The following is a 57,671-nucleotide window of genomic DNA, read 5'->3' as shown; positions in this document are numbered from 1 at the left end:
AGAAGTAATTGAAGTTGGACGTGACGTAGAGTTTATTAAGAAGGGCGATCTTGTATCTGTCCCGTTTAATATTGCTTGTGGACGCTGCCGCAGTTGTAAAGAGCGGGACACTCATATTTGTGAAAATGTAAATCCGGACCGTCCTGGCTCAGCGTATGGCTATGTAGATATGGGAGGCTGGGTTGGAGGTCAATCGGAATATGTTATGGTGCCTTACGCTGATTTTCAATTATTAAAATTCCCAGATAAAGATCAAGCAATGGAAAAAATTAAGGACTTAACGATGCTCTCTGATATATTTCCAACAGGCTATCACGGGGCAGTAAGTGCAGGTGTTAAACCAGGTTCGACTGTATATATTGCTGGAGCAGGTCCTGTGGGGCTGGCGGCAGCACATTCAGCCCAGTTATTAGGCGCGGCTGTGGTTATTGTTGGCGACTTAAATGGCGAGCGCCTTGCACAAGCTAGAAGTTTTGGCTGTGAAACGGTAAATCTTCGCGAGCACCCTGATCTTGGGGAACAAATTGAACAAATCCTAGGTGTTCCAGAAGTGGATTGTGCAGTTGACTGTGTAGGGTTTGAAGCATCTGGCCATGGAGCTAATGCAGGGGAAGCACCAGCAACTGTATTAAATTCTATTATGCAGGTTACGCGCGCTGGAGGACGTCTCGGTATCCCGGGGCTATATGTAACAGGTGATCCAGGCGGAATCGATGAGGATGCGAAGATTGGTACATTGAAAGTACGACTAGGATTAGGATGGGCAAAGGCGCACACTTTTGTAACCGGACAAACACCGGTCATGAAATACCATCGTGATTTAATGACGGCGATTTTAAGTGGAAGGGCGCAGATTGCCAAGGCTGTAAATGCAACCGTCATTTCCTTAGATGAAGCACCAAGGGGCTACCATGAATTTGATAAAGGAGCAGCAAGAAAGTATGTAATTGATCCCCATGGACTTGTTAAATAATGGAGGTTAACGATGGAAGCTCCCGGTTTGTTAAAACGATGTGCTGCTGAATGCATCGGTACTGCATTACTAGTACTTATTGGTGCTGGAACAGCAGCTTTTAATGGGATTATTACGGCTGGTAATAATGAGTCTACAACATTGGCTGATATTGGAGTAATAGGTTTTGCTTTTGCTATTGTTGTGATTGCTATGATTTATACAATAGGAAAAGTTTCCGGGGCACATATTAACCCGGCGGTGACAGTGGGTTTAGCTTCAACTGGGAATTTCCCATGGAAAGAGGTACCCTCGTATCTGATTGCACAGTGTATCGGGGGTGTTATTGGTGCCTTTGGAATCGTAGTCGTACTCGGTATGGACGGAGTATTTTTAGGGAATTTGGGTGCGACTGTACTTGCACCCACGACCGGTTATATGCAAGGGATAGCGATTGAAGCAATTGAGGCGTTTATTCTTATGTTTGTTATTATGGGGATCGCCGTTGACTCAAGAGCACCTAGGGAATGGGGAGGGCTCGTTATTGGTTTAACGGTTGGGGGGATTATCATGATGACTGCGGGCTCAACTGGTTCATCATTTAACCCTGCTAGAACCTTCGGACCTTATTTAGCAGATAGTTTATTGGGTGGTAAGATAAACTGGGCGCAATTCCCTGTCTACGTTATAGGACCCATAATTGGAGCAATCGCAGCTGCATTTGCCTATAAAATAATCACGAGTTCAAGGCAATTGCCGCTTTCGAATGAAATATCTCATAAAGAAGTAGTTAAATAGAAAAATAATCCTTTATTTTGGATTGGGGCAGAACCGGCTGCCCTTTCCAGAATAAAGGATTTTATTTTGTAATACACATAGTAACAGGAACTGTCCATTTGATTTATCTTCTATAAACCATACATGGAATTATATAATGAAACATAAAGGAAGGAGTTGAATAACCATGATGAAAAGTGAATCAATGCTTTCGATTGACCCATCAAAGAATACTGCTACTGAAAATTATAAATTGATGATTGGGAGTGTTATCCCAAGGCCAATTGCATTTGTAACCTCTTTAGCGAGTGACGGTACCTTAAATGCTGCTCCGTTTAGCTACTTCAATATTGCCTCATCCAAACCGCCGATGATTTCTATAGCGGTATTAAGAAAGGAAACGGGGCAAAAGGATACAGCACGCAACATTGTCGATCTTAAGGAATTTATCGTTCATATTGTCGATGAAGGGATTATCGCACAAGTGAACGAAACAGCGGCAAGCCTCCCGCCTGACCAAAGTGAAATGGAACTAACAAATTTCACAGAAGTTGAGAGTACAAAGATTTCCGTACCAGGAATAAAAGAGGCAAAGATTCGGATGGAGTGTATATTAGAGCATCACGTAATTTTGGGCGATGAAGATGCGCCCAGCAGTGATCTAATCATCGGAAGAGTAGTTCAATTTCATTTTGATAAGGAAATTTATGAGAATGGAAAAATCAATCAAACTGGTTTAGCTGCCGTCAGCCGGCTTGCAGGTCATAATTATGCAAAAATTGGTGAGGTTTTTGAAATTGTCAGACCCAAATAAGTGCCCGCACGGTAAATGAAAGGACTTTTCATTGCCCGAAATAAGAAAAACAGCTTCCCCACGGTCAATGAAAAATTCTTAGAGATAAAATGGAGAAATATATCCTAGTCCAGTCTCCGATCACATATACCAAATAACGGGCAACCATCACATATAGGTGTTGCTTTACAATGCTCCTTCGCATGCTCAACGAGAAGGGCGTGGAATTCATTATATAGCACCAAGTCTACAGGCAATTCTTTTTCAACTTGATTTCTAAAGGTTTCATATGATGCTGGCATATCATAGCCTAGACGATAGAAAATCCGCCGCGCATAGGCATCAACAACAAAAATTGGTGTATCCAAGGCATAAAGCAGGATCACATCGGCCGTTTCAGGACCGATGCCCTTGATGCTTAATAGCTCAGTACGCAGTTTATGCCTGTCCCTTTTTTTAATCAAATTGATATCATACTCATAGATTTTAAACCATTCCATATAGGACTTGATCCGACTAGCCTTTATATTGAAAAATCCGCTTGCCCTGATGAGCTGCGCAAGCTCATCAATCGATAACTTGTCTATTGCTTCAGGTTTCAAAAACGGCTTTAGATTATCAAGGGCCTTGTCGACATTGCGCCAGCTTGTATTTTGAACAAGTATGGAGCCCATCATCATTTCAAACGGTGTCTCCGCTGGCCACCAGCCTTGAGGGCCGTAGTGTTCGTATAATTTGTTGTAAATTAATTGATAATCGTGCTTCATTTTATCACCGATTCACTTTTTATTTCGTTTTCTGTACCAAGAGCGACCTAAAAGATTCTAGAATTATTCTACTTGGAGGTTTCCGTGGATTTTGGCCCCAAGCGTTGATGCAGATAGGTTCTAATGGACAAAACTTCATGAATCCGGATAGAAACGTCCAATAGAAGGGTTCTAATGGACAAAACTCCACGAATCCGGATGAAAACGTCCAATAGAAAGGTTCTAATGGACAAAGCTTCATGAATCTGGATAGAAACGTCCAATAGAAGCCTTCTATATAGTGGTTTTTTGAATATTAATTGGAATTTCGCCAAACTGGAGTGATTTTATTACGCAATTTCCTCTACTTACGACATAAGTTCGTCCACTTACTACCTATTTTTCAAAACTTACGACATTTACTGGATAATAATTGGTAATTTGTCGGACTTAAGTGACTTTATTCGCAAATTCCTCACTATCCGTCTGAAATTTTTAAGTTTCCTATTTTTAGTAAAGGACCCGCCATAAATAAAACGTGGCATATGCTTGCCAGCCCTCCCATCGTACTGAAAGCTTTAAGAGTTCTTCCTTCGCAGGCTTTTTCGCTGAACCAGTTATATGTTTGATGGCGTTATGCAGTCCAACATCATCAATCGGATAAGCCGAGGTAAATCGCAAGCAGCGCATTAGCACGTAATTCGCTGTCCATGGACCAATCCCGCGAATCTTGATTAAACTCTTTTCAGCTTCTTTAAGGCTATCCATCCTCAATAATTTTTCCTTCGATAATTCCCCGCTGGCCATCAGTTGGGCAATGCCAATAATATATTCACTTTTTTTCAAGGTCATTTTAATATCTGCTAGATCTGCAGGTGTTAATTGGGCAATTTGTTCGTAGGTTGGAAAAACCCAATAGTTCCTGCCATTCCAATTGATAGAATCACCAAACTTTTCAACAAATTGTCTTTTTAACCTGTAGGCGAACGCTAAGTTTATCTGCTGCCCCAAGACTCCCCAGCAGAGGGCCTCAAATAAATCGGGCACACCGATCACACGTAATCCGAAAAATTCCTCGACTGGCCCCTTAAGGAGCGGGTCTGCTTTTGCCATTTTGTAAAACGGCGTTAAATCACGGTCAAGATCAAACCATTCACGAATGTACTGGGCAACCTCAGCGCGCTCCGACTGATTATTCGGTCTAGAGTCTTTTAAAAATTGCACGATTATCTGATTAAATTTATTTACGTGTATTTTTACTAAGGTCCGCGTTTCGCCAATGACAATCACCCTGGTAATGATTTCGTTTTCGACTTCAAACATACATTCATTTTTGTTCCGTTCTAAATAGCCTAGATTTGCTTTAATATTAAAATCGACTGGCAGTTCAATGATAATATTCCCATTGATTTCCTGCCAACAGTCCATTATGTTTTGTTGATTAGCCACATCCAAACCTCCGCATCTTAATAATCATTATCACAAAAAAATTATTTCATTATCTTGCTTTTCTATTCGTAAAAAACTTATTTTCAGAAGAAATTGGGCTATATTGATAATAACAAAAATTGGAGGAGATAACGATGGTTCATGATATTCAATCCCGTGTACAAAGCTTAGACTGGGAGGCCATTCAACAAGAATTAGATGAACAAGGTTTTGCAAAGCTGCCCCCGATTTTAACTAAGGCAGAATGTGAATCGTTCATGGAGTTATATAGTGATGAACAGTTGTACAGAACAACGATTAATATGACAAGATACCGCTTTGGGAGCGGAGAGTACAAATATTTTTCCTACCCAATGCCTGAACTAATTCAAGGGTTACGAGAATCGTTTTATGCAGAGCTGACCAAAACCGCAAATCGCTGGTTGGGTTATTTGAAAAAACTGGAACAGTATCCGAATACGCTGGAGGATTTTTTAAAGACTTGTGAAGAAAAGGAGCAAACGAGACCAACACCATTAATCTTAAAATATGAAAAAGGCGGATTCAACTGTATGCATCAGGATCTATACGGAGACGTATTTTTTCCATTTCAAGTTGTCTTTATCCTGAATCAGCGTGATCAAGATTATACTGGTGGGGAATTCCTCCTTGTAGAGCAAATACCAAGGGCCCAAAGCAGGGGACATGTTCTTACAGTTGAACAAGGCGGGGCGATTATTTTTCCAACAAACTATCGGCCTGCCCAAGGAAAAAAGGGTTATTACAAAAATACACTTCGCCACGGTGTCAGCACGATTACATCTGGAGAGCGTTATGGTTTAGGGATTATCTTCCATGATTCTAAGTAACCCTAAATTTCAATATCTTGCTTTTTTATTCCCAATAACTTACCTATCGTTTGTGACGGAGCTATAATAATAAGAGAGGTGGTCTAAATGAGAATAGTGTTTCAAGAGGATTCTAGTGATGAAGTCATGACAGATGAAAAATGGCAGGCCATTATCGGTAACGATGCAGCGTACAATAATCAATTTTTCTATGCTGTTAAGACAACGGGAATTTTCTGTAAGCCATCATGCAAATCTCGCGTTCCCAAAAAAGAAAATGTACGGATTTTTCAAAACGCAGAAGAAGCCATATCTGCTGATTTCCGTCCTTGTAAACGATGCAAACCCACGAATGAGCGCTTACCTGATAACGAATGGGTTGCGCTTATTACAGAATACATTGATAAAAATTATACCGAAAAGCTGACTCTTGAAACGCTGGCTGAAATAAGTCATGGAAGCCCCTTTCATTTGCACCGGACATTTAAAAAGATTACCGGTATCACGCCTGTTGAATATATACAACAAGTTAGAATAAATACGGCCAAAAAATATTTGCTTCAGTCTGATCGTGCGGTTGGCGACATAGCAAAAATGGTTGGTATCGCTAATATACCCTATTTTATTACCTTATTTAAAAAGATGACGGGCGTTACACCCGCCCATTTCCGTCAATTACATGAATCGGAGGGAACAAAATGAAGTCACAAAATAATAAGACACCTGTTTATTGGTCACTGCTTAATTTTAAATTTTGGAATCTATATATCGCTGCGACAGAGAAGGGACTTTGTTACGTCGGGTCACAGAACAAGCCGTTTGAGGAATTTTCGATATGGGCAGAAAAACGGTTTCCAGGAAGCCCTCTAGAGGAGGACAGGGAGAAGCTAAACCCTTATGCAGCCGAACTAATAGAGTATTTTGATGGAAATCGGAAGAATTTTACTATCCCGTTTGATTATCATGGGACAGAGTTCCAAGTTGCTGTTTGGAACGTACTTTGTGAGATTCCGTTTGGAGAGACAAAATCCTATTCTGACATTGCAAACTATATCAATAAACCTGCTGCTGTTCGTGCAGTTGGGGCGGCTATTGGTGCTAATCCGGTGTTAATATCAGTGCCTTGCCACCGTGTTGTCGGAAAAAATGGCTCGCTGACTGGCTATCGCGGCGGATTAGAGATGAAGACACAACTCCTTAATTTGGAGCGGAAAGGTTTAGAAACTTGGGCGAATCTCTTAGATTAAAGTATAATGAAGTTGATGAATTATAAAAAAGGGAGGTAAAAAAATGAAGTATATTAACATTGCAAACACTGATTTACAGGTTTCTAACATGATTATGGGTAATATGCGTTTAACACAGTTGTCTTTGCCTGAAGCGGAAAATTTAATCCGGACGGCAATGGATGAGGGCATTAATTTCTTTGATCATGCGGATATCTATGGAAAAGGGAAGTGTGAGGAGATTTTTTCCGAAGCAATTCAAATGAATTCAAGCATCCGTGAAAAAATGATCTTGCAAAGTAAATGCGGTATTATCTCCCCGGAAGGCTATTTTGATTTTTCTAAGGAGCATATCATTGAGTCAGTAAATGGGATTTTAAAGCGATTAAATACTGAATATCTTGATATTTTGCTGCTTCATCGTCCCGATCCATTAATGGAACCTTCTGAAGTGGCAGAGGCCTTTGAAGAACTACATAACAGTGGTAAGGTAAAATATTTTGGGGTATCGAACCATAATCCGGCCCAGATTGAACTGTTACAGAAATACATACCACATAAATTGGTGGTAAACCAATTGCAATTTAGCATTGCACACACACCAATGATTGACTCAGGAATTACTTTGAATATGAAGGTTGATCAAGCCATTAATCGAGATAGCAGCATTTTGGAATATTGCCGTCTGCATGATATCACGATGCAAGCCTGGTCACCTTACCAGCAAGGTTTCTTTGAAGGGTCATTTTTAGGAGATTTGGAGCGTTTTCCAAAGTTGAACGAGGTAGTAGACAATATTGCTGAAAAATATGGCGTTACGAATACTGGTATAGCTACAGCGTGGATTACACGCCATCCTGCTAACATTCAGGTGGTGCTTGGAACTACCAAGGCCGAGCGGATGAAAGAGGCATGTAAGGGTGCCGAAATCACATTAACAAGAGAAGAATGGTATCAAATTTATAAGGCTGCCGGGAATATGGTTCCTTAATTGTAACCTTTAGGAAACATTGGGAGTTGAATTATTTTGCAGGAATTATCTTTTGTGAAAAATTATAAAGAAAACTTTTCTTTAAGGACCAGCTTTAACCAGCTGGCTGCCAGCACCTTTGGCATTCAGTTTGAAACCTGGTATCAGCATGGCTTCTGGACAGAAAAGTATCAGCCGTATTCATTTGTCGATAATGGCAATGTGGTTGCGAATGTATCGGTTAATCTTTTAACCTTGGTGATTAACAATGAGGAAAAACAAGCTGTGCAAATTGGTACGGTTATGACACATCCCGATTATCGAAATCAAGGGCTCGCGAGAAAGCTGATGGATAGAGTCTTAGAAGATTTCAGTCAAGTTGATCTTATCTATTTGTTTGCCAACGAAACAGTATTAGACTTTTATCCGAAATTTGGTTTTGCTGCTGTTGAGGAAGTAAAGTATTCCATGGACTATAGTCACATACCATCGGAGCAATCAGAGGTGAGAAAATTAGATGGAAGTAAGCCGGATGATTTAGCTTTTGTCTATACTTTAGCAGCTGAACGGATTTCAGGTTCGAAGTATTTTGGAACAAAGGGCACTGAGGAATTGCTGATGTTTTACTGTATAATGGTTTTCAGTCAGGAACTCTACTACCTTGAAGAGGAAAAGTGTTTGGTTATCTACCAGCGTGAAAATAATGTTTTACATCTTTATGATGTAATAAGTGAAGAGAAAGTTGCATTGAAGGATATTATACCTAAGATTGCTGATGATAGGATTACTAAAATTGTTTATCATTTTCATCCTGACGATAATGAGGTTAAGTTTGACATACAGCCTTACCAATCAAATTTATTTGTGAAAAATATGACAGATGTTGTACTGCCAAATGAATTTAAACATCCGCTTACTTCTCAGGCTTAACATGCTTGCAATTAAAAGCCCCGCCTATTTTTGAATAGGGCGGGGTTGTTTTAGGTTAAGATTCAGTTTCACCTGAACCAGCAGGTTGACTGTCGCGTTTAATCCGTCCCTTGCCTACAGATAAAGCAACAAGGATACCAATTGAAATAAAAATAAGGCCGGTTAAAAAGACGGTTGAAAAGGATTCGGTCCAAGCAGTTTGAATGCCATGAATGACGATTTTTTGTATTTCTTCAGGCATTTTTAACAGACTTGGATGAAGAAGAAGACTAAATAGTGAATCTGTTTTTTCAGAAAGAGTCTTTAGTGCTGCATGTGCAATTGGATTTTCAGTCTCTTTCGCCGTATTCAACATTTTTGTTCCAAGCGAATGGTTCATGACAGAATTTAAAACAGTAATCCCAATGGTACCTCCGATTGAACGGAAAAAGGTTGATGCAGCGGTAACAGTCCCGAGTTGTGACTTTGGAAATTCATTTTGAATGGCAATCATTAAGGTCGGCATGACTAATCCCATTCCCAGCCCTAAAACCACCATATAGGCATAAGCGTTTAACACACTTGATTCCAATCCCATTGTACTCATTAGGTAAAAGCCAAGTGATGCAAGGACCATTCCTGTTGTTAACACAGTACGGAACTTAAACCGGAGTAACAGCTGCCCACCTACAACACTAGCGACAATCATGGCAATCATCATCGGTGTCATGGTAGATCCGGCTTTGGTTGGTGAAACCCCGAGAATACCCTGCATAAACATTGGTACGAACATAATCGCTCCAAACATTCCAAGACCCAATAAGAATCCTAATCCATTCATCGTTGCAAAAATGCGATTTTTAAATAAGGATAGATCCAAAATGGGCTCAGCAGCTTTCTTTTCAATAAATCCAAATACAATGAATAACAGCAAGGATCCGCCGAAAATTAAGAAAGATGTGATGGATGCCCATGCAAATTTATCGCCGCCAAAGGTAAGGCCGAGTAATAGTAATACGATGGAGGGAATTAAGGTAATAATGCCTAAATAATCGATATTCACTTTGTCTGTTTTCGCAACTGTTTCATGCCTCAATCCGGTAAAGATTAACAGAGCGGATAGCAGTCCAAATGGTACATTAATCAGGAAAACCCAGTGCCAGCTGATATGGTCGACAATCAGGCCGCCCAAAAAAGGGCCGATAACAGAACTTAATCCAAACAGTGCGCCAAAAATTCCCTGCCATTTAGCTCGTTGTTCAGCCGTAAAGATGTCCCCAATGATTGTTTGCGAGAGCGGCATAATCATCCCGCCGCCGATTCCTTGAATGCCCCTGTAAATGACCAACTGTTCCATTGAAGATGCAGTCGCACACAAACCCGAAGCAATAATAAAGATAATTGTTCCTAATAGGTAAAGAAACCGTCTGCCGTATAGGTCTGATAATTTCCCAACAATCGGTACAACCGTGGTTGAGGTAATCATATAGGCAGTTGTAACCCAGGCGAAAATGGTAAAGCCATTTAATTCCGAAATTATCGTCGGCATCGCTGTTCCGACAATGGTTTGTTCCAGCGCACTAAAGAACATCCCAATAATAAGGCCAGTTAAGACTAGTTTTGTATTTATTCTTTGCTCTTGTATTCCCATATTTTATATTCTCCTATCTAGGTTTTTAATTGTTTATAAACGCTTCCTGCTAGATGTGCAGAGAAGAGGAGTAGGAATATTTTGCCCTAATTCCTGCTGAATCATTTTATAATTGAGTGACCAGGTAGTCAATCATTTTTTTGAAAAAAATGGTGGTGGCTAGGCATCGTTGCAAAAAATGAAACTTTCTGTAATCTTTATCGTATAATTAATAGGAATCATTTACATAAATGGATAGGGGTGTGCTTTTTGATGGAAATGGAGAAAGATTTGAACACGGTGAAAGAGAGTCCGAAGTTATTGGGCATGTTTACAAGTCCGGGGTTACAGTTTGAGAGGATCAAGCAAAATCCGAAAATCTGGGTGCCGCTAATTATTATTAGTATCATCTATGCTATTGGAATGACGTTAATGGCACTATCAATGGACGCGGAAACTTTGGTTGGTTCTGAACTGCCGGAAGATCAGGCAGAAATAATTTTAGTTGTTACTAAGGTAATTTTTGCGATTACGGGTATCTTTGCACCAATTATTACTATTCTTATCAGCAGTGCTATTCATTTGATCATTGCAAAGATTGCCAATTCAGCTGTTTCCTTTAAACAGTTATTTTCCATGAATACCTATATTATGATTATTGGGGCGGTAGGACTGATCATCAATATGGCGGTTAGGTATGTCATCGGCGGAAGCTCTGAAATATATATTACTAGCTTAGCAGGTTTTCTAAATCTAGATAAAGCTGGTGTTTTAAGTTCCGTTGAGGTGTTTGGAATATGGGGAGTTATCCTGACAGCACTTGGGCTTCATAAAACAGCACAATTTTCTAAAGGGCTGGCCTGGACAATTGCGATTGCCTTCTTCTTAATTGGGATGGGCTTTGGCTTGGTTGGGACTCTATTTCAAGGAGCGCCGAAATTATAATGAAAAAGAAAACATGGATTGCGCTTGGTGTTATCAGCTTAGTTATCATCATGATTTCTGTCAGTGTATACCGGCAGGTTTTGGCCAAAGGGCCTACGGTTAAAACAACAGAAATCCAGCAGGAAGAAATATCCTCACTGTTGATGGTACCGGGTACAGTAAAACTTCAAGACGAACAAATCGTTTATGCCGCACCGGACAAAGGCGAGTTGAAGGAACTGCTAGTCGATGAGGGGCAGACAGTTAAGAAAGGGGCCGTGTTGGCTAAACTGCAAAATCCTCAGCTGGAATTAGAAATGGAGCAAAATAAAATCGCAATTGAATCAGCTAATTTAAAGATTAATCAAATCGATAAGAAAATAAAGCAGCTAAAGGACAAAGAAAAGACGCTCTCTGACCAGGTTGGAAAAGAGGAAGCGAAGAAACAGCTTGCCCCGGAACTTGAACAGCTGGAAATGGAAAAGAAATTAGCCAATTTGGATTTGAAGCAAACTGGACTTCAAAAGGATATAATCATTAAGCGCCAAGCTGAATTAGAGATAAAGAGTACGATAGACGGTGTTGTTTTGGCTGCGAAAAAGCCAGACTCAGCTTCTAGCACAGGAGCAATGGCTGATCCGATTTTACATATTGGCAAGCTTGAAGGCATGACAGCATCGGGACTGTTATCTGAATACGACACATTAAAGGTGTCTAGCGGGCAGAAGGTTATTATAAAATCAGATGCTATACAGGGGCAGGAATGGCAGGGAGAAATCACAAAGATTGCGATTATTCCGGAGCAAAGTCAAGCTGGCTTACAAAGCGGCAGCCAGGCAGTACAGTACCCTGTTACCGTGAAAATATCCGGAGATACGAAGACTCTAAAACCAGGTTTTCAGGTGATAATGGAAATTGAAACAGATAAAAAGTCTGCCATGGTGCTGCCAATCGATGCGGTGCATGATGATGGGGACAAGCCTTATGTGTTTATCGTAATGGATGGAAAAGCCCAGAAGCAAAGCGTGAAAACGGGCATTACCTCCGGAGAGAAGATTGAAATCCTGGAAGGGGTCTCAAAAGGAGAGAAAGTGATTGTGAATGGGCCCGACAACCTTAAGAATGGGCTGGAAGTGACAGTTAAATGATTAAGCTAGATTCGATTACTAAATCGTTTTTACTTGGAAAAGAAAGTGTGCATGTGTTAAACGGAATAAGCCTTGAAATTGAGCAAGGTGAATTTGTTGCGATCATGGGTCCTTCAGGCTCAGGGAAATCGACCTTGATGAATATTATCGGCTGTTTGGACAAACCAACTGAGGGAGAATACTACCTGGGCGGTGAAAATGTATCGCATTATCATGACAAGGAATTGGCGCGGGTTCGAAATCAATCTATCGGCTTTGTTTTTCAACAATTCCACTTATTGCCGCGACTTACAGCGTTGAAGAATGTTGAACTGCCGATGATTTATGCGGGTATATCCAAAAAAGAGCGGCAGGCCCGGGCAGAAGAGGCATTATTGAAAGTGGGGCTTGGAGACCGGATGGATCACCTTCCCAATGCCCTATCAGGCGGACAGAAGCAGCGGGTGGCCATCGCCCGGTCGATTGTGAATAAGCCGAAACTTATTTTAGCAGATGAACCGACAGGGGCACTTGATTCGAAAACAAGTATGGATATCATGGAACAATTTCGTGGGCTTAATGGAGAAGGCGTTACGGTTATTGTCGTTACTCATGAGTCTGAAGTGGCGGAATATGCAAATCGGACGATTATGGTAAGGGATGGATTGCTCCAGTCCCCTGCTGCGATGGATAGGGGGCGGCAGCGATGAGTTTTATCGAAAACCTTGGCATGGCATTAAGTTCCCTTAAAGCCCATAAGATGCGCAGTATTTTGACAATGCTGGGAATCATTATTGGTGTCGGCGCCGTTATTATCGTTGTGGCAATCGGGCAGGGCGGTGAAGCCATGCTGAAGGCGCAAATTACCGGTCCCGGCAATACGATTGAAATGTTTTATCAGCCGTCAGACGAAGAAATGCGGGCAAATCCCAATGTCTTCCAGCAGGCCCCGTTTAAGCAAGAGGACATCCGTGCCCTTGAACAAGTACCTGGAATTAAGCGGGTTGTCGCCTCAAGTACGAAATTTTCGTCTGCTCGATTTCAAACGGATTCAACCGATGTGTCGACAACGGGAATTAATCAGGCCTACCTGCAATTGAATGAGTTGAAAATAGAAAAGGGAAGAGGCTTCTCTTCTGCTGATTTTCTCGGCGGTCGGCGTGCGGGGATTATTAGCAGTAAATTGCAAGAGAAGTTATTTAAAGAGGAGAATCCTGTTGGGAAAGTCATCATGGTTTCCAATCAGCCGATTGAAATTATCGGTGTCTTAGAAAAGCCGACTGGTCTGCTTGCATTTGGCTCCATGGAGGTTTATCTTCCTTTCCAAACATGGAGAAATATTTTTGGAAGCAGTGACTTTACCCAGGTAACTCTTCAAGCAGCCTCCCCTGAACAGCTCCAAGTGGCGGGTAAAAAGGCGGCTAAGCTTTTAAATAATTTGCATAATACGGAGAAGTCCTATCAAGTTATTAATATGGAAGAAATCGCTCAAGGAGTCGGTCAGGTTACTAAAATAATGACGCTGATTATTGGAAGTATTGCTGGTATTTCCTTATTTGTTGGCGGGATTGGTGTCATGAATATTATGCTGGTTTCTGTGACGGAGCGGACAAGGGAAATCGGGATCCGTATGGCACTAGGGGCAACTCGCGGACAGGTGTTGACACAATTTTTAATTGAATCGATGACCTTAACCTTAATAGGCGGTATCCTTGGAATTTTTCTTGGTTGGGGAACGTCCACGATTGTGAGCTACTTTGCCGGCTGGCCATCATTGGTATCCTGGCAGGTTGTAGTAGGCGGCGTGTTGTTTTCGATGATTATTGGAGTCTTGTTTGGACTCCTTCCAGCCAATAAGGCAGCCAAGCTGGATCCGATTGATTCACTAAGATACGAATAACGAAAACAAAATCTAGCAGGAAGGAGTGTGGCATATGCTTTTTATGCCACACTTTTAATTTTTTGTTTAAAAAGTTTGCTGAAATCGAATAAGGTGATAAAATTAATTTTAATATTCAGTCAACCATTCAGAGATTGACTGAATCAAAATAATAGCTTAGAAGGAGTCGAGATGAGGATGGAAAGAGTGAGCGTAGAGAGTAAAGGATATTTTGGAGAGTTTGGCGGCAGTTTTATTCCTCCGGACCTGCAGCAGGTAATGAACGAGTTGGAGAGGCAATTTTTAAAGTATAAAGACGACCCGGAGTTCATTGAAGAATTCAACTATTATTTAAAAGAATATATTGGCCGGGAAAACCCGTTAACGTTTGCTGAAAATTTAACAAAGCAGATGGGCGGGGCGAAAATTTATTTGAAACGGGAAGATTTAAACCATACAGGTGCGCATAAAATTAATAATGCCATTGGGCAAATATTATTAGCGAAACGGATGGGTGTGAAGCGGATTATTGCCGAAACCGGTGCCGGTCAGCACGGTGTTGCAACGGCAACGGCCTGTGCGATGTTTGGGATGGAATGTATTATTTATATGGGCAAACTGGATACCGAACGCCAAGCGCTGAATGTCTTTCGAATGGAGTTATTAGGGGCCAAGGTTGTTCCTGTCACAAAGGGGCAGGGCCGCTTAAAGGATGCTGTCGATGAAGCATTAGGTGATCTGATTCAAAACTATAAAAGCACCTTTTACCTGCTCGGATCTGCGGTTGGTCCGCATCCATATCCAACAATGGTTAAGCATTTTCAAGCAATCATTAGTAAAGAATCCAAACGCCAAGTGCTTGAAAAAGAAGGAAAGCTGCCCACAGCGGTAATCGCCTGTACAGGCGGCGGCAGTAATGCTATCGGTGCGTTTGCCCACTATATTGATGAAAAAAATGTCCGCTTAATTGGGGTGGAACCGGCGGAAGCACCCACATTGACAGAAGGTGTTCCCGCAGTTATCCACGGGTTCAAATGTTTAACATTGTTGGATGAGGCGGGTGAACCTAAACCAACTTATTCGATTGCTGCCGGGTTGGATTATCCCGGTGTAGGACCGGAGCACAGCTACCTGAAAACAAGCGGAAGAGCGGAGTATGTGACAATTACCGGACAAGAAGCATTAGAGGCGTTTCAACTATTAAGCAAAACAGAGGGCATCATCCCTGCGCTTGAGAGCTCCCATGCCGTAGCCTATGCTCTGAAGCTGGCAAAAGAACTATCTACTGATGATGTACTAATCGTAAATCTATCAGGACGGGGCGATAAGGACGTCGAGCAAGTCTTTCATATGTTAAAGGAAAAGTAGACATTGGTGTCTTAAACTATGGGTGTCAGGCACCGAAATCCATAAAATGTAAAATGGTGCTAAAGGGGACAGGAATGTATAGAAGAAGAGTTAAATACTATATTGATTATAGTAGAACAAGTGATATGTCTTTTTATAGGCGAGGTTGTTTTGTTTTTTTCGGCTCCTCGCTTGTCGCTTTGTCCCTGCAGCTATTTTTGGTGAAAAACTTTGTGATTGATGGCGGGATTATCGGGATTAGCATTATTCTTTCCCATGTTACTAGTCAGGAAGTGGGCCTGTTTCTTTTGCTATTGAATGCTCCGTTTTTCTTAATCGCTTATTCTTTCTTAGGAAGAAGGTTCCTAATCCTAAGCGTTTTCGCCATTCTTGTTTTATCGCTGGAAACGTATTTATTAGAACCCTTTCCTGTTTTAACAAATAATCCAATATTAGTGATAATCCTCGGCGGCATTGCTTTAGGCTTAGGGGTAGGAATAACGATTCGATTTGGTGGCTGCTTAGATGGGACAGAGGTTTTAGCGATCCTGTTTAGTAAACGTTCCCCTTTTTCCATTGGACAATATGTTCTATTATTTAATATCTTTATTTTCGGAAGTTCGATTTTCATATTTGGTTTAAATGAGGCCATCTATTCATTGGCAACCTTTTTGGTAGCCTATAAAACGATTGACTTCTCTATTCAGGCTCACCAATGATTGTCTTTAAAGAAGCTTGGATAACACGGCTAGCCAAGGTTCCTTTTGAAAAAGTGAATAAGAAATGCCCGGTCAACTATTTAAGACCGGGCATTTCCTATTAAGTTATAAATTTTTCAAAAAATCCAGGACTCTTTTATTCACTAAATCATTTGCTTCCGTTACATAGATGTGCCCTGCACCTTGGATGGTCATAAATTCAGCATTTGGAATTTTATCTGCTAAGTTCACCCCATTTTCATATGGTACAAGTTTATCTTCGTCACCGTGAATGACGAGGGTCGAAGCCTTAATCTGTTCAATCTCATTATAGGTATCATGGGCTAAGCATGCTTGAAGCTGGAGCATGTATGCATATGGAAGAATAGGCAGCTCAATTCGTTTTTGAATATCCTCCGCAACTAATTCGCGTTGATTTTCTATAAAAGCTTGGCTGTAAAGGATTGGTGCGGTCGCCCAGGCCATTTCTTCCGGTGTTGCGATAGAAGAGGCCCTTGAAAGCATGAGCATGGAGACGTCGGCACTAGGTTGGACATGATTCTCACCACCGGAGGTTGTACATCCTAGGATCAGGGAACGGATCCTTTCAGGGTATTTAAGTGCCAGCCTCTGGGCAATCATGCCGCCCATTGAAATACCATAAACATGGGCTGTTTCAACTCCAGCCGCATCCAAGACGGCCCGGGCATCTTCCGCCATAAGCTCAATGGAATATGGGGTATTGGGTTTACCGCTTAAACCTACTCCCCGGTTATCAAAAATAATTACTTTGTAGTGTTCACTAAGCGCAGGCAGGGTTCTGAACCAAGACTTTGAATTGAGCGACAATCCCATAATTAATAAAAGCGGCTCTCCCTCACCGTGAACCTCATAATAGAGATCAATACCATTTGCATTGGTAGATGGCATGTAAGACACTCCTTTTCATCTGATAATAGTAGATTATATGATGATGTACACGTGCAAAGAACAATTAAGGGAGGATATCGCCTAACCATTAACATGCATTTGAATGCCTATTCAAAAAGCTGCGAAGGACCTTGTTAAACGCTTCTTTTGCTTCTAACTTGGTTATATGGCCGGAATTTCTGAAAATAACAAACTCTGAGTGCCGAATTTTTTTATGCATCAATAATTGTATCCAAACAGGGATGACCGAATCATATTGTCCACCAATAATTAAGGTTGGAACTTTAATTTTAGGAAGCAGATTAAGGTTATTTACTTGAAAACATGCCTTTGCCGATTTTAAAAAAAATTCGCGATTAGGTTTGTAAGATTTATAGAATTCCTTGGAAATTTTGTAGTTCCAAGAATTAAGAGACATACGGGCAGCTGTATCTTTTGGAATAATGGGGGAAGTAGAAAGCGCTCGTGCCTTACGATAGGTTAATAATAGCTTTGCAAGACTTCTTGGAACAAAATGAAAAGTACTCACGAGCATTAAGGAACGGCACATTTCTGGAGCCTGACGATACATTTCTTGGGCAACCATCCCGCCCATAGATAAACCACAAATGTGAGCGCTTTCAATTCCAAGCTCCTTTAACAAGTTGATAACATCTTTGGCGAAGTTTGGAATGGTAATTTTTTTGGTGGTAATATGCTCTCCATGACCGCGTAAATCGGGAATAATTAAATCATACTGATCCGCAAACTCAAATTGATTGTTCCAGCCCTCCTTCACTTCTCCAAGCCCATGAATAAAGACCAAAGGCTCACCTGCACCCAAACGTAAAAAAGGAATTCCAGAGTAACGATTAGATTCTTGTCCCAAATTTAATCCCTCCTATTGCTATATATAATAAATGCAATTGACACTTTTTGTAAAGTGTGGACATTCATAATATTAAAACAATAAAACCGAAAAGGAATATTCCAGTGTCCACCCCACGTGGACAAATGTCTTTTTGTGGTGCCTGACACCCTTTCATGACACCCTTTCAACACCCATTCATAATTGGCATTTTTGAAACTTTTCTGACTTTCACTGTAATTGTCTTGATGGCTTCCAGTTATTGTGTTTTGATGAACGTACCACCCAGTCAGTTAAGAGGAGTTTGTATGGAATTTATGCGCGATGACCCAGGTACCTACTACAAAGAACTTGAAGCGGAAATCAATAAGAGAATCCATGCCCCTACTAACTGTCGGAGCTTTATAGTGGCTCTTGGGAGGGCGCTTGAGGTGCATTTGAAACAAGTTAGGATTCATAGAAGTGTAACAACTAGATGGTTAAAACGTTTAGACCTTCCGAATAAGGATGATATAGCTGCTATTTCTGTCAGAATCGTAGATTGTGAGGAAAAATTAGATCTTCTGGATGACACAATCTATACCATTAACCAAAGGCAGCAAGAAAATCAACAACAGATACGTGTACTTCGAGAATCCTCGGAAGAATTGTTAGCTGTTTTGGCAAATGAAGTAAGGAGGGAAATAAAAGGAGCAAAGATTAAATCATTGGTAAAAGACCTGTGGGAATTAAAGCAATTATTTTATGAAGAATCTAAAGACGGAGGAGATTTACAATGACAGAAAAAAAGGTACTAGAAGTTGAAAAGCAAGAATCTGAGTTAAATGAAGAAAAACAGCTTTCAAGTCTTGACCTTATTTGGAAGCTGGGATTTGATGAATTAGATGCCTGGGCTGAGCGTTATAACAAGCGGGATGAACTTTTCTTGGAAGCAGCAAAGAGCTATGTGGATCGGATTAAACAAAATCAAGAAAGCATCCTGACGATTGTCGGGCAATTTACGATGGAACTAAAAGATTGGGAGCAAGCTGCCCGGGAGGAATTATTGGCGACAACGACAACACTGCAGCATTTTTTCCCTATTAAATCGTATGAAGAAATCAATCAAGTAGTAGAAGATTTCCAAAATAAAACCGCTTCCCTGTTAGTTACTCCTATTAGTAAGGTAACTATTGGTCAAATAGAAGCATTGGATAAATATTTGGCCGCAGTCAATCAATATATTTCTTTACGAAAAAAGGGCAGAGAGAAATATATAAACAGTGTCAAGAAAACGACCAATGTACTTTACGAAAATCAAAAATTGTTTTTGAATTTATTTTCAAAGCAAGTAAAAACAGCGATGCTGCCATTTCAAAAATACATGCAACATGTAACAGAAGTAACGAAATCATAATGAGGTGAAGGCAGATGTCGGATAAAATATCATTCGATCCATATGAAACTCTTCATAAGTTTAGTTTGTTGTGGGAAAAGCAGGTAAATGATTTCATCTATCTCTGGACAAATAACAAAGAATTTGTCAAAATGACCAATTTAGGCACAGACATCCATGCCCGCTATCTTGAAACTTTTAAAAAGAATCAAGAGGCACTTGCTAGTGTGCTAAATTTGCCAACGAAAAGTGACGTAATCAATGTGGCAAACTTAACCATACAAACAGAAGAAAAAATTGAAGTACTTGAAGAGCAAATGTGGAACCTTCAGGATTCCATGAAATTGCAAGGTAAGGATATTGAAAGTGTTGTCGAAGTATCGAAGGAAATTATTAAACTTACGAAACAGTTAAAATCAGAGTTAGTAAAAACGAAAAAAGAACTGACCGATTCAAAGAATTTACAATTAGAGCTTCAAGAAATGAAATTTGAGCTAGTAAAGCTAAATAATTTTAAAGCTGAATTTGAATCGTTAAGAGGCTTAATAGAAAAAGGCAATGATGCAGACCGTGAATTGACAGAGGCAGGTTCGCGTAAATAAGGATGGAAGGAGGGAAAAAGATGGCGACAGAAACACCATTAAAAGAGTTCATTCCTGAATTGGATTATGAAAAGGAAATGAAACGCTGGACTCACCTGTTTAAAGCCTTAAATGACCCGGAGCCATGGGTGGGTCATTCCCCAAGAAATGAAGTATGGCAGAAAAATAAATCAATATTATGGTATTACCCTGCCAAGCAGAAAAAATACAAGATACCATTATTTTTTGTTTACTCCCTATTTAATAAACCTTACATTTTAGATATCGCTCCAAAGACAAGTGTCATAGAGGGTCTAACTAACATGGGCTATGAAGTGTATTTATTAGATTGGGGTTCCCCAGGCTATGAAGACAAAAAGATTGGTCTTGATACCTACATCGAGAAATATTTAACGACAGCTGTTAAGCGGGCACTGCGCCATTCGGGAGCAGATGAAATTACCCTTGTAGGCTATTGTTTAGGTGGGACAATTGCCTCCATCTACGCCTCGATTGCCGAAGAGCCAATCAAAAATTTAATCGTTGCGACTGTTCCAATTGACTTCCAACCTTTTATGGGACCGGATAAATGGGCAGTAGGTATGCGCGAAGGCGATATGAACATTGACCACTTTATTGATGTGTATGGGGTTGTCCCGCCACAATTAGTCGATGGAATGTTCAGGGCAATAGGAGCTCCGGTTTATTTCACTAACTATACGATGCTACTTAGCCGTGCTCATGACCAGCGCTACGTCGATAAGTGGCGTAGAATGAATAAATGGACACTGGATCAAGTTCCTTTTGCCGGAGAGGCATATAAGCAATTAGCTAATGATCTTTTTAAAGAGAATAAGCTCATTAAAGGGGAATTAATGATAGGCAATAAAAAGGCAGATTTGACCAATATTAAGGCAAATCTATTTGTTGTTTCAGGGTCTAAGGATAATTTAATTTTAGAAGAGCAAAGTAAGCCCATTATGGAATTAGTTTCAAGTGTGGATAAAACATATATTGTAGTAGAAACGGGCCATGTCGGACTAGCATTATCTGGTTTGTTCGCAAAAATTGTCGACCAATGGGTTTCAAGCCGGTCAAATTAGCTTTTAAATAATTGAGTAAAAAAAGCAGTAAGTTTCTCTGTTTATTATGGCTTGGATATGATGAAGAGGAAGGAATCGCCCCTTCCTCTCTAACTAGCCTTCTTGTGTTTATTTAAAAAGTTGCGAAGGACTTTATTAAAGGCGTCTTTTGCCTCGAGTTTGGCAATGTGGCCAGTATTCCTGAAGATAACAAACTCGGAGTGAGGAATTTGTTTATGCATCATGAATTGAACCCATACCGGTATCACTGAATCATATTGCCCGCCAATAATTAAGGTCGGTATATTAATCTTAGGGAGCAACCGTAAATTATTGACGTTAAGGCATGCTTCCATAGATTTGCCATAATATTTATGGTTTGGCTGGTAAAACCGATAGAATTTTTCAAAATTTTCCTTTGACCAAGAATAAAGACAAACCTTCGCTGCTGTTTCCCGCAACATATCTGGTGATTTGTTTTCCATTCGGGATTGATGGTGTTTTAAAAATAATTTTCCCAGCCGTTTTGGAGCATAATGAAAAGTGCTTACGAGCATTAGCGAGCGGCACATTTCAGGAGCCTGGCGGTAGATTTCCTGCGCGACCATACCACCCATAGACAAACCGCAGATGTGGGCGCTATCAAATCCAAGGCCTTTCAATAGGCTTATGACATCCAGGGCAAAGTTTTTAATCGAAATCTCACCTGGTGATTGATACTCACCATGTCCTCGTAAATCAGGGATAATCAATTCATATTGGTCGGCAAATTCAAATTGGTTTGCCCAGCCCTCCTTTATTTCCCCAAGGCCGTGGATAAAAACCAAAGGCTCACCAGCACCAAGACGTAAATAAGGAATTCCAGAGCAATTATGGAATATTTCACTCATGATTCATTCCTCCAATCGGTTTTTTATAAACGTTGTTCCCATTATCTGTATGGTATAATCATGTATTAGATATAAATTAATTGTATTTTCCTCGCTGACAAAACATTACATATTAAGGTAAATCACGTGTATTGTGGAAGTTGAAATGTTTGGCTTAAAAAGTTTGTCGCGGTATAAGAAGAGAAACTTTTTAGATAAAATGAATTGTGCAAAGGAGAAAACCAATGGTACTTTAAGGTATGATAGAAGAGTAAATGATTTTGTGAAAAAGAGGTTTCGTTAATGATAAAAAGGTATATGACCTTCCAAAAAAACAATGGGATTGCTCCTTATATTTGGACAGTTCTTTGCATCTTGCCGTTTTACTTTATTTTTCAATCCCCCTCAACGATTCAAATCATTGTCGGGATTTTACTTACACTGGTGTTCTTTATCCTTTACCGGATTGCCTTTATATCAAAAGGCTGGCCGGTCTATCTTTGGACGCTGATCCTGATAGGGATATCAATCACAGCGACCAGCCTTTTCAGCTATGTTTATTTTGCCTTTTTTCTAGCTTATTTTATTGGCAATATTAAAGATCGGATCGCCTTTCTTACTTTGTATTTTATTCATTTAATTAGTACATCTGCTTCGATTAACTATAACATTGTCACCCATGAGAAATTATTTCTTCAGCAATTACCGTTTGTTATCATCATTTGGATTAGTGTCATCCTTCTTCCGTTCAGTATTCACAATCGGAAGGAAAGGGGCCAGCTTGAAGAAAAACTTGAGGATGCAAACAAGCGTATTTCTGAGCTCGTCAAAGCAGAGGAGCGGCAGCGGATTGCCCGAGACCTTCATGATACCCTTGGACAAAAGCTTTCCCTAATTGGCTTGAAGTCGGATTTGGCACGGAAACTCATTTCGAAAGATCCTGAGCAGGCACGGAGTGAATTGAAGGATGTTCAGCAAACAGCTCGAACCGCATTAAGCGAAGTGCGAAAAATGGTATCCTCGATGCGCGGAATTCGCTTAAAGGATGAGATTCTTCGCGTTAATCAAATTATTGATGCCGCCCAAATAAAGTTTGAAAGTGAAGGCGAATTCACGCTGACAAATGTTTCTCTGTTAACCGAGAATATTTTAAGTATGTGTTTGAAAGAGGCCGTAAACAATGTGGTTAAACACAGCGGGGCAACGTCCTGTTTTATTTCTATTGAGCAATCATGGAAAGAAACGGTGCTGACGATTTGCGATAACGGCTTCTTTAAAGGTAAAATGGAAATTTTGGCTGAGGGACACGGGTTGATTGGCATGAAAGAACGGCTGGAATTTATTAATGGCAGTCTTGAGTTATTGACAAATGAAGGAACAACTTTAAATATTAGAGTACCGAATGACGCTAAGCTGAGTTTGGAGGAGGATTCAAAATGATTAAAATCGTTATAGCCGAAGATCAGCAAATGCTTTTAGGAGCCTTTGGTTCGCTGCTTAATTTGGAAGAGGATATGGAGGTAGTTGGCAAGGCTTCAAACGGAGATGAGGCGGTAGCACTTGTCAAAAAGTTTAAACCAGATGTCTGTATCATGGATATTGAAATGCCTGGAAAGAGCGGTCTTGAAGCAGCAGAAGAGCTTAAAGGTCTTGGCTGTAAAGTGATTATTTTAACGACTTTCGCCCGAACTGGCTATTTTCAACGTGCACTAAAGGCTGGTGTAAGCGGCTATTTACTAAAAGATAGTCCTAGTGAAGAACTGGCAAGTTCCATCCGAAATGTTATGGGAGGCAGACGAATTTATGCTCCAGAACTGATGGACGATGTCTACGGCGAAGAAAATCCGTTGACTGACAGGGAAAAAGAAGTGTTAGAACTTGTCGCAGATGGTAAGAACACGAAAGAAATCGCTGAAGAGCTCAGTATCAAAACTGGAACCGTCCGGAACTACATTTCCATCATCTTAGACAAACTCGAAGTAAAAAACCGCATTGAAGCCATTACCCAATCAAAAGAAAAGGGTTGGTTTAAATAATTCAAGGAGTTTACAAAAAAAAATCGGGCTTTCCGTCCTGTCTTTCCTTTTTTTGTTTAAGCCACTAAACTTGTTGTTCTGAATGACAAGCTTAGTGGTTTTTTATTAAGTTAAGGGAACCAAGTACTAACTAATCGGCCGCCAATTGAAAATTTCCTGAAAAGTTTTTTATATATTCATACACCTCGTTAGGACGTTCTTCTGGGAGGGCATGGCCCGTCTCTTTTAAAACAATCAGCTCAGAGTTAACCAAGTCCTTGTTAAGCTTTTCGCCGACTTTAAGCGGCATCGAATTATCATGGTCACCCCATAATAAAAGACACGGTGTTTTGATTTGGTGAAGGACTTCGGCCGGAAGATCACCCTCGCGGTGTCGAATCATTCTCGTCAGGGCCACGAAAATTTCATCCTCCAAAAAGGGCTGCAGGTAGCCGTTAATCATTTCATCATTAATAATCGAGTGGTTATAGAGGGCGTCCTGGAGATTTTTTTTCACGCCTGTTCGAGCAAACCAGTATTTCACAAAAAGATGAAAATACGGAATATAACTGGTAAGGATTAACGGCAATTTTGACCGTTTTAGGTAAGCGGAGCTGCAAAGTAAGATTGCTTTGTCAGCGAGCTCAGGCATCATGTGAAGAATATTTAAAACAATTTGTCCACCCATTGAGTGACCGATAAAAGTCATTTTCTTTAAGCCGAAAGATTCAGTTAGTTTGATGACGGTTTGGGCAAGGTTTTTATAAGAATAGACATATTGATTGCATTTCGCACTTTTCCCGAAAGGGGGAAGATCAACAGATAATACTTGGTACTCCTTTTTCAAAAGTGAGATTAAATGGCGAAATGTAAAAGTGGAAGACAGAAACCCATGCAATAAAACAAACGTCTTATCCGATGCTTGATTAGGATAAAATTCATAATAAACATTAATGTTATTTACTGGCAGATAACCAATTGATTCAGTTTGTTCCATTAGATTTTTCCTCCTGCCCCTATCTAAAATAGTTGAATATAATATTCCCCATTTTCAGGTCCTTACACTAAAAATGTTGGTATTGTAAAAGCGAAAATAGAAAAAATGATGTTCTTATTACCAATTTTTTTTTGAATTTCCAAAATAAAATATTTGAATTTTTAGAAAACTCCTTGTATAATGAAAAAAAGCTTAAGGAGTTGATTTCCATGGAAAAGAAATTATTAAATTCACCACAACATTCCGATGAGAACGCAGATTCTGTAGTAGCAGAAATGTTCCTTAAAAATGCCCTCCTTGAATTCAAACGGGAGAAAATCCGCAAGGAAATCGACCAAACATTACAAGACGGAAATAAGGAGCTATTCCTTAAACTAACAGAGGAATTAAAGAAAATTTCCTGAATTAGTTACTGACGCACTTACTACTAAATAATGAAGCCTGATTGAAAAAGATCATTAACCCGAAAAATGGACACGATGAAAATCTTGTCTATTTTTCGGGTTTTTCTATGTATTCTAAGATTTATTATTATTGAAATAAAATTTAATTTTTTGAAAACTGAGTATATAATGAATTCAAATGAAAAAAAGTTAGGGCTAATAAATAATATAAAGGATAAATGCAAGGAGTGAATTTTATGTTAGCAATAGGTAAGGAAGAGGTACAAGAGTTATTGACCATTAAATCCTGTGTGGAAGTGCTGGAAACAGTATTGGCAGATTTAACAAGGAACGAAGCAATCCAAGAATTACGGTCTGTTTTCCCGATTGAACAGGGAAATGTTTTAGGGCAAATGCCGGGATATTGGAAGAGAGAAAAAGTAGTGGGCACAAAAATTATAACGGTTTATCCGGAAAATAATAAGGACGGGCTGCCTTCACATCAGGGAGCTGTATTAATTTTTGACTCAACTAACGGCAGGTTAAAAGCGATTGTGGATGGGGAAAAAATAACCGCGATAAGAACGGCAGCGGTAAGTGCCATTGCCACTAATCATTTAGCTAGGGAAGATTCAGAGATTGTAAGTATTTTAGGAACAGGTGAGCAGGCTAGGAGTCATCTCGAAGCAATGTTTTTAGTTCGGCAGATTAAACAAGTAAAAGTTTGGGGCCCCACGAAAGAAAAATCGCTATTGTTTCAAGAAGAAATGGTTCAAAAATTCAAGGTGCCAATTCAAGTTTGTGATTCAGTAAAAGAGGCGGTTTATGATGCCGATATCATCTGTACTGTAACCGCTTCGAAAGTACCAATACTAAAGGGTGATTGGGTTAAAGCTGGTTCACATGTGAATGCAGTCGGAGCTTGTCAGCCAAATGATAGAGAACTAGATACTGATTTAGTTAAAAAATCAAAGTTCTATGTTGATCGGCTAGAATCAGCAATCAATGAATCGGGAGATTATCTTATCCCATTAAAAGAGGGAGTGATTGATCAAACTCATATTATTGGAGAAATTGGAGAGCTGTTAACCAAACAAATTGAGGGGAGAAAATCGGAGAACAGTATTACCATTTTTGAATCGCTGGGGCTGGCAATTGAAGACTTGGCAGCAGCTAATTTTATTTATCAAGAGGCAGTAAGGTTAAATAAAGGCACGAAAATTTCGATATAAGGCGGTATGAATGATGATTAATTGTAAACAAGGATTGTTCAAATTTGACTTAACAAATGAGGAAGAAGAACGTGCATTACTGCTCCATGAAAATTCGATTATTATCGATATGCTATTTCAAGGCCCGTTATCACCAAGTGCAATTCCAGAAGAAATTTCAAACAAACTAAAGGATCGCTGCGAACCCTTTAAAGACGACATGATGACATATAGTGGAATGTCAAGTAAGTTGATTTCAAGGATGTCTGTGAATGACGAGATTCCTGAATTTAAAGATGAATGGTACCAGTCAGGAATTACCGCTGGAAATAGACAATTAAATTTATCAAGTCTTGAAAGTATCATTATGAGTATGGCAGAAGTACAACAACAGTTTGATTCAATTGCTTGGTTAAGCAAAGCGGTATCTGCTGATGAGATTAGAGCAGCTAAACAGCAAAATCTTAAAGCTGGTATTATTACCGCTCAAGAAACACATGGGTTAGGAACAAATTTAGAATTACTCGAGTCACTCTATGACTTTGGTTTGAGGGTCCTCCAACTAACTTATAATACACAAAATTACATAGGAGCGGGTTGTGCTGAAAAATCAAATGCCGGCATTACCAATTTCGGAATTAACTTTATCGAACGGCTTAACGAGCTCGGAATCATTGTAGACACAAGTCATTGCGGAAAACAAACGACTCTTGATGCATGTCGCTATTCCAAGAAACCAGTGATTGCCTCGCATACCGGGGTTGAAAATATTTTCAATCATATGCGCTGTAAAAGCGATGAGGAGATTAAGGCGATTGCAAATACGGGTGGTGTGATTGGTGTCTTTGCGATGCCGTGGTTTATACACGATGATCCTAATCAAACGACAATTAACCATGTGTTAGATCATATTGATTACATCATTAATTTGGTAGGTGTTGACCATGTTGGGATAGGTACGGATTGGCCGATGAGTGATGTGACATGGTCATTGATTTATTTTAAGGAAAACATTGCTCCTAAATTAGGGTTTGCCAAGGGCAATGGTCCGTCAACCGAAAGCATCATTGGACTAGAAAAATACAGCTATTTTATCAATTTTACTAGAGGGTTAATTGCTAGAGGTTATGCAGATTCAGAAATCCAAAAAATTATCGGCGGTAATTGGTTGAGGGTATTTGAAGAAGTCTGTGGATAAAACATGGAAAACAGGAGGGGTTGGAAAAATGAGCAGTTATTTAAATACAACGATTTTTAATTATTATTGTGCAGGTGTGTACGAGGGGAAAATTCACTTTACTGAAAAAAACATCATGCATGCAAAAGTAGACAGGCGTCAAAGAACACAAATGCAGGAAGAGAAAAAAGCAGCAAACCTTAAAGCAATTTTTCCTTTTCAAAAAGTCTATGAAAATATCAAGCATTATCTAAAGGAGCAATGGATAGAGGATGAAGTTGTCTTAGAAAATGGTGATTTATATAAAAAACATCTTACATATCAATCAGCTATAGGAGGGCAACAGCTTACATCACAGGTTTGGGCATTTAGAAATGATACAGCCTTAGATATCGTTACTGTTGAAGGAGAAATCATTGCCTTTGTCTGTCCAAATCGAAATGGAATGGAAATCATCGTAAAAGACGGGTTTGAAAAACTGACACCGCTAGTTGTCTACGATGACCCGTTATTATCAAAACCTGATTATGGAATTAATGATTGTGGAACCTATTTGATACCAATGAGAGATGGGATTAAATTAGCAACTGATGTCTATCTGCCGGAAGGGATTGAAAAGGGTCAAAAGGTACCGACCATTCTAATAAGATCGTGTTATGACAGGAATGGGAAAAAAGAATTTTTAATGAGATGGGTTAACAAAGGTTATGCCGTAGTGAACCAGGATGTAAGGGGACGTGCTGATTCGGAGGGAGAATTGGTGCCATTTTATCATGAACGAGATGATGGCAGTGACACAATCGATTGGATCATCAATCAAGATTGGTCGGACAGAAATGTTGGGATGTGGGGAGCATCTTATTTGGGCTATGTCGCTGTGTCAGCGGCAACAAGCGGTCATCCAAATTTAAAAGCGGTGGTTGATGAAGTAAATGTTGGTTCCCCCTTCATTGATACAGTAAGAAGAGGTGGAACCGTTTGTTCCTGGCCATTGTTAAGTTGGACATTAGCGCAATCAGTTGGCACTAGAACGGATTTTGAAATATTTGCGGGGCAAACAGTGAGTGTTGAGGAAGCAGTCGATGCTAGGCCGATTAAGGAAATTCCGCAAAAAATCATTGGGAAGAATTCAGGTCCATGGGATATTTGGAGTGAACACCCTGAGTATGACGAATTTTGGGAGAATTGTACGTTTTCCAAACGAGGTGACCAAGTAAAAGTTCCCATGTTTGTTATCTCGGGTTGGTATGATGGCGATAGCCCGGGCGTTTCTGAAACGTGGAGAATGTTAACCGAACACAATGTTGCTAATCGAAAAATTTGGCTGGGACCTTGGGAACACAATCCAAACAGGGCGAGGGATTATCAAGGTGCTAGTTTTAGCAATGATGCCGTTGTTTATGATTATGATGTCATGGTGCTTAGATGGTTTGATCGCTTTTTAAAAGGGATTGAAAATGGGATTGATCACGAACCAAGAGCAACCTACTATGTTGTAGGAGATAATGAATGGAGGACGTCCAACAATTGGACACCTGAAGAGGCGACTGTAACAAAATTTTATTTAGCAAGTAATGGGCAGGCCAATTCCAGCAATGGCGATGGTGTGTTACGGACTTCACCGCCAGATGCGTCACCAGAAGATTCATTTATTTATAATCCCAATCATCCGTTTGAATTCAGCGGTGAAAGAGAGCCGGAAATTCTCAATAAATTTGAAATTAGAAATGATATTCTCGTTTATACAAGTGAGGTTCTAAAGGAAGACGTGGCGATTGCCGGGGAACTATCTGCTGAAATCTATGCTTCCAGTACGGGGCTCGATACCGATTGGGTTGTGACCTTAGGCGAGGTTGATGAAACCGGAAATTCGATTCGGCTCTCCGACTACATTGTCAGGGCAAAATATCGTAATGGCTACGATGCTCCGGAACTGCTCACTCCAGGGAAGATTGAGAAATACACTATTTTTCTGCAAAACATTGCTCATACTTTTAAAAAAGGTCGTAGAATTCGGTTTTCAATTACCTCATCTAATAAATTTGTTGCTTTTCCGAATACCAATACAGGAAAAAATCCATATGAAGATTCTGAAACCATGATTGTTAAGCAATCTATTTTCCATAATGAACAATACCAAAGTTATATAAACTTACCTGTATTACATGGCTTGTTATAAGCGCAATATCTTTTAAGGGGTGAATGGACTTGAATGAAAAGAAGGGTAATGAGAATTCCGCAGTTGATGCTGAAAAAAATATTCATACTGATTTTTTAAACACGATGACCTACGGGGAATATTTATCTTTAGACAAAATTTTGTCTAGTCAGGTAAGATTATCAGATCATCATGATGAATTGCTTTTTATTATTATCCACCAGGTGAACGAGCTTTGGATGAAGCTGATTCTCCATGAGGTAAATTCTGCAATCGAATGCATACAACGGGATGAATTATCAACTGCCTTTAAGCGATTAGCGCGAGTATCCAAAATTCAAGCCCAAATCATATCTGCCTGGGATGTCCTTTCCACGCTGACACCAGCAGAATATATGGAGTTTAGGGATTCCTTGGGTCAGGCTTCTGGTTTTCAATCCTATCAATATCGAATGATTGAATTTGCCCTTGGCTATAAAACAAGCCATATTTTAAAGATATATAAAAAGGATCCCAGTCTTCACAGTCAATTAGAAAAAGCCTTTCATGCGCCAAGTATCTATGATGTATCCATTAAAGCGCTTGCGAAAGCAGGATTCGATATTAATCCAGAGGTCCTTAATCGAGACTATTCGATTCCTTACAAAAACGATGCGTCTGTTAAAAAGGCGTGGCTGGAAGTATACAAAAATGTTGATCAATATTGGGATTTGTATCAATTGGCTGAAAAGCTTGTGGACATTGAAGACTGGTTACAGCAATGGCGTTTTCGACATATGAAGACGGTCGAGCGCATCATCGGATTCAAGCCGGGAACTGGCGGATCTTCCGGAGTAAATTATTTGAAAAAGGTACTTGAACATCGGTTCTTCTCGGAATTATGGGATATCCGAACTGAATTATAAATACTCATGCCACTTAAAGAAGTCCATCGTTGAGATGGGCTTCTTTCCGGTTTGATAAAGAATGTTGAATTTGCTTTCATTCAAAAAATCGATTGATTTCCATTGAAATAATAGATTAATTGAATTTATAATAACTGGATATTTCTATATAATTTAAACCGCAAAGGTCTTTATATTTATATTTTCCACAATTAGGGAGAGAAGCTATATGAAGAAAAAATCAGCTCACATATTTAAATTTCTAATTCTTGCTGCGTTAGCCATGGTTGTTTTATCGGCATGCAGTTCGAAATCTACCTCAGACAGCAAGGATTCGCCGACAAATACGGAAAATAAAGAGGGACAGAATGCGGAACAAGTTGTTACGAAAGAACATCCCATCTATATTGACAAAGAAAAGAAAGTCGTAAAAGTTTATGCTACTGTTAATGGGAAATACCTTGTTACACCTACTCGTCACGGTCTTAACTGGGTTGAGGGTAAATACGGCAATCAATCTGTATTGTCAGCCTATGCAAATCCTCTAAAATTTAACGAAGCATTAAAAGAAATTGACGGGACCCCTGCAGTTGAAAAGGGTGGAGACGCAAGCAAAGAGTTTGAGGAAAAAGATGGCGGCAAATATATATTAGGCGACCAAGTTTTGGTTACAGTTACTTGGGCGGATGCCAAAAAAGAGTATGATATTAATGATGTCATGGTTGATTCCACCGGGAAAAAAATTGTTTATCGTTTTGGCGGCAATTACGATGTCCAAGCGGCCAAAATGACAGGCTGCTATATGTGCTTTGATAGCTGTCCTGCAGGAATCACCAGTAATTCCAATCAGCCTGTTGGTACGTTTGATGGCGGCCATGCGGAATTCCATGGTAATGCAAAAGTGCTTCCTAAGGATGGAACACCTGTTATTCTAACGTATTCAATAGAAAAGTAATAAGGGGAAGAAGATGACAAACATTATTCGCGCCTTCATTCAATTAGTCGCAGCGGTATTTTTATTCTTTTTAATTGGATTGGCTATTGCTATCCTGTTGATTCAAAATTCTTGGCTCGATATGCGTTTTGACAGTGAATATATGGTTACAATTTCGCTGCTTACTGGCTTATGGTTTTATTTTTTAACAACGTTTATGAACGCAAAAAAATTTGCTATTTGGGAGTCGGCTCGTATCTCAGTGGTGATTAGTATTCTTTGTATGGCCGTTACCGCAGTTATCACGATTACCGGGGGCAGTTTTTCAATCCTCCCTTCTTATGTAGTAAGGAAATCACTGTTTTTAGAAGAAATGTTAACACTTGATGGGATGAACATCCTTCTCATCATCCTAATTCCAATCGGAATTGCCATCATGGCATTTGCTGTATGGTCCAGTAAAAAAACAAAAACAAAAACGGCTTCCAAAACGGGATGGAACCAATTATCACGTTTCCAAAAGTTTGGCATGATGTCTTTGTATGGCTTAATTGCCCTCTTCTTGTTAGTATATTTGGGACAGGGTGATATCCGCGATTTATTTAATCAAGCCTCTGGATATTTGAAAGATGCGGATGTAGAGGGATTTCGAGATTATCTACTTTCATTTGGGCCGCTTGCCGCCGTTGTCTCAGGATTATTAATGGTGTTTCAAGCGATTATTGCACCGCTTCCGGCATTTGTCATCACATTTACGAATGGGTTATTATTCGGCTGGGTATGGGGAGCAGTCCTCTCCTGGAGCAGTGCCATGGCAGGGGCAGTCCTTTGTTTTTATTTGGCCAAAATGTTAGGCCGACCTGTTGTTGAAAAAATGGTAACGAAGAAAGCCTTAAATTGGTGGGATCAATTTTTTGAAAAGTATGGAAAACACGCAGTCTTTATTGCCAGACTTGTTCCGATTGTATCATTTGACCTTGTCAGCTATGCTGCTGGTGTGACCTCGATATCTTTTTGGCAATTTTTCTGGGCAACGGGAATAGGACAGTTACCAGCGACAATTCTCTATTCCTATCTTGGCCAAAACGCCACGAGCACAGTGAAAATATTGTTTTTCATCTTTACCATTGTCATTGCTCTTGCCGTCATCGGTATGATTCTTCGTCCCAAATTACAGGCCAGAGGTAAAGGGAAACAAGGAGCAAATGGGTAATGGCTGCTAAATTGGATAAAAAAGGGTTAATCATAAGAATTTTAGGAAGCACTATTTTAATCTATTGGATTCTCACTAAAATGGAGTGGAGCAAAGTGATTGAGACAGTAAAGGAAGGGTCTTCCGTTTATTTCATTGCCGCCTTTATTGCTATCCAACTAACAGTGCTCTCAAGTATTTTGAAATGGAAATTGCTCGTTGACTCTTCATTAAATCAAGATCAAAAGCAAGACGCCTCAGTATTAAAATTGGGGCGTTTCTATTATATTGGCTTATTTTTCAATAATTTTTTGCCAGGAAGTGTCGGTGGGGATGTCGTCCGTGTTTATTATTTAGGCAGAACCACAGGAATTCCGATAGCAACAGCCTCTGTGGCATTTGAACGTATCACAAGCGGGACTGCGCTTGTTGCTATCGCTATCTTTTCTTCGTTTTTTATCGAATCAGCAAGATCCTTTCTCTTGCCAATCATACTAGTATTAGGGGCGATTTTGTTAGTTTCCTTCCTAATCAGTGTTTGGATTAAGGGAAAGAGGAAAAATACTAGCGTGGCTACTCAAACTCCTAAATCAAAAATAAAAGAATGGGTCACAAAGATAAAAACGGAGCTTGCTAAAATTGCCGAAATTGCTTTAAATTATCGGAAGGAAGGTATCAAGTGGTGGTTATCCATTGCCATTCTCTCCATCCTTTTTCAGGTTGGCCTTGCATGGATTAATGATTTATTGTTTTTATCACTGGGTATCGATATACCATGGCTAGAATTGTTGATGATCATAACACTTATTTCGGTCATCACTATGCTCCCTATCAGTGTAAATGGTTTAGGAGTTCGCGAAGGCTGTTATGTACTATTTTTTAAAGAGCTGGGTGTTTCAGAAGAAATCGCCGTTACGGTTTCACTTTTATTCTTTATCCTTGTATCGATATCAAGTGTAGCTGGAGGGTTATTTTGGATGGCAGAAAGGTGGGGGAAAGGTGAAATTATCCGGAAATCGGTTGATTGAATCAATTGTCAGTAAAAAGGCCAAACATATGGTTCAGCCTATTAAAGGGGATATCCCGATTACCAGGTTTACTAAACCAGCCAATGAGGCTGTGTTTGCCCTAATCACAACGGCAGGTGTTCATTTGAAAACACAGCCCGTTTTTGATGTCGAGGCCGGAGATCCTTCCGTCCGGTTCATACCTCAGGCGGCAGCAGAAGAAGATTTGATGATCAGCCATACCCATTTTGACCGAACGGATGCCGACCGGGATGTGAATTGTGTCTTTCCGTTATTCCGCTTAAAAGAATTGGCTTCGAATGGAATCATTGGCGATGCTGCCGCAACACACTACGGCTTAATGGGCTATATCCCTAATACAACACCACTGGTAGAAGAAACGATTCCGGTCATTCTTAAACAGCTGAGAGAAGATAAGGTAGATGCGGTTATCTTGAATCCCGGCTGATATATTTGCCATCAATCCGTGGGATTGATTCAATTTGCTCTTGAAAAAGCGGGGATACCAACCATCTCGATTACGCATTTAGCGGAATTAACCAAGAAAGTAAGGGTTCCGAGGTCATTGCATTTACGGTTTCCATTAGGGAGGAGCTTTGGCAGAGCGGGTGAACAGCATATGCAAACGCAAATCCTTCTCGATGCAATCCATTTTTTAAAGGAGATTGATATTCCGGAAACGATGATTAAGCTGCCTTATAAATGGAAAGGAAAAGCAAGGAATGAAAATTAAAACGGCAAAAACGGTTCAAAGACTTCTCTGGCATTTACGCTGGCTGTTGTTAGCTGGTCTAATGGGCTACAATCTTTATAGTTTGATTGTTTCCTTTAACCTGTCATCATTTCTTCCTGTTAATGGCTTTATTTTTGCCATATCCTTATTTATTGGAATGTGGGAAGACTATTTTGACTGTAAATCAAAATGTATGCTCTAGAAAGGAATAGATATGAAAAAATTAAGCATGTGTTTAGCGATCTTTTTGCTATTTTTATCAGGGTGCAGCGCTGGAACGAAGAATAACTCCCAACGAGTAGGAGAAAATAGTTTAAAAAGTGATTGGAAGGAAATTACCGCATCGGCGAAAGGATCTAAGGTAAATTTCTTTATGTGGGGCGGTGATGAAGGAATCAATCGCTATATTGATGAATGGGTTGCTCCTCAATTAAAGGATCAATATAATATTGAATTGAAACGCTATCCAATGGATGCAGTGGAATTTATCAATAAGTTGAAAACGGAAAAACGGGCAAATAAGAAATCTGGAGAAATGGATGTTATCTGGATTAACGGGGAAAATTTCAAAACTGCTAAGCAGGAGAAGTTGCTATTAGGGCCATTTACATCGAAGCTGCCGAACTTTCAGCAATACGTTGATACCCAAAGTGATGATATAAACTATGACTTTGGATTTCCAACAGAAGGGTATGAAGCCCCTTGGGGAAAGGTACAGTTTGTGTTTGCATATGATTCAAACAAGATCTCTAATCCGCCAAAATCAATTGATGAATTACAAGCTTGGGTAAAGCAAAACCCGGGAAAATTTACATACCCTGCGCCGCCTGATTTCACCGGGAGTGCCTTTATTCGTCATGTACTCCATGAAAAAAGCAAGGATTACAATGCCTATTTATCCAAGTATGATGAAGCATTGCTAAAAGGGGAAGCGGACCAGGTATGGAACGTATTAAACGAAATGAAACCATCCTTATGGCGGGAAGGGAAATCTTATCCACAATCGCTTTCCCAGTTAGAGCAATTATATAAAAATGGTGAAGTATGGATGACGATGGGCTATGATGAAGCGAATGCTTCTAACTTAATAAAAACAGGTGAATTCCCTGCCTCGACAAAAACGTTTGTCCTAGATAAGGGGACGTTATCCAATACGCACTTCCTTGGGATTCCTTATAATGCGCCGAACCCGGATGGTGCCATGACACTGATTAATTTCCTGCTGTCACCTAGTACGCAAATGAAAAAAATGGAGATTGAGTATTGGGGGGAAAATATGTCCCTTTCCGTTGAACGATTATCTGATAAAGACCGAGATATAGTGGAATCCATTGACAGGGGTTCTGCAACCATATCACAGGAAGAGTTGTCCAGTCATCGAATCCCGGAGATAGGCGCTGAATATGTCCAATGGTTAGAACGAGGATGGATGGAAAATGTGGCGAATAAATAAAAAAGGCTATCAAATAAATAACTATAAGGGGCTGTTGGGAATCCTGCCAGCCCTTTTGTTTATGCTTATCTTTTTTATTGGAGGATTATTCCATTCCTTGACACTTAGTTTGGAAAGACAGCCACTGGCTGGTCAAGAAAATCGCTTTTGGGCCTATAAGGAATTAATGAACCAATCCTTTCTTCACTCCATAATGGTAACAGTAGGGATTGCGGCAGCAGTAGCTATTTTATCAGGAATTTCGGGTCTCCTTGCTGCTTTATTTTTGGCAGAGCGCTCCCGGAAATGGAAGTGGCTCCAGATTATTTTCCAATTACCAATTGGAATCCCTCATTTATTATCTGCTTACCTATTAATGCAGGTTTTCATGCAAAGCGGCTGGTATTCGCGGCTTGCCTTTCGCCTTGGCTTGGTGGATTCAATGGAAACATTTCCAGTCCTCATCCATGATGACTGGGGTATCGGTATTATATTAGCGTATATGTGGAAGGAAGTCCCCTTCATAGTTTTATTAATCTATCCTTTTATTGTAAAACTTATCGCGGATTGGAAGGAAACCGCAGAGGTGCTCGGAGGTTCATTTTCCCAGACAGTACGATTGGTCATTGTTCCGATTTTACTGCCAATGTGGGTCGGCGGTATGTGGGTGGTCTTTGCCTTTACATTAGGTGCGTATGAAATTCCTGCCTTGCTGGCAAAGACTTCTTTTGGTTCCATCCCAGTATTGGCTTTTCAAGAGTATTCACAATTCGGATTAGAACGCCAGCCGTTTGCGATTGCAATGAATCTCGTCTTAGCTGTTATCTCGTTCCTCATAGGTTGTTTATTAATTTATTTTCAAATGGATTGGTTTAAAAAAGGGAGAAGAATATGGTGAAGAGGATTAAATCTCCGGGAATTATAACTGTTTTTTTTGTCATGTTGTTTAGTCTTTTTCTCCTTCTGCCCTTCGTTCCTTTAATCATTTGGAGTTTTACCAAGTATTGGCCGTGGCCATTGCTCCTGCCGGAAAAATGGAGCATGGATTCTTGGAGGTACCTTTTTTCCGCTTCAGGAAGGGCAGGAGAAGGATTATTTAATAGTTTGATTGTTGCAGTTCTAACTCTTGTGGGGAATATGGTATTAGGGATTCCGGCAGCGCGGGTATTAGCTCAAAATGAATTTAGAGGGAAAATGATCGTGTTTTCTATTCTGCTCGCCCCTCTATTTATTCCCTACACAGTTTCCATCATGGGTATGTATGATTTTGCGATTCGATTGGATTTTATTAATGATTATTTAAGTGTAGCATTTGCTCATTTAATTATCACCCTACCTTATTTTGTCGCGACGATTTGGTTTCAGTTTCGCTTAATTGGAGCGAAGTACCAGGAAGCGGCCGCCAGTTTAGGGGCTAGTGTTTCGAAAATCTTTTTCTGGATTGAATGGCCTCTGCTGCTTCCAGCCGTTTTATTAGGGAGCTTTTTGGTGATGGTTATTTCTTTCAGCCAGTATTTACCGACTTGGATTATGAGCGGTGGGACAATGCTTACGATTCCTGTAGTTATTTTTCCGTTTGCCAGCAGTGGAAACTCATCAATTGTCTCAGCCTATAGTCTGTTATTCTTTGTCCCCATTCTGGTGCTTATGTTGGTGTATTTTCTCCTTATGAGAATAAATTCAAGGAAACAGTTTATCAACCGAGGTGAAGATATTGCAATTAGAACAAATAAACATTCAAATCAATAATGAAAGCATTATTCATTCAATAGATTTAAAAATAAATTCAGGCGAGATTTTTGTATTAATGGGCCCGTCCGGCAGTGGAAAAACAACCTTGTTAAAGGGGATTGCAGGGCTGCTGCCATTTACCTCGGGAAAGCAGACATGGGAAAATGGGACAGGAACAACTGGACTTGTATTTCAAGAACCAAGACTTTTCCCTCACTTGACTGTTTTGGAGAATATTTCATTTGGATTGAAAGTGAGGGGAATACCAGCCAAAGAGAGAAAGAAAGCGGCGCGTGAATTTTTAAAAAATCTGCAGCTTGATGGTTTGGAAAAACGTTATCCTCATCAGCTTTCAGGCGGTCAACAGCAGCGGGTTTCATTGGGGAGGGCACTCATTTTAAACCCGGATTTACTTTTGTTAGATGAACCGTTTGCTTCCTTAGATACCACGCTAAGACAGGATTTGATTGAATGGCTTTACGACCTTCAAAGAAAACTTAGTTTTTCAATTTTATGGGTAACCCATTATCTAGATGAAGCACTGTCTGTTGCCGATCGAATCGGGATTATATTGGAGGGGAGATTACAGCAGATAGGTACACCCTCCAAGATTTTTCAAAATCCTGACTCTGAAAAAATTGCCCAGTTTTTATCATTGCCAAATCGATTCTCCAAAGAGCAATGGAGCAATTGGTTTCAAGGTGAATTAAATGTGCTGCCAACACTGAATAGGGGATGGATTGATCCCAACCATTTGCAATTATTTGCTGGGGAATACAATCAAGACGAAGACATTCGAGAAGAGTTTACCTGTATGATTCCCGCTATCGTCACAAAAGTAAGACCGAGTAGAGAGGGATACTCGATTTCAGTATTAGCAGGTAACCAATCACTGGATGTAAATACGACGGGGTGGAAAAGAGTCCCTACTGTCAAAGAAAAGATAAGAATCAGGGTACCGTTCGCGCAAATACATTGGTATTCTGAGTAATATGAGAAGGAGAGAGCACTGTGCTTGATACTCACGGACGTGCTGTTGTGCAGCCAATCATTTCAAAAACAGCAGATTATTTATTAAAGATGGGTTTAAGTGCCAATCAGGTAACCTATATTGCTTTCTTTATCGGTATTATCGCAAGTGTCCTTGTATATTTTGGACAGCCCATTGCTGGAGTCGCTGTTCTATGGCTTTCGGGCTTTTTGGATGCAGTGGATGGGAGCATGGCAAGGAAAAGTAAATCATCTTCATCTTGGGGAACGGTTTTGGATGTTACCTTTGATCGAGTGGTTGAAGCAGGCATCATCGTTGCTTTGGCGCTTCGCCATCCTGAACCAAAAATATTGCTGCTGTTTCTCCTATTAGCGATTTCAATTATATTTACAATGACCATTTTCCTAACTGTAGGGGCGTTATCCGAAAAAGAGAGCTACAAATCCTTTTATTATCAGCCCGGACTAGCCGAAAGAACAGAAGGCTTCATTTTATTTTCTTTGCTGGTCATATTTCAATCCCACTTAGTACTCTGGACAACCATTTTTATCGGCGTTGAAATAACAACCGGATTACAACGGCTATTGGAAGCACGAAGAATCCTGAAATCTTAAAACAAAAAATAAAAACCGCTTGGATGCCCAGGCGGTTTTTTATTTTTTCCCATTGGACAAGCAATACAGAAAATTTGACAATTTTTTTAAATTTTTTGTTTACATGAAAGGAAACCGCTGTTAAGATAAAAATACATTCAATAAATGAATATATATAACTACTTATTATTCATAAATTGAAAGGAGTGGTCGAAATTGGGTGTTCCTGCTGCAAAACTAAAGCCAAATAAGCAGTTATTAGCAATAAAGAGATCGAAAAGAAAACTATCCCTCACACCTTTACTCTTTATTCTGCCAGCAATCGTTCCACTCATCATATTCTGGATTTATCCAATGGGTAAATCTTTGTACATTAGCTTTACTGATTGGGACTACGTCAGCCCGGAATATGAATTTGTTGGTTTCAGTAATTATACTGACTTGCTAACTGACCCGGGGTTTTATTCGGTGCTTGTAAATACCGTGGTTTTTTCGATGGGAGTGGTCATTCCCTGTGTAGGAGGCGGACTTTTGCTCGCTTTATTAGTCAGTGGAAATGGAAAGGGAATGGGGATATACCGGACATTAATCTTTTCACCTTGGGTTACCCCGACTGTTGCCGTTTCAATTGTTTGGTCGTGGATTTATGAGCCGAATGTGGGCTTGGCGAATTGGATCCTGACCATGCTAAATCTTCCGGCACTTGGATGGACATCAAGCTCGACCTGGGCAATGCCAGCGGTCATTATCGTGAGTATCTGGAAAGGTGTCGGCTGGGCAATGATTTTTTATTTGAATGCCTTGAAAAAGGTCCCTGTCAGCCTTTATGAAGCAGCCTCATTGGATGGGGCAAGCAAATGGCGCCAATTTCTACATATTACGATCCCATTTATTTCACCAACCACGCTGTTTTTGATTGTGATTACGTCCATTGATGCGCTCCAGGCCTATGACCAGATTCAGGTTTTAACGCAGGGAGGTCCAGCAGGAAGTACAAGAACAATGCTTTATTTCTACTATCAGACGGCATTTGAGCAATTTAATATGGGTAAAGCCACTGCGACCGCCATCTTGTTAGTAGTGATTACAGCAGCATTTTCATTGTTACAGTTTATATTTTCAAAACGATGGGTTCACTACCAATAGCAAAAAGGGGGCTAGGAATTGAAAAAGGCACCTATTATATGGGTCAAGCACTTAGTGTTAATTTTCTTCAGCTTTTCGATGGTCTTTCCATTTTTGTGGATGGTGATTAGTGCCCTGAAAACGAAGGATGAAATTTGGCAATTTCCGCCCACGTTATGGCCGAATAAGCCAATGTGGCACCATTTTGCCGATGCGTGGGCTATGGCACCATTTGATCAGTATATTTTTAATAGCATTTTTACAGCAAGTGCAATTGTTTTGATCCAAGTTATTAATTCCGCCTTAATTGCTTATGCCTTTACACAATTAAGATTTAAAGGGAGAAACCTGCTATTTTCGATTATTCTGATTACCTATATGCTGCCAGTAGCTGCAACATATGTACCAAGTTATGTCATTTTAGCAGACTTCAATTTACTAGATACGTATTCAGGCTTGATTTTATCCAATGCCGCCAGCGTATTCGGGATCTTTCTGTTTAGGCAGGCGTTCCTGCAAGTTCCGAAAGAATTGATCGAGGCAGCACGGGTTGACGGTGCAAGGCACTGGACCATCATTTGGAAAATTATTTTTCCAACCACAAAAGCAACATTTATAACTTTTTCGTTAATTAGCTTTGTGCAAAACTACAATAATTACCTTTGGCCAACCTTGATTACCAGAAGTGAAAGTAAGTATTTGATTACCACTGGGCTGAGACAGTTTTTTATTCAAGAGGGTGCCTATGGAATGCAATGGCCGCTCATCATGGCTGCAAGCGCTTTTACAGTGTTGCCGCTGTTAATTTTGTTCGTATTTGTTCAAAAATGGATTATCTCTGGCATTAGTGACCAGGGACTAAAAGGATAAAAGGGGGAAAAATGATATGTTAACAAAAAAGCTTTTCTCATTTACTGCAATTATTATTTTACTAGTGTCTATGATTTCCGGCTGTTCCTCCGCGAAATCGTCCGCAGATGGACCCGTTGAAATTGAGTTTTGGTATGGCCTGGGCGGGAAACTTGGCGAAAGTGTGGAAAAACGAATAAAAGACTTTAACAAAAGCCAGAATGAAGTGAAAGTTATCGGTGTAGCGCAAGGGTCATATGATGAAACACTGCAGAAGCTGCAAGCGGCCATTGCTGCGAAAAAAGTCCCGGCAGCTGTTCTAATTAAAAACGACCCAATGAATGCCTTTGCGAAAAAAGGAACTTTAGCTTCGATGACAGAATACATCAAAGACGATGCCGATTTCAAACCAGATGATTTTATTGATGCTTTTTATCAGCAGGGAACGATTAATGGTGAACAGTACGCATTGCCACTTTACGGAACCACACAAGTACTTTATTACCGAAAGGATATGTTCGAACAAGCAGGCATTTCAGAGGATAAGCTGAAAACATGGGAATCGCTTGCGGAAGCAGCAAAACAGTTAACAAAGAATAATGGAGGCAAGACAGATGTTTATGGATGGGAGCCAATGTGGGGACCAGATAATCTGATTGATGCCGCGCTTAGTAATGGGGCGAAATATTTAAGCGAAGATGGTAAGAAAGTGTTAATTGATTCTCCAGAATGGATTGATTCATGGGAATACTTCAGAAAAGGAATTCATGATGATAAAACAATGGCGATTCACCACGATGGCCAGGGCTGGGAATATTGGTACAAAACGATTGATGACGTTATCCAAGGTCGCGCTGCCGGTTATACTGGATCTAGTGGCGACCAGGGAGATTTAGACTTCTCCATCCTTGCGGCAACACCACAGCCAAGCTGGGAAGGAAAACAGGCAGCCCCGCACGCGGCGGCACATTTGGGAGCCATTCCGGCCCTAGCTTCAGAAAAAGAAAAGAAGGCAGCATTTAAATGGTTGAAGTTTTTCACTAATGCCGAAAACATGGCCGACTGGTCCATTAATTCCGGGTATATTCCAGTGAGAAAGTCTGCAGAGGAAGTTCCAGCATATAAAGAATTTGCTGAAAAGAATCCGCAAATTAAAGTACCGCTCCTGCAGGCACAGATGGCAACTCCGCCGTTTGTTGACCCTACAGGCGGAAAAATATACGATGCCCTCGTAAAGGCTGCGGACAAAGTAGAAATCGAAGGGATTTCCGCTGAAAAGGCATTGAAAGAGGCACAAAAAGAGGCCCAGCGCGCTCTAGATAAAGTCAAGAAATAAAGAGAAAAACGGTGTCTTATAGGCGCCGTCTTTCTCTTTATTCGTTTAAAAAGTTATAAAATGGTAAATGATAATAGAAAACTGTTATTTAATGTTTGAAAATGTGATTGTTCATCAAAAATTCACAAAATACTCATGTTTTCATATTGTGTATGTTAATAATGTTGATTAAACTAAAAACAAAGGGGGAGTAATTTAGAGAGAAAGGGGATAAAAATGTTACCGATTGAACGAAGGCAGCAAATTATAAAATGGTTGGATAAAGAAGGTTCATTAGCAATTTCAGAAATTAGCACTCGACTACAAGTATCTGAAATGACGGTGTATCGAGATATAAAGCCATTATTAGAAGAAAATATGATTAGCAAAACTTCCGGCGGAATTTCTTTAGCACCTATCGTGAATTCTCCTTCGAATGTCTGCAGTTATTGTTTGAAGGAATTACATAACCGTCACCCGATTCAAATTATTACCAATGATTCAAGAGTCGAGCAGCTATGCTGCCCTCATTGCGGGTTACTAAGATACAAGAATATTGAAAAGGATGTTTCGCAAATTATTTGCCGTGATTTCCTTCAGAATTCAACGATTAGTGCAAAAATGGCCTATTACTTAATGGATACTGATTTTAACTTGAATTGTTGCCAGCCACAAGTATTAACATTTGGATCTCTTAAACAAACGGAACAATTTCAAAGGGGATTTGGCGGCATTATTTTACGTTTTGATGAGGCAATCGTAGAAATTGAAAAACGTATGAATGGCAGCAAGGGCTGTTCTTGTAATCATGAACGCCTAAATTAAAGGGGATTGATAGATTGAATTTAAAAATAAAATTCGGTACATTCATTATGATCATTTCTCTTTTTCTATTTTTATTCCCGACTATTTTTTCTGCACACGCGTATATTAAAAAATCGACACCATTAGAAGATGAGATTCTTGAAAAAGCACCTAGCGAGGTAATGATTCAATTTAATGAAACGATTCAGCCAGCTTTTAATTCAATCAAGGTGTTTGATTCACAAGGAAATCGAGTAGATAAAGAAAATGGCGGGGTTGATCCCAGTCAACCTGCAATCCTAAAGAGCGGATTAAAGCCGAATCTTCCAGATGGAACCTATCGAATCAAGTGGAAGGCTGTTTCAAGTGACGGCCATCCTGTTCAGGGAGTGATTGGTTTTCAAATTGGTACTGAAGGCAAAGATTCCAATGTTGGACTGAATGAAACGACAGGCTATACACCTAAGGCAGACCTTATCATTATTCGTTGGCTGCAATACATAAGTAACGCTTGCTATCTCGGGCTCTTGTTTTTTTACATGTTAATAGTGCCAAAAGCGATCCATGATAACAGATTAGTTAATAAAACATTCCTTGAGGGCATCATTACGAGCTTCGTCGCACTTTTTCTCAGTATTTTGTTAAGCCTACCATTAGAAGCAACAATAGAATCTGGTTTACCTTGGAATGAAGTGCTTAGTATTCAATTCTTAGAAAATATCATCGTGAACACAACCTTTGGTCAAACTTGGATTTTTCAAGCAGCAATCCTTCTAACGCTTGGTTTAATAACGTCATTTATCTGGATGGCAGAAGCTACTAAACGAATTATTTTGTGGGTCTGCTTTTGTTTAGGGGCAGGGTTACTGTTAACAAAGGCGTTAACAAGTCATGCTGCCACACAAACCAATCCGCTGCTATCGATATCGATGGACTTTTTCCATTTACTAGCTGCGTCCGTTTGGGTAGGAAGTTTAATCGGCTTTGTGGCCTTACTGGCATTGCGAAAGAACACGGAAACAAAAGAATATTATTTCCTAATGATAAAAAGATTCTCCAAATGGGGAATCATCCTAGTTCTTCTGTTAACCTTGACGGGGGTTTTTGGCAGCCTGCTCCATGTTCCAAATGCTTCAACCCTTATTCAAACGGACTATGGAAAGGTTTTATCTAGTAAAGTTATTTTGTTTCTATTGATGCTTATCCTTGCAGCAGTGAATTTTATAAAAGGAAAAAGGGATAAGAATAAAGGGCTGAAAGTATCATTATGGGGTGAACTTTCTGTTGGTTTGGTTATCCTTGTTCTTTCCGTCGTTTTAACCAATTTACCAACAGCGATGCAATCCCCCGGGCCATTTAAAGAAACAAAAACGCTGAATAATGGTAATCAAGTGACATTAAGGGCAACCCCTAATATTGCTGGTGAAAATTTATTTGAGGTTTCCTTAAAAGACCGTCAAGGACGGGCCATCAAGGACGTTGAGCAAATTCACTTAACCTTTACGATGCTTGATATGGACATGGGGGAAGAAACGGTTGATTTAAAAAAAGTTGCTGAAGGCAAATACAAAGTACAAGGTTTGCATTTCAGCATGGCTGGTGATTGGAACATTCATGTTCACGTTCTAACAAATTCATTGGAGAGCATTGATACCGATTTCCGCTGTTTGGTGGGAAGTCAATAAAAAAAACATTCGAGGAGAATAGAAATGAAAAAAATGATAGGTAAGGTTTCAAAAGTATTTATCCCAGCAGTAATTAGTTTGTTTTTCTTTTCAAGTATGGCTAGTGCACATGTGACGGTTGCTCCGAAAACCTCAGCAACCGGTGCCTGGGAAACCTACACGTTGAAGGTTCCCGTTGAAAAAGATATCGCTACAACGAAAGTAACAGTAAAGGCACCTGAGGGAGTTGAGGTAATGTCTTATCAACCGGTTCCTGGCTGGACTTATACTTCTGAAAAGGATGCCGCTGGGAAAGTAAAAACCTTCACATTTGAAGCAACAGGAGAAGGGATTTTACCAGGGCAATTCCAACAATTTGTGTTTGTGGCAAAAAATCCTGATAAAGCAGCAAAAGCTTCCTGGGATGCATTTCAATATTACAAAGATGGCAGTATCGTAGAGTGGACAGGCGAAGAAGGTTCTGATTCTCCACATTCGGTTACAGATATTGTGACTTCGACATCAAGCGACCATCATGATACGGCGACAACGGAACATGCTGAAAAAACAGATAAGGCACAAACAACTGAGGCTGAGAAAGAGGATGAAACGTCCGATTCTCTTCCTCTGATATTATCAGGTGCAGCAGCATTACTCTCACTAGTGGCACTTGTTCTTGCCTTCCGTAAAAAATAATTTCTATAATCACATTATTTATCATATATCTTATTAAAAGACCTTCAGCTATTGAGGGTCTTTTATATCGAAAACGGAAGAGGGATACAAATGCCAAGCGAGTTACAACATCTAGAATTAGATATCCCCATTGAAGTAATCTGGAACTTTGTTAGGAACGAAGATAATTGGGCACCACTTGTACCTGGTTATATTCATCATGAAAAACTAAATGAGCGTCAAATTACTTGGGAGTTTAAGAGCAGCCTCGGCATTATGAAAAAAAAGGTTCGTTTATTGATTGATATTAAAGAGTGGAATGAACCAGTTAGGGTAAGTTTTGATTTAAAAAGGTCGAATGAAAAGTATATTGGTGAGGGGTATTTTGAAGCAAAAGCAATTAACAAAAATAAAACACGGATAACAGGCTTCATCGACATCAATGCCAGCGGGACCCTAGGGACGCTAGCCAACTCACTTTTTAAAACAGCAATTCCTAAAACTACAGAAGAAGTGGCTGCAGCCATCTCTTCAAAGTTAGAAGAATTTAAAAGAAGAACATGAAGGGACAGATAGTAAAAGTAAGATGAAAACTTGCTGGACGCGCAGGTTTTTCTTTTTTGGCCGATAGGAAAGTAAGACTTTCCCATGAGGCATAAGTGCAACTATGCCTCATGAACCGCCTAAAGGCTAGTTTTCTTTATCCTAAAATGATAAAGTAAGTTAACTATTGAACATGTTTCATAAGATATGTTATATTAATAGTTAAAAATTAAGCGAATCTTTTGATAAAGAGAAGGTGAAAGATATGGCAGCAGATTTGAAATTGAATGACAGCAGTCTTCCGTTGCGTCGCGATGTAAAATTACTTGGAAAAATACTCGGCGAAATCCTTGTCAATCATGGCGGTTCAGAACTATTTGACAAGGTCGAGAAAATACGACTGATGTGTAAAACACTAAGGGCTGATTTTGATCAAGAAATTTATGATGCCTTAAAAGAAGAAATTTCTGGCATAAGTTCTCCTATGAGGAAACAAGTCATTCGAGCGTTTTCAATGTATTTCCATTTAATTAACGCCGCAGAGCAGAACCACCGAATTCGCAGGAGGAGACATTACCATCTACAAGACGATTCTGTTGTGCAGCCAGCCTCAATTGAGAGTGCGGTAGTTGCACTTAAAGAAAACAATATTAAAGAAGATAGGATTCAAAATATCCTACATACATTGTCTCTTGAATTAGTCATTACAGCTCACCCCACAGAGGCAACAAAGCGTTCCATTCTTGAAATACAACAGCGAATTGCTGTTATTTTAAAAAATCTAGACCATCCCTTACTAACGAACAGAGAACAAAAAAAGCTTGAAGAAAGTTTGTTTAATGAAGTGACTATTCTTTGGCAGACGGATGAATTACGGCACCATAAGCCAACCGTTTTGGACGAGGTCCGCAACGGACTGTATTATTTTGACCAAACCCTTTTTGATGTGCTTCCGGAAATTCATCAGGAAGTAGCCAATTGTCTTGAAAAAAATTATTCGCACTCTTCGTGGGAGGTTCCTAATTTCCTTCGTTTTGGTTCATGGATTGGCGGTGATCGTGATGGAAATCCCAACGTTACCCATGATGTGACATGGGAAACATTAGAACGGCAAAGAAGGCTCGTTCTAAAAAAATATAAAAATGTTTTAGTTGATTTAATGAAACGATATAGCCATTCGACAACAAGGGTTGAGGTTAGTGAGGTGCTTCTTTCATACCTTGAGAGCCAAGAGGATTTATTTTTAAGCGAAGAGAAAAAATGGCCAGTAAAAACAGAAGTCTATCGCCGTGCCTTTGCCGTGATGATTGAACGGGTAAAACAAGTTGGAAAATCAGACCTAGGCTATCAATCTGCCGAAGAATTATTAGAGGATTTATCCATCATTAACAGAAGTCTGAATCAACATCACCCGGCTGCCCATGAATTAAAAACGATTCAAAAGCTGATTCGTCAAGTACAGTTATTTGGCTTCCATTTAGCAACGCTTGATATCCGCAACCATAGCGGCGAGCATGAGGCAGCAATCACAGAAATACTGCGCAAAGTCCGCATTTCTGATAATTATGCGCTGCTATCTGAAGAGGAAAAAATGGAGATTTTGCAAAAAATCCTCTTGGACCCTCGTCCGCTCCTATTGTTAAATGAGGATTACTCGGCGGAAACACAGGAAATGATTAAAGTGTTCCAAATGATAAAGAAGGCTCATGATGAATTCGGAAAACGGTCGATTTCCGTTTATCTTGTCAGTATGACAAAGTCGCCAAGCGACCTGTTAGAGGTGCTCGTTTTAGCAAAAGAAGCTGGCATCTATCGGCTCCATGCAGATGGAATATTGGAAAGTCATTTACATGTTGCGCCATTACTGGAAACAATTGATGATTTAAGCGCGGGTCCAAAAATCATGGAAACTCTTTTCGAGATGCCGGTTTACCGCAAACATTTACAAGTACTGGGCGATCAGCAGGAAATTATGCTTGGTTATTCGGACGGAAGTAAAGACGGCGGGACGTTAACTGCTAACTGGAAGTTGTATAAAGCGCAAATTGAAATTCACGAAATGGCGAAGAGGTATCAGATTGGTTTGAAGTTCTTCCATGGCCGGGGCGGTTCATTGGGACGCGGCGGCGGTCCATTAAACAAAAGTATCTTATCCCAACCAGCGGAAACAATTGGAGATGGGGTCAAAATTACCGAACAGGGCGAAGTGTTATCTTCCCGTTACTTGCTTGAGGATATCGCTTATCGCAGCTTGGAGCAGGCCACATCAACCTTGCTCCTGGCGGCAGCACATGTCTCTAAAGAACGAGCACATGGGCAGCTGCGTGAACCGGATTGGGAAAAGGCAATTGAGGAAATTTCCAGTGTTGCGTTGGCTAAATACCAGTCGCTAGTGTTTGGAGACTCGGATTTCCTTACCTACTTTACGGAAGCAACCCCATTAAGGGAATTAGGTGACTTAAACATTGGCTCACGACCGATGAGCCGGAAAAATCGCGGCCGATTTGAAGACTTAAGAGCAATTCCATGGGTATTTGCGTGGACACAAAGCCGCCAGCTGCTTCCTGCTTGGTATGCTGCTGGTACAGGACTGGCCAGTTTTGCATCGAAAGGGGAACAACATTTGCAGCTTCTGCAGCAAATGTATGTGAAGTGGCCGTTCTTTCAATCGACAATTGATAATCTTCAGATGGCATTAATGAAGGCAGATATAACAACTGCTAAAGAATATTTAACACTTGTTGAGGATGCCGCAATCGCTGAAAGAATATTTAATAATATTCTTGAAGAGTATGAAAAAACAAAAGCTATTTTACTTAAGATTACAGGCGATAATGAATTACTTGATCATACTCCGAATATCAAAGAATCCGTGTATCGCCGAAATCCGTATGTTGACCCGTTAAACTTTTTACAGGTAGAGCTAATTAAAGAATTGCGTAAACAAGATGTGCCAAACGATGAACTTCTTACCGAAGTATTGCTTACAATTAGCGGCATATCCGCAGGATTACGCAATACCGGCTGATAAAGCTTTAAAAACCCACAATCTCTTAATCAATAGAGGTTGTGGGTTTTTGTTGTGAATGGAAATTATGAACATTTGATGAACTTTCGGAAAATGAATGGTTATTCATTCATTTATGCGCAGAATTCGACAATTTCTGGAATAGTTTACATGATATATTTTATCCAGAAGTGGAAAAGGAGTGAAGGAAAAAAGTTTAGTGGGCTTTTAATAAAAGATTGATGATCCTGGAGGGATGTTCGATGGCAGTTAAGGAAAGCGTCTTACAAGAGAACCTTAATATCGCTGCGATGATTGATGTATTAGCGAAAAACGGCGCAATGGCTTTGGGGGAATTCCGTTGCTACAACCAGGAAATGGTTGACGAAATTGTTAAGCAAGTCGCATTATCCGCTCTTGAAAATCATAGGGAGCTGGCGAAGCTTGCAGTTGAAGAAACAAAAAGAGGCGTTTATGAGGATAAAGTTTTCAAAAATATGTTTGCTACAGAGTGTATTTATAACAACATCAGGGATATGAAAACGGTTGGAGTAATAAGTGAAAATGAGAATGAGGGTATGGTTGAAATGGCCGAGCCAGTAGGTGTCATTGCCGGAGTCATCCCAATTACCAACCCAACTTCCACCGTCATCTTTAAATCTTTGATTTCACTTAAAACGAGAAATCCAATCATCTTTGCCTTTCCTAAATATGCTCAAAAATGCTGCGTGATTACAGCCAAGCTGCTTAGAGAAGCTGCTGTTAAGGCTGGTGCTCCTGAGAACTGCATCCAGTGGATTGAAATTCCATCCCATGAAGCTTTTCAAGCCTTGATGAAACATCCGAAGATTTCGCTCATACTTGCAACTGGCGGGCCGAACCTGGTAACGGCCGCCTACAGTTCCGGGAAACCTGCACTTGGCGTTGGCGCCGGAAACGTGCCTTGTTATTTCGAAAAAACGGCCAATATTAAACGCGCGGTCAACGACCTTATATTATCGAAAACCTTTGATAACGGTATGATCTGTGCTTCGGAACAAGCTCTTATTATTGATCACGAGATTTATCAGGAAGTAAGACATGAATTAGTAACGAACAACTGTTATTTCCTTAATGAAGAAGAGCGGAAAATGCTAGAGAGAATTGCGATAGACCCAAAAACGTCTTCCCTCAATCCAATGATTGTCGGCTTACCGGCGTTTATAATTGCAAAAATGGCTGGGATAAATGTGCCTGTTAATACGAAGATTTTAATCGCAGAAATAGAAGGAGTAGGACCGAAATACCCGTTATCGTGTGAAAAGTTAAGCCCAATTTTAGCGTGTTACAAGGTTAATAGTTTTGCTGAAGGTCTCCTCATTGCTGAAGAAACGTTGGAATATGGAGGTCTTGGTCACTCTGCCGCAATCCATACGACTGACCAGGATGTGATTGAAAGTTTCGCTGCACGGATGAAAGCGGGAAGAATTATTGTCAATACACCATCGACCCATGGAGCAATTGGGGATATATATAACACATCTTTACCGTCCTTAACAATTGGGTGCGGCACATATGGAGGGAACTCGGTGTCACAGAATGTTGGAGCAGCAAATTTAATTAATATCAAAAAAGTAGCAAAACGCAGAACGGTAACTCAGTGGTTTAAAGTCCCTTCACAAGTATTCTTTGAGAAAAACTCGGTTCAGACGCTTGCTGCAATTCCTGGAATTTCGCGGGCGTTTATTGTTACAAGCGGAAGCTCGATGAAAAACGGCTACGTAGATAAGGTCCAATATTATTTAAAAAAGAATCCAAAACACATCCAATCGGAGGTTTTCTTTGATATTGAGCCTGAACCTTGCATCGAAACCGTTATGAATGGGGCGGAACGGATGATAAAGTTTCAGCCTGACTTTATCATTGCCCTTGGCGGGGGTTCGGTCATGGATGCCGCAAAAGCGATGTGGCTGTTTTACGAACACCCTGATACCGACTTTAAAAGCTTAACGCAAAAATTCTTTGACCCCAGTAAGAGAGTAGTAAAATTCCCTGCTCTAAGGAATAAGGCAAATTTCATTGCCATTCCCACGACTTCAGGAACAGGATCAGAGGTTACTGCCTTCTCGGTTATATCGGATAAAAAGGCAAATAGGAAGTATCCGCTTGCTGACTTTCAACTGACACCAGATGTAGCAATCATCGATCCGCAGTTTGTGATGACAGTTCCCAAATCTGTAACTGCTGACACTGGGATGGATGTTTTAACCCATGCAATTGAAGCGTACGTTTCCGTGTTGGCGAATGACTATACAGATGGTCTGGCTTTAAAAGCGATTCAGCTTGTATTTGAATATTTGCCAAGGGCATATCAGGATGGCAGCGATGAGCTTGCACGTGAAAAAATGCACAATGCATCGACGATTGCGGGAATGGCATTTGCTAATTCCTTCTTAGGGATAAACCATAGCCTTGCCCATGTTCTAGGTGCTGAGTTTAATATTCCGCACGGACGTGCAAATTCAATCCTGCTACCGCATGTTATCCGCTTTAACTCAATGAAACCAAATAAATTTATGACCTTCCCTAAATATGAGCACTTCATTGCTGATAAACGCTATGCAGAAATCGCCAAAATGCTAGGTTTGCCCGCAAGTACGACAGAGGAGGGAATAGAAAGCCTAATCGATAAGATTGGTGAACTTGCCAAGGAACTGAATATTTCTATGAGCATCAAAGCGAATGGTGTCGATGAAAAAGAATTCGAAAGTAAGGTCGAAACCCTTGCGGAACATGCCTTTGACGACCAAGATACGATTGCCAATCCGAAAATGCCGCTGGTAGCTGAACTTGTGGAAATTTACCGACAGGCATATAAAGGGGTTTAATAAAAAAACAAAAATCTTTTTTAATCTTCAACTTAAAAATGGTGCCGCTTTCATTGATTGAATTTGAAGGGAAAATAAGGAGGGGAAAAATATGGATTATCAGAAAAAACCATGGTTAAAATTTTATGATCCGAGAATTAGTACAGATGTTTCAATTGAGTATGACTCGTTATTTGATCTTTTGAAACAGGCGGCAAATATTCATCATGAAAAGGCTGCATTGACTTTTTTCGGGAGGTCATGGAGCTATAAAGAAACAAAAATGATTTCTGAATGGCTCGCTGCTTCGTTATATCGGATTGGATTTAAAAAGGGTGACAGGATGGCGATCATGCTTCCGAACTGCCCACATTATATTTTTAGTTTATTTGCCTCATTCCGATTAGGTGGAATTGCCGTGCAAGTAAATCCGATGTATGTGGAACGAGAAATTGAATATGTCCTAAATGATTCCGAGGCGGAATATATGGTTGTATTTGAAGCTCTTTATCCTAGGGTAAAGCAAGTTCAGCCAAGTACTTCATTGAAAAAGGTAATTGTCGTGGGCTTTGGCGGTAAAAAGGTTGAACTTGCCGACGGAGACCTGTATTTTGAAGACTTTCTGACACATGACAATGTAATACCTGAAATTCCGATAGATATAAATGAAGATGTTGCCATTTTACAATACACCGGCGGCACAACGGGGGTTTCAAAAGGAGTCATGCTGACACATCATAACCTTTTGGCCAATATTATTCAGGTATGTGACTTCACCTATAATGCTGTCGATGAAAAACCAGAAAACTTTAAAATTGTCAGTGTCCTGCCAATGTTTCATGTTTACGGGCTTTCTTGTAATGCTTTATCGGGAATAAGAATTGGCGGTAATCAGCTCATCTTGCCTCGCTTTGATGTTAATGAGGTACTAGAACTGATCAAACGGGAAAAGCCATTCCAAATGACGGCTGTTCCAACGATGATATTTGCTCTCAATAGCCACCCTGATTTAGAAGAGAGCAATATTGGCGATATTTATTATTTGAGCAGCGGTGGTGCACCACTTCCTGTCGAACATGTAAAATCCTTTGAAAAGAGAGTAGGTAAACAATTAGCAGATGGCTATGGACTTTCAGAGACGGCTCCATCCGCTATCTCTACTCCTCCATTTTTACCGCGCAAATTAGGAAGTGTAGGGATTCCATTACCTGGAACAGAAGCGAGAATTGTAACAGAAACGGCTGAAGGCATTGTCGATGTTCCTGTCGGGGAAGCAGGTGAGTTAATCTTACGCGGACCTCAGGTTATGAAGGGGTATTGGAAACGCCCAGGGGATACCGAGATAGTGTTAAAAGATGGCTGGCTCTTTACCGGTGATATCGCCAAAATGGATGAAGATGGATATTTTTATATTTTGGATCGCAAGAAAGATATTATCATTGCCAGCGGCTATAATGTTTACCCTCGCGAGATTGAAGAAGTATTATACCAGCATGAAGGGGTTGAAGAGGCTATTGTTGTTGGAATTCCTGACACTTATCGCGGAGAAACCGTAAAAGCATTTGTGAAGATTAAGGCAGGTATCTCGATTGCACCAGACAAACTAATCGCTTTTGCGAAAATTAATCTTGCTCCCTATAAAGTACCTAGAGAAATTGAAATTCTGGATGATCTCCCTAAATCCTCAGTTGGTAAATTGTTAAGGAGAATGCTCAGGAAAGAGGAAGAGAAAATTAAAGCTTAAATTCAGAATCTATTCCAACCACACCACTAGAAGCAGCTCGAGAAGTTGTTTACATCCACTACAGAAAAACTTCATAGAAAATTACCAGGATACCATCAAAGCTTACTATGAGACAATGATTGGCTTAAATTACCTTTGAAGGGATGCGTATAATATGGAAGACAAAAATGAAAAAGAAGTAGTTGAAAACATAGTAGTTGAAAATGAAAAGGAAGAACAGCTTACCAGCTTAGATATTCTATGGGTGCATGTTTTCGGCGAGTTAGACCAATGGGCAAAACACTCTGATTACCGCGATGAGGTTTTTCTGAACGAAGCGAAGTCCTTTGCTGAAAGTGTAAAGAGAAATCAGGGAAATATGAAAGAAATCGCTGAGCAATTTAATAAGGAATTTGCTGAATGGGAACGAACAGCCAGAGAGGAATTTTTAATGTCAACTACCAGCCTGCAGCATTTCTTCCCGATTAAATCCTATGAGGAAATAAATGCCCAGATTGATCACATCCAAAAGAAAACAATGTCGATTCTTACTGCACCATGTCAAACTATATCAAAAAACCTGACAATGGATAAGTATCTTGAAATCATCGATCAATATATTGCGCTTCGGAAAAAAAGCAGGTTGCAATATATCAAAACCGTTAAGCAGGCTGGAAATCTAGTTTATGAAAATCAAAAAGGATTCGTCAATCTGTTTGCAAGACAAATCAAAACGTTGATGTTCCCGCTTAATAAATATTTAGAAAAAGCTGAAGAACATACAAAATCATAAAACCAAGGGGGGCTTACATCATGTCTACAGGAAAAACATATGATCCATTCGTGGGCTTACAGCTTGTTAGTGAGATGTGGGAGAAACAATTAAATGGTCTATTATACAAGTTGACTGATAATAAGGAATTTGTTCAAACCGCCAATATCGGACTTGATGTCTATTCCCGTTACCTGGAGAGATTTAGGAAAAACCAAGAGCTTATTGCGGCTTTAATGAATATTCCTACGAAAAAGGATATTGCAAATGCAGCAAAAATGTCGATACAGGCAGAAGAAAAAATCGACAATCTAGAAGAGCAAATTTGGAGTTTACAAGATGGTCTTAACTTGGCGAATAAAGGGAATTTAGAAATGTTTCAAGAAATGGTGCGCATTGTCAAGCAGCTGCAGACTGAATTTCAAACGATTGCACAAGAGGTTTCGGAAACCAAAATAATGAAAGCTGACCTTCAGGAAATACGCCAAGGTCTTTTCAATATGAAGATCATTCAAGTGAACCTTCAGGAATTACGCAAGGAAATAGACGGACTTAAAAGCCTTAAGTCAGATAGTCAGACAGTGCCTGCCGCTGCTATGAAGACCGTTATCGAAAAAGAGAAACCAAAGCAGAAGAAAGAACAGGAAAAAAAGCAGAATAAAGAACTAGTGCTCACCGGAGCTGAACCATCTAAAAAACTTTGAAAGGAGCAAAAGTAAATGAGCACTAATGCATTAGGAATTAACATGAGTCCACAGATAAAAAGAGAAGCTAAACGGTGGAATCAGCTTTATAAAATTATGACTGAACCAAAGCCCGATATCGTGCCCACACCAAGAGAGTGTGTTTGGAAAAGGAATAAAACAACCTTGTGGTTTCACCCTGCGAAAGAGAAAAGATATGAAACTCCAATATTTTTAGTCTATTCGCTATTGAATAAAGTCTACATTCTAGACGTCGGTGAAGGGAGTAGTGTGGTTGGGGGTCTTACAGAACTTGGCTACGATGTCTATCTTTTAGATTGGGGTTCCCCAGGGCTTGAAGATAGGGAACTTACACTAGATAATTATATAGTTGATTATTTAGAAAATGCGGTTAAACGGGCATTAAGGCATTCCCGGGCAAACGATATAACAATGGCCGGATATTGTTTAGGAGGTACGACTGCGGCCATTATAACTTCAATTACCAAACTGCCTATAAAGAATTTAGTTCTTGCGGCTGTTCCAATTGATTTTAGTATCGGTATCGTGCCTGATAAGTGGCTAGAAGGAATTCAAAAGGGCCAGCTTAGTTTTGATCGGTTTGCTGAGGCACATGAGACTCTTCCATCAGAATTTCTGTATTTGATGTTTAGGATGCTTTCACCTATTTATGGAAGCCCGAAAATCAATCTGTTTACACGGGCACATGATGAAAAATATGTAGAAAAGTGGCGCAGGATGGACAAGTGGACAAAGGATACGGCCTCGTTTGCAGGAGCGGCCTTTAAACAATTGTTTAATGACTTTTATAAAGATAACAAACTACTAAAGGGAGAATTATTGATTGGCGGCAGGAAAGTAGAATTGAAAAATATTAAGTGTCCGCTTTTCGTCTTTTCTTGTTCGCGTGACAATCTTATTTTAGAGCAGCAAAGTCTTCCTGTCATGGAGCTGGTTTCAAGTGAAGATAAGACATATAAGGTTTTTGAAGGGGGCCATGTATCGCTGGCATTGACCGGAGCTTTCGCTGGAATTATGGACCCATGGCTTTCCGCCCATTCAAAAGAAATTCTTAAAGTACAGCATAATTAGTGTGTTTAAGATAGAATTTTTAACGGGAAGGACCGCCTTCCCGTTAAAAATTTATTATGAAGCTATTTTTTGCTGATTGAGGAATTTGCGCAGCAGCTGGTTAAACCGGTCTTTTGCTTCCAATTTGGCAATATGGCCGGTATTCCTCAAAATAATAAATTCTGAGTGGGGAATCAGCTTGTGCATACGAGCTTGAATCCAGACAGGCAATACGGAGTCATACTGTGAACCGATAATAAGGGTTGGGACATTTACCCTTGGTAATAATGATAAATTATTGACCTCTAGGCATGCTTCAAAGGATTTAATAAAAATTTGCTGCTTAGGTTTGAAAATGTCAGCAAACTTTTCGACGGTGTCTTTTTTCCAAGAGTATAGTGCCATTCGCGATATATATTCAATTTGGTTGCCTTTTGCAGAAAGAGCTTCAAACTTTGCCTTATGTTTTTTAAATAATAAAGCCTTGATTATATTTGGCAAATAGTGAAAAGAACTAATCAACATAAGAGAACGGCATCGATCGGGTGCCTGTCGGTAAATTTCCTGGGCAACGGCTCCGCCCATTGAAAGGCCAAGGATGTGAGCGTTTTCAATTTCTAACTCTTTCAACAAACTGATCACGTCAACAGCAAAATTTTGAATAGAGATTCCTTCCGTTTTCGTACATGCACCGTGACCTCGTAAATCAGGAATAATCAACTCATATTGATCAGCTAATTCAAATTGATTTTGCCATCCTTCTTTTACCTCGCCTAATCCATGAATCAATACCACTGGTTCCCCAGTACCAAAATGCAAATATGGGATGCCTGCATTACTTATTTTCGCCTTTTCCATTTTACACCACCTTTGACTTTTATATAGTTTATTACCAATTTTTTAAAATTGTAAACTCTAAAGTATTGCTTAAAAGGATATTTATTTAATTTCTTGACAAAATATTACTCATAGGTGTAAAATACATATAGGTGAGGTGATAAAGATATGGTAAACCAAGATAATCAATCAATCAATCCATCCAAAAATTTTGTTCTGCCATTTATTTTATTGCTTCTTAGCAAGCTTTCTCTTCATGGGTATGAACTCAGCCAAAGATTAGAGGCATTCGGGTTTAAGACACTTGATCAGGGGAATTTGTACAGATTATTAAGACAG

The 57,671-nt window shown here is 39.9% G+C and carries 57 protein-coding genes (2 of these 57 only partly in view); 49 read left to right on the top strand and 8 right to left on the bottom strand.

Going from position 1 to position 57,671, the window contains the following annotated elements:
• The 3 genes from fdhA to BANVL01_RS02105 all read left to right on the top strand — a co-directional run.
• Positions 1-973: the 3' portion of a formaldehyde dehydrogenase, glutathione-independent gene (gene fdhA / locus BANVL01_RS02115; protein ID WP_066084550.1), read on the top strand. 242 nt of this gene lie to the left of the window's left edge; 973 of the gene's 1,215 nt are visible here — the last part of the coding sequence; the start codon falls outside the window, past its left edge; its stop codon occupies positions 971-973.
• Positions 974-985: 12 nt separating this feature from the next.
• Positions 986-1,750, top strand: coding sequence for an MIP/aquaporin family protein (locus tag BANVL01_RS02110; RefSeq protein ID WP_066084553.1), 765 nt, complete (start codon positions 986-988; stop codon positions 1,748-1,750).
• A 184-nt stretch (positions 1,751-1,934) separates the two neighbouring features.
• The gene (locus BANVL01_RS02105) at positions 1,935-2,543 is read left to right on the top strand and encodes a flavin reductase family protein (protein WP_066096259.1); all 609 of its coding nucleotides are present in this window, start codon (positions 1,935-1,937) and stop codon (positions 2,541-2,543) included.
• A gap of 104 nt (positions 2,544-2,647) precedes the next feature.
• Here BANVL01_RS02105 and BANVL01_RS02100 read toward each other — a convergent pair whose 3' ends face one another.
• Positions 2,648-3,289, bottom strand: coding sequence for an endonuclease III domain-containing protein (locus BANVL01_RS02100; RefSeq protein WP_066084557.1), 642 nt, complete (start codon positions 3,287-3,289; stop codon positions 2,648-2,650).
• A gap of 489 nt (positions 3,290-3,778) precedes the next feature.
• Entirely contained in the window at positions 3,779-4,696 is a 918-nt protein-coding gene (locus BANVL01_RS02095) for a DNA-3-methyladenine glycosylase family protein (protein WP_066096262.1), read from the bottom strand.
• Between the two features lie 155 nt (positions 4,697-4,851).
• On the opposite strand from BANVL01_RS02095, the gene BANVL01_RS02090 reads away from it, so the two are divergent.
• The 5 genes from BANVL01_RS02090 to BANVL01_RS02070 all read left to right on the top strand — a co-directional run bounded on the left by BANVL01_RS02090 (position 4,852) and on the right by BANVL01_RS02070 (position 8,670).
• On the top strand, positions 4,852-5,565 hold the full coding sequence (locus tag BANVL01_RS02090) for a 2OG-Fe(II) oxygenase (RefSeq protein WP_066084560.1): 714 nt from the start codon (positions 4,852-4,854) through the stop codon (positions 5,563-5,565).
• An 87-nt stretch (positions 5,566-5,652) separates the two neighbouring features.
• A complete protein-coding gene (locus tag BANVL01_RS02085; protein WP_066084563.1) occupies positions 5,653-6,246 on the top strand; it encodes a bifunctional transcriptional activator/DNA repair enzyme AdaA in 594 nt (197 codons plus the stop codon).
• The gene (locus BANVL01_RS02080; RefSeq protein ID WP_066084564.1) at positions 6,243-6,791 is read left to right on the top strand and encodes a methylated-DNA--[protein]-cysteine S-methyltransferase; all 549 of its coding nucleotides are present in this window, start codon (positions 6,243-6,245) and stop codon (positions 6,789-6,791) included. Before BANVL01_RS02085 ends, BANVL01_RS02080 begins: the two co-directional genes overlap by 4 nt.
• Before the next feature lie 43 nt (positions 6,792-6,834).
• A complete protein-coding gene (locus BANVL01_RS02075; RefSeq protein WP_066084567.1) occupies positions 6,835-7,761 on the top strand; it encodes an aldo/keto reductase in 927 nt (308 codons plus the stop codon).
• A gap of 54 nt (positions 7,762-7,815) precedes the next feature.
• Complete coding sequence (locus BANVL01_RS02070; RefSeq protein WP_218010655.1) at positions 7,816-8,670, top strand: GNAT family N-acetyltransferase; 855 nt, start codon at positions 7,816-7,818, stop codon at positions 8,668-8,670.
• A 55-nt stretch (positions 8,671-8,725) separates the two neighbouring features.
• Here BANVL01_RS02070 and BANVL01_RS02065 read toward each other — a convergent pair whose 3' ends face one another.
• Entirely contained in the window at positions 8,726-10,300 is a 1,575-nt protein-coding gene (locus BANVL01_RS02065; RefSeq protein WP_066084574.1) for an MDR family MFS transporter, read from the bottom strand.
• Between the two features lie 252 nt (positions 10,301-10,552).
• Between BANVL01_RS02065 and yknW the strand changes: the two genes are divergently transcribed.
• The 6 genes from yknW to BANVL01_RS02035 all read left to right on the top strand — a co-directional run bounded on the left by yknW (position 10,553) and on the right by BANVL01_RS02035 (position 16,275).
• Positions 10,553-11,224 (top strand): YknW family membrane protein, encoded by a 672-nt coding sequence (gene yknW / locus BANVL01_RS02060; RefSeq protein WP_172800855.1) that lies wholly within the window; start codon positions 10,553-10,555, stop codon positions 11,222-11,224.
• A complete protein-coding gene (locus BANVL01_RS02055; protein WP_066084577.1) occupies positions 11,224-12,351 on the top strand; it encodes an efflux RND transporter periplasmic adaptor subunit in 1,128 nt (375 codons plus the stop codon). Before yknW ends, BANVL01_RS02055 begins: the two co-directional genes overlap by 1 nt.
• Complete coding sequence (locus BANVL01_RS02050) at positions 12,348-13,040, top strand: ABC transporter ATP-binding protein (RefSeq protein ID WP_066084579.1); 693 nt, start codon at positions 12,348-12,350, stop codon at positions 13,038-13,040. The genes BANVL01_RS02055 and BANVL01_RS02050 overlap by 4 nt, the downstream gene beginning before the upstream one ends.
• Entirely contained in the window at positions 13,037-14,230 is a 1,194-nt protein-coding gene (locus tag BANVL01_RS02045) for an ABC transporter permease (protein WP_066084582.1), read from the top strand. The genes BANVL01_RS02050 and BANVL01_RS02045 overlap by 4 nt, the downstream gene beginning before the upstream one ends.
• 177 nt (positions 14,231-14,407) lie before the next feature.
• Positions 14,408-15,577 (top strand): tryptophan synthase subunit beta, encoded by a 1,170-nt coding sequence (gene trpB / locus BANVL01_RS02040; RefSeq protein WP_066084586.1) that lies wholly within the window; start codon positions 14,408-14,410, stop codon positions 15,575-15,577.
• Positions 15,578-15,651: 74 nt separating this feature from the next.
• On the top strand, positions 15,652-16,275 hold the full coding sequence (locus BANVL01_RS02035; protein WP_066084589.1) for a YitT family protein: 624 nt from the start codon (positions 15,652-15,654) through the stop codon (positions 16,273-16,275).
• A 105-nt stretch (positions 16,276-16,380) separates the two neighbouring features.
• Here BANVL01_RS02035 and BANVL01_RS02030 read toward each other — a convergent pair whose 3' ends face one another.
• Positions 16,381-17,184: an alpha/beta fold hydrolase gene (locus tag BANVL01_RS02030; RefSeq protein WP_066084593.1), complete on the bottom strand. Its 804-nt coding sequence runs from the start codon at positions 17,182-17,184 to the stop codon at positions 16,381-16,383.
• An 88-nt stretch (positions 17,185-17,272) separates the two neighbouring features.
• Positions 17,273-18,052 (bottom strand): alpha/beta fold hydrolase, encoded by a 780-nt coding sequence (locus BANVL01_RS02025; protein WP_066084598.1) that lies wholly within the window; start codon positions 18,050-18,052, stop codon positions 17,273-17,275.
• A 287-nt stretch (positions 18,053-18,339) separates the two neighbouring features.
• Here BANVL01_RS02025 and BANVL01_RS02020 point away from each other — a divergent pair, with 287 nt between their 5' ends.
• The 4 genes from BANVL01_RS02020 to BANVL01_RS02005 are packed head-to-tail and all read left to right on the top strand — an operon-like array spanning position 18,340 to position 21,090.
• A complete protein-coding gene (locus tag BANVL01_RS02020; RefSeq protein WP_066084600.1) occupies positions 18,340-18,810 on the top strand; it encodes a hypothetical protein in 471 nt (156 codons plus the stop codon).
• Positions 18,807-19,427 (top strand): hypothetical protein, encoded by a 621-nt coding sequence (locus tag BANVL01_RS02015; RefSeq protein WP_066084605.1) that lies wholly within the window; start codon positions 18,807-18,809, stop codon positions 19,425-19,427. Before BANVL01_RS02020 ends, BANVL01_RS02015 begins: the two co-directional genes overlap by 4 nt.
• A 14-nt stretch (positions 19,428-19,441) precedes the next feature.
• On the top strand, positions 19,442-20,008 hold the full coding sequence (locus BANVL01_RS02010; protein ID WP_066084606.1) for a polyhydroxyalkanoate biosynthesis repressor PhaR: 567 nt from the start codon (positions 19,442-19,444) through the stop codon (positions 20,006-20,008).
• A 20-nt stretch (positions 20,009-20,028) separates the two neighbouring features.
• Complete coding sequence (locus tag BANVL01_RS02005) at positions 20,029-21,090, top strand: alpha/beta fold hydrolase (RefSeq protein ID WP_066084609.1); 1,062 nt, start codon at positions 20,029-20,031, stop codon at positions 21,088-21,090.
• Between the two features lie 89 nt (positions 21,091-21,179).
• Here BANVL01_RS02005 and BANVL01_RS02000 read toward each other — a convergent pair whose 3' ends face one another.
• Positions 21,180-21,959, bottom strand: coding sequence for an alpha/beta fold hydrolase (locus BANVL01_RS02000; RefSeq protein ID WP_066084612.1), 780 nt, complete (start codon positions 21,957-21,959; stop codon positions 21,180-21,182).
• Positions 21,960-22,241: 282 nt separating this feature from the next.
• Here BANVL01_RS02000 and BANVL01_RS01995 point away from each other — a divergent pair, with 282 nt between their 5' ends.
• Together BANVL01_RS01995 and BANVL01_RS01990 are read left to right on the top strand one after the other, a co-directional pair.
• Positions 22,242-23,378: a sensor histidine kinase gene (locus BANVL01_RS01995; RefSeq protein ID WP_066084617.1), complete on the top strand. Its 1,137-nt coding sequence runs from the start codon at positions 22,242-22,244 to the stop codon at positions 23,376-23,378.
• Entirely contained in the window at positions 23,375-23,974 is a 600-nt protein-coding gene (locus BANVL01_RS01990; protein WP_066084620.1) for a response regulator transcription factor, read from the top strand. Before BANVL01_RS01995 ends, BANVL01_RS01990 begins: the two co-directional genes overlap by 4 nt.
• Positions 23,975-24,104: 130 nt before the next feature.
• On the opposite strand, the gene BANVL01_RS01985 is transcribed toward BANVL01_RS01990, so the two are convergent.
• Positions 24,105-24,950, bottom strand: a complete 846-nt coding sequence (locus BANVL01_RS01985) for an alpha/beta fold hydrolase (protein ID WP_066084621.1) — start codon at positions 24,948-24,950, stop codon at positions 24,105-24,107.
• 209 nt (positions 24,951-25,159) lie between these two features.
• On the opposite strand from BANVL01_RS01985, the gene BANVL01_RS01980 reads away from it, so the two are divergent.
• The 28 genes from BANVL01_RS01980 to BANVL01_RS01835 all read left to right on the top strand — a co-directional run bounded on the left by BANVL01_RS01980 (position 25,160) and on the right by BANVL01_RS01835 (position 56,516).
• On the top strand, positions 25,160-25,354 hold the full coding sequence (locus BANVL01_RS01980; RefSeq protein ID WP_066084623.1) for an IDEAL domain-containing protein: 195 nt from the start codon (positions 25,160-25,162) through the stop codon (positions 25,352-25,354).
• A 236-nt stretch (positions 25,355-25,590) separates the two neighbouring features.
• Entirely contained in the window at positions 25,591-26,565 is a 975-nt protein-coding gene (locus BANVL01_RS01975) for an ornithine cyclodeaminase family protein (protein ID WP_066084626.1), read from the top strand.
• 13 nt (positions 26,566-26,578) lie between these two features.
• A complete protein-coding gene (locus tag BANVL01_RS01970) occupies positions 26,579-27,742 on the top strand; it encodes a dipeptidase (protein ID WP_066084630.1) in 1,164 nt (387 codons plus the stop codon).
• 28 nt (positions 27,743-27,770) lie between these two features.
• Positions 27,771-29,900, top strand: a complete 2,130-nt coding sequence (locus BANVL01_RS01965; protein ID WP_066147677.1) for a CocE/NonD family hydrolase — start codon at positions 27,771-27,773, stop codon at positions 29,898-29,900.
• A 29-nt stretch (positions 29,901-29,929) separates the two neighbouring features.
• Positions 29,930-30,784 (top strand): tryptophan 2,3-dioxygenase, encoded by an 855-nt coding sequence (gene kynA / locus BANVL01_RS01960; protein WP_268874904.1) that lies wholly within the window; start codon positions 29,930-29,932, stop codon positions 30,782-30,784.
• A gap of 208 nt (positions 30,785-30,992) precedes the next feature.
• On the top strand, positions 30,993-31,718 hold the full coding sequence (locus tag BANVL01_RS01955; protein WP_066084632.1) for a YdjY domain-containing protein: 726 nt from the start codon (positions 30,993-30,995) through the stop codon (positions 31,716-31,718).
• 13 nt (positions 31,719-31,731) lie between these two features.
• Positions 31,732-32,910, top strand: a complete 1,179-nt coding sequence (locus tag BANVL01_RS26495; RefSeq protein ID WP_082804837.1) for a TVP38/TMEM64 family protein — start codon at positions 31,732-31,734, stop codon at positions 32,908-32,910.
• Entirely contained in the window at positions 32,910-33,917 is a 1,008-nt protein-coding gene (locus tag BANVL01_RS01945; RefSeq protein WP_066084633.1) for a lysylphosphatidylglycerol synthase transmembrane domain-containing protein, read from the top strand. The genes BANVL01_RS26495 and BANVL01_RS01945 overlap by 1 nt, the downstream gene beginning before the upstream one ends.
• Positions 33,889-34,650, top strand: a complete 762-nt coding sequence (locus BANVL01_RS28520) for a glycine/sarcosine/betaine reductase selenoprotein B family protein (RefSeq protein WP_244888965.1) — start codon at positions 33,889-33,891, stop codon at positions 34,648-34,650. Before BANVL01_RS01945 ends, BANVL01_RS28520 begins: the two co-directional genes overlap by 29 nt.
• Positions 34,640-34,852, top strand: a complete 213-nt coding sequence (locus BANVL01_RS01930; RefSeq protein ID WP_066084636.1) for a hypothetical protein — start codon at positions 34,640-34,642, stop codon at positions 34,850-34,852. Before BANVL01_RS28520 ends, BANVL01_RS01930 begins: the two co-directional genes overlap by 11 nt.
• A gap of 12 nt (positions 34,853-34,864) precedes the next feature.
• Positions 34,865-36,103: an ABC transporter substrate-binding protein gene (locus BANVL01_RS01925; protein WP_066084638.1), complete on the top strand. Its 1,239-nt coding sequence runs from the start codon at positions 34,865-34,867 to the stop codon at positions 36,101-36,103.
• On the top strand, positions 36,087-36,980 hold the full coding sequence (locus BANVL01_RS01920; RefSeq protein ID WP_066084640.1) for an ABC transporter permease: 894 nt from the start codon (positions 36,087-36,089) through the stop codon (positions 36,978-36,980). The genes BANVL01_RS01925 and BANVL01_RS01920 overlap by 17 nt, the downstream gene beginning before the upstream one ends.
• A complete protein-coding gene (locus tag BANVL01_RS01915) occupies positions 36,974-37,831 on the top strand; it encodes an ABC transporter permease (protein WP_066084643.1) in 858 nt (285 codons plus the stop codon). The genes BANVL01_RS01920 and BANVL01_RS01915 overlap by 7 nt, the downstream gene beginning before the upstream one ends.
• A complete protein-coding gene (locus tag BANVL01_RS01910; RefSeq protein ID WP_066084646.1) occupies positions 37,797-38,804 on the top strand; it encodes an ABC transporter ATP-binding protein in 1,008 nt (335 codons plus the stop codon). Before BANVL01_RS01915 ends, BANVL01_RS01910 begins: the two co-directional genes overlap by 35 nt.
• Before the next feature lie 20 nt (positions 38,805-38,824).
• Entirely contained in the window at positions 38,825-39,418 is a 594-nt protein-coding gene (locus BANVL01_RS01905) for a CDP-alcohol phosphatidyltransferase family protein (protein ID WP_066084649.1), read from the top strand.
• Positions 39,419-39,661: 243 nt separating this feature from the next.
• Positions 39,662-40,543 (top strand): carbohydrate ABC transporter permease, encoded by an 882-nt coding sequence (locus tag BANVL01_RS01900; RefSeq protein WP_066096279.1) that lies wholly within the window; start codon positions 39,662-39,664, stop codon positions 40,541-40,543.
• Positions 40,544-40,561: 18 nt separating this feature from the next.
• A complete protein-coding gene (locus BANVL01_RS01895) occupies positions 40,562-41,392 on the top strand; it encodes a carbohydrate ABC transporter permease (protein WP_066084655.1) in 831 nt (276 codons plus the stop codon).
• Between the two features lie 16 nt (positions 41,393-41,408).
• Complete coding sequence (locus tag BANVL01_RS01890) at positions 41,409-42,707, top strand: ABC transporter substrate-binding protein (RefSeq protein ID WP_066084658.1); 1,299 nt, start codon at positions 41,409-41,411, stop codon at positions 42,705-42,707.
• Between the two features lie 216 nt (positions 42,708-42,923).
• On the top strand, positions 42,924-43,511 hold the full coding sequence (locus BANVL01_RS01885) for a DeoR family transcriptional regulator (RefSeq protein WP_066084660.1): 588 nt from the start codon (positions 42,924-42,926) through the stop codon (positions 43,509-43,511).
• Between the two features lie 14 nt (positions 43,512-43,525).
• A complete protein-coding gene (locus BANVL01_RS01880; RefSeq protein WP_082804836.1) occupies positions 43,526-45,175 on the top strand; it encodes a copper resistance CopC/CopD family protein in 1,650 nt (549 codons plus the stop codon).
• A gap of 33 nt (positions 45,176-45,208) precedes the next feature.
• On the top strand, positions 45,209-45,850 hold the full coding sequence (locus tag BANVL01_RS01875; protein WP_425311861.1) for a YcnI family copper-binding membrane protein: 642 nt from the start codon (positions 45,209-45,211) through the stop codon (positions 45,848-45,850).
• Between the two features lie 90 nt (positions 45,851-45,940).
• Positions 45,941-46,393: an SRPBCC family protein gene (locus BANVL01_RS01870; protein WP_066084666.1), complete on the top strand. Its 453-nt coding sequence runs from the start codon at positions 45,941-45,943 to the stop codon at positions 46,391-46,393.
• A gap of 244 nt (positions 46,394-46,637) precedes the next feature.
• Positions 46,638-49,400: a phosphoenolpyruvate carboxylase gene (gene ppc, locus BANVL01_RS01865; RefSeq protein ID WP_066084669.1), complete on the top strand. Its 2,763-nt coding sequence runs from the start codon at positions 46,638-46,640 to the stop codon at positions 49,398-49,400.
• A gap of 242 nt (positions 49,401-49,642) precedes the next feature.
• Positions 49,643-52,246, top strand: coding sequence for a bifunctional acetaldehyde-CoA/alcohol dehydrogenase (adhE, locus tag BANVL01_RS01855; protein ID WP_066084673.1), 2,604 nt, complete (start codon positions 49,643-49,645; stop codon positions 52,244-52,246).
• A 91-nt stretch (positions 52,247-52,337) separates the two neighbouring features.
• The gene (locus tag BANVL01_RS01850) at positions 52,338-53,969 is read left to right on the top strand and encodes a long-chain-fatty-acid--CoA ligase (RefSeq protein ID WP_066084677.1); all 1,632 of its coding nucleotides are present in this window, start codon (positions 52,338-52,340) and stop codon (positions 53,967-53,969) included.
• A 154-nt stretch (positions 53,970-54,123) separates the two neighbouring features.
• Positions 54,124-54,741, top strand: a complete 618-nt coding sequence (locus BANVL01_RS01845) for a hypothetical protein (RefSeq protein ID WP_066084683.1) — start codon at positions 54,124-54,126, stop codon at positions 54,739-54,741.
• A 20-nt stretch (positions 54,742-54,761) separates the two neighbouring features.
• Positions 54,762-55,424, top strand: a complete 663-nt coding sequence (locus tag BANVL01_RS01840) for a hypothetical protein (RefSeq protein ID WP_066084686.1) — start codon at positions 54,762-54,764, stop codon at positions 55,422-55,424.
• Positions 55,425-55,439: 15 nt separating this feature from the next.
• Positions 55,440-56,516: an alpha/beta fold hydrolase gene (locus BANVL01_RS01835; protein WP_066147666.1), complete on the top strand. Its 1,077-nt coding sequence runs from the start codon at positions 55,440-55,442 to the stop codon at positions 56,514-56,516.
• 54 nt (positions 56,517-56,570) lie between these two features.
• Here the strand turns inward: BANVL01_RS01835 and BANVL01_RS01830 are convergent, their stop codons facing one another.
• Entirely contained in the window at positions 56,571-57,353 is a 783-nt protein-coding gene (locus tag BANVL01_RS01830) for an alpha/beta fold hydrolase (protein WP_066084689.1), read from the bottom strand.
• Positions 57,354-57,500: 147 nt separating this feature from the next.
• Between BANVL01_RS01830 and phaQ the strand changes: the two genes are divergently transcribed.
• A protein-coding gene (gene phaQ / locus BANVL01_RS01825) for a poly-beta-hydroxybutyrate-responsive repressor (RefSeq protein ID WP_066084692.1) crosses the window boundary here: on the top strand, positions 57,501-57,671 show its 5' portion. 285 nt of this gene lie beyond the right edge of the window; only the first 171 of its 456 coding nucleotides appear in the window; the start codon lies at positions 57,501-57,503; its stop codon lies off the right edge, out of view.

Origin of the sequence: Neobacillus novalis NBRC 102450, assembly GCF_001591805.1 — a bacterium.
GTDB classification, from domain to species: domain Bacteria; phylum Bacillota; class Bacilli; order Bacillales; family Cytobacillaceae; genus Neobacillus; species Neobacillus novalis.
Note: the sequence above shows the minus strand (reverse complement) of the source record. Positions and strands in the feature narration are given on the sequence as shown.

Bases quoted from the DNA above. Each gene is read 5' to 3' on its own strand.
- BANVL01_RS01945 (WP_066084633.1), top strand. From the start codon at position 32,910: ATGGCTGCTAAATTGGATAAAAAAGGGTTAATCATAAGAATTTTAGGA.
- BANVL01_RS01995 (WP_066084617.1), top strand. From the start codon at position 22,242: ATGATAAAAAGGTATATGACCTTCCAAAAAAACAATGGGATTGCTCCT.
- BANVL01_RS02075 (WP_066084567.1), top strand. From the start codon at position 6,835: ATGAAGTATATTAACATTGCAAACACTGATTTACAGGTTTCTAACATG.
- BANVL01_RS01835 (WP_066147666.1), top strand. From the start codon at position 55,440: ATGAGCACTAATGCATTAGGAATTAACATGAGTCCACAGATAAAAAGA.
- BANVL01_RS02065 (WP_066084574.1), bottom strand. From the start codon at position 10,300: ATGGGAATACAAGAGCAAAGAATAAATACAAAACTAGTCTTAACTGGC.
- BANVL01_RS01925 (WP_066084638.1), top strand. From the start codon at position 34,865: ATGAAAAAATTAAGCATGTGTTTAGCGATCTTTTTGCTATTTTTATCA.
- trpB (WP_066084586.1), top strand. From the start codon at position 14,408: ATGGAAAGAGTGAGCGTAGAGAGTAAAGGATATTTTGGAGAGTTTGGC.
- BANVL01_RS02050 (WP_066084579.1), top strand. From the start codon at position 12,348: ATGATTAAGCTAGATTCGATTACTAAATCGTTTTTACTTGGAAAAGAA.
- BANVL01_RS01955 (WP_066084632.1), top strand. From the start codon at position 30,993: ATGAAGAAAAAATCAGCTCACATATTTAAATTTCTAATTCTTGCTGCG.
- BANVL01_RS01890 (WP_066084658.1), top strand. From the start codon at position 41,409: ATGTTAACAAAAAAGCTTTTCTCATTTACTGCAATTATTATTTTACTA.
- BANVL01_RS02035 (WP_066084589.1), top strand. From the start codon at position 15,652: ATGTATAGAAGAAGAGTTAAATACTATATTGATTATAGTAGAACAAGT.
- adhE (WP_066084673.1), top strand. From the start codon at position 49,643: ATGGCAGTTAAGGAAAGCGTCTTACAAGAGAACCTTAATATCGCTGCG.
- BANVL01_RS02090 (WP_066084560.1), top strand. From the start codon at position 4,852: ATGGTTCATGATATTCAATCCCGTGTACAAAGCTTAGACTGGGAGGCC.
- BANVL01_RS01840 (WP_066084686.1), top strand. From the start codon at position 54,762: ATGTCTACAGGAAAAACATATGATCCATTCGTGGGCTTACAGCTTGTT.
- BANVL01_RS01885 (WP_066084660.1), top strand. From the start codon at position 42,924: ATGTTACCGATTGAACGAAGGCAGCAAATTATAAAATGGTTGGATAAA.
- BANVL01_RS01915 (WP_066084643.1), top strand. From the start codon at position 36,974: ATGGTGAAGAGGATTAAATCTCCGGGAATTATAACTGTTTTTTTTGTC.
- BANVL01_RS26495 (WP_082804837.1), top strand. From the start codon at position 31,732: ATGACAAACATTATTCGCGCCTTCATTCAATTAGTCGCAGCGGTATTT.
- BANVL01_RS01875 (WP_425311861.1), top strand. From the start codon at position 45,209: ATGATAGGTAAGGTTTCAAAAGTATTTATCCCAGCAGTAATTAGTTTG.
- BANVL01_RS01975 (WP_066084626.1), top strand. From the start codon at position 25,591: ATGTTAGCAATAGGTAAGGAAGAGGTACAAGAGTTATTGACCATTAAA.
- BANVL01_RS01870 (WP_066084666.1), top strand. From the start codon at position 45,941: ATGCCAAGCGAGTTACAACATCTAGAATTAGATATCCCCATTGAAGTA.
- BANVL01_RS02005 (WP_066084609.1), top strand. From the start codon at position 20,029: ATGGCGACAGAAACACCATTAAAAGAGTTCATTCCTGAATTGGATTAT.
- BANVL01_RS02020 (WP_066084600.1), top strand. From the start codon at position 18,340: ATGGAATTTATGCGCGATGACCCAGGTACCTACTACAAAGAACTTGAA.
- BANVL01_RS02100 (WP_066084557.1), bottom strand. From the start codon at position 3,289: ATGAAGCACGATTATCAATTAATTTACAACAAATTATACGAACACTAC.
- ppc (WP_066084669.1), top strand. From the start codon at position 46,638: ATGGCAGCAGATTTGAAATTGAATGACAGCAGTCTTCCGTTGCGTCGC.
- BANVL01_RS02105 (WP_066096259.1), top strand. From the start codon at position 1,935: ATGCTTTCGATTGACCCATCAAAGAATACTGCTACTGAAAATTATAAA.
- BANVL01_RS01830 (WP_066084689.1), bottom strand. From the start codon at position 57,353: ATGGAAAAGGCGAAAATAAGTAATGCAGGCATCCCATATTTGCATTTT.
- BANVL01_RS02015 (WP_066084605.1), top strand. From the start codon at position 18,807: ATGACAGAAAAAAAGGTACTAGAAGTTGAAAAGCAAGAATCTGAGTTA.
- BANVL01_RS02085 (WP_066084563.1), top strand. From the start codon at position 5,653: ATGAGAATAGTGTTTCAAGAGGATTCTAGTGATGAAGTCATGACAGAT.
- BANVL01_RS01850 (WP_066084677.1), top strand. From the start codon at position 52,338: ATGGATTATCAGAAAAAACCATGGTTAAAATTTTATGATCCGAGAATT.
- BANVL01_RS01980 (WP_066084623.1), top strand. From the start codon at position 25,160: ATGGAAAAGAAATTATTAAATTCACCACAACATTCCGATGAGAACGCA.
- BANVL01_RS01920 (WP_066084640.1), top strand. From the start codon at position 36,087: ATGTGGCGAATAAATAAAAAAGGCTATCAAATAAATAACTATAAGGGG.
- BANVL01_RS01845 (WP_066084683.1), top strand. From the start codon at position 54,124: ATGGAAGACAAAAATGAAAAAGAAGTAGTTGAAAACATAGTAGTTGAA.
- BANVL01_RS02000 (WP_066084612.1), bottom strand. From the start codon at position 21,959: ATGAGTGAAATATTCCATAATTGCTCTGGAATTCCTTATTTACGTCTT.
- BANVL01_RS01965 (WP_066147677.1), top strand. From the start codon at position 27,771: ATGAGCAGTTATTTAAATACAACGATTTTTAATTATTATTGTGCAGGT.
- BANVL01_RS02010 (WP_066084606.1), top strand. From the start codon at position 19,442: ATGTCGGATAAAATATCATTCGATCCATATGAAACTCTTCATAAGTTT.
- BANVL01_RS02110 (WP_066084553.1), top strand. From the start codon at position 986: ATGGAAGCTCCCGGTTTGTTAAAACGATGTGCTGCTGAATGCATCGGT.
- BANVL01_RS01985 (WP_066084621.1), bottom strand. From the start codon at position 24,950: ATGGAACAAACTGAATCAATTGGTTATCTGCCAGTAAATAACATTAAT.
- BANVL01_RS01930 (WP_066084636.1), top strand. From the start codon at position 34,640: ATGAAAATTAAAACGGCAAAAACGGTTCAAAGACTTCTCTGGCATTTA.
- yknW (WP_172800855.1), top strand. From the start codon at position 10,553: ATGGAAATGGAGAAAGATTTGAACACGGTGAAAGAGAGTCCGAAGTTA.
- BANVL01_RS01990 (WP_066084620.1), top strand. From the start codon at position 23,375: ATGATTAAAATCGTTATAGCCGAAGATCAGCAAATGCTTTTAGGAGCC.
- BANVL01_RS02095 (WP_066096262.1), bottom strand. From the start codon at position 4,696: ATGGACTGTTGGCAGGAAATCAATGGGAATATTATCATTGAACTGCCA.
- BANVL01_RS02030 (WP_066084593.1), bottom strand. From the start codon at position 17,184: ATGCCATCTACCAATGCAAATGGTATTGATCTCTATTATGAGGTTCAC.
- BANVL01_RS02055 (WP_066084577.1), top strand. From the start codon at position 11,224: ATGAAAAAGAAAACATGGATTGCGCTTGGTGTTATCAGCTTAGTTATC.
- BANVL01_RS02045 (WP_066084582.1), top strand. From the start codon at position 13,037: ATGAGTTTTATCGAAAACCTTGGCATGGCATTAAGTTCCCTTAAAGCC.
- BANVL01_RS02080 (WP_066084564.1), top strand. From the start codon at position 6,243: ATGAAGTCACAAAATAATAAGACACCTGTTTATTGGTCACTGCTTAAT.
- BANVL01_RS01970 (WP_066084630.1), top strand. From the start codon at position 26,579: ATGATTAATTGTAAACAAGGATTGTTCAAATTTGACTTAACAAATGAG.